At 68.2% G+C, this 55,887-nt stretch carries 57 protein-coding genes and 1 pseudogene (2 of these 58 cut by a window edge); 33 read left to right on the top strand and 25 right to left on the bottom strand.

Features of this window, described 5'->3' with window-relative positions; all coding sequences use genetic code 11:
* The 6 genes from A4R43_RS24700 to A4R43_RS24675 form a co-directional block, all read left to right on the top strand.
* Positions 1 to 556, top strand: the 3' portion of a protein-coding gene (locus A4R43_RS24700) for a TatD family hydrolase (RefSeq protein ID WP_205215075.1). Its footprint begins 200 nt before the window's first position; the window shows 556 of its 756 coding nt (coding positions 201–756); its start codon lies off the left edge, out of view; the stop codon is at positions 554 to 556.
* Entirely contained in the window at positions 553 to 1,494 is a 942-nt protein-coding gene (locus A4R43_RS24695) for an AbiJ-related protein (protein WP_162788583.1), read from the top strand. The genes A4R43_RS24700 and A4R43_RS24695 overlap by 4 nt, the downstream gene beginning before the upstream one ends.
* Positions 1,491 to 1,703, top strand: a complete 213-nt coding sequence (locus A4R43_RS24690) for a hypothetical protein (protein ID WP_113694515.1) — start codon at positions 1,491 to 1,493, stop codon at positions 1,701 to 1,703. The genes A4R43_RS24695 and A4R43_RS24690 overlap by 4 nt, the downstream gene beginning before the upstream one ends.
* Positions 1,704 to 1,902: 199 nt before the next feature.
* A complete protein-coding gene (locus A4R43_RS24685; protein WP_162788582.1) occupies positions 1,903 to 4,329 on the top strand; it encodes a trypsin-like peptidase domain-containing protein in 2,427 nt (808 codons plus the stop codon).
* A 28-nt stretch (positions 4,330 to 4,357) separates the two neighbouring features.
* Positions 4,358 to 4,663, top strand: a complete 306-nt coding sequence (locus A4R43_RS24680; protein WP_113694513.1) for a trypco2 family protein — start codon at positions 4,358 to 4,360, stop codon at positions 4,661 to 4,663.
* Positions 4,617 to 5,252, top strand: coding sequence for a hypothetical protein (locus A4R43_RS24675; RefSeq protein ID WP_236808239.1), 636 nt, complete (start codon positions 4,617 to 4,619; stop codon positions 5,250 to 5,252). The genes A4R43_RS24680 and A4R43_RS24675 overlap by 47 nt, the downstream gene beginning before the upstream one ends.
* A gap of 109 nt (positions 5,253 to 5,361) precedes the next feature.
* Here the strand turns inward: A4R43_RS24675 and A4R43_RS24670 are convergent, their stop codons facing one another.
* The 5 genes from A4R43_RS24670 to A4R43_RS24650 all read right to left on the bottom strand — a co-directional run bounded on the left by A4R43_RS24670 (position 5,362) and on the right by A4R43_RS24650 (position 10,180).
* Complete coding sequence (locus A4R43_RS24670) at positions 5,362 to 6,165, bottom strand: hypothetical protein (protein WP_113694512.1); 804 nt, start codon at positions 6,163 to 6,165, stop codon at positions 5,362 to 5,364.
* Positions 6,166 to 6,412: 247 nt separating this feature from the next.
* Positions 6,413 to 7,207 (bottom strand): MATE family efflux transporter, encoded by a 795-nt coding sequence (locus A4R43_RS24665; RefSeq protein ID WP_418190853.1) that lies wholly within the window; start codon positions 7,205 to 7,207, stop codon positions 6,413 to 6,415.
* A gap of 14 nt (positions 7,208 to 7,221) precedes the next feature.
* A complete protein-coding gene (locus A4R43_RS24660; RefSeq protein ID WP_113694510.1) occupies positions 7,222 to 7,680 on the bottom strand; it encodes a helix-turn-helix domain-containing protein in 459 nt (152 codons plus the stop codon).
* Between the two features lie 204 nt (positions 7,681 to 7,884).
* The gene (locus A4R43_RS24655; protein WP_113694509.1) at positions 7,885 to 8,691 is read right to left on the bottom strand and encodes a pyrroline-5-carboxylate reductase family protein; all 807 of its coding nucleotides are present in this window, start codon (positions 8,689 to 8,691) and stop codon (positions 7,885 to 7,887) included.
* Between the two features lie 559 nt (positions 8,692 to 9,250).
* On the bottom strand, positions 9,251 to 10,180 hold the full coding sequence (locus A4R43_RS24650) for a saccharopine dehydrogenase family protein (RefSeq protein ID WP_113694508.1): 930 nt from the start codon (positions 10,178 to 10,180) through the stop codon (positions 9,251 to 9,253).
* 311 nt (positions 10,181 to 10,491) lie between these two features.
* Here A4R43_RS24650 and A4R43_RS24645 point away from each other — a divergent pair, with 311 nt between their 5' ends.
* Positions 10,492 to 11,166: an L-2-amino-thiazoline-4-carboxylic acid hydrolase gene (locus tag A4R43_RS24645; protein ID WP_113694507.1), complete on the top strand. Its 675-nt coding sequence runs from the start codon at positions 10,492 to 10,494 to the stop codon at positions 11,164 to 11,166.
* Positions 11,167 to 11,221: 55 nt separating this feature from the next.
* On the opposite strand, the gene A4R43_RS24640 is transcribed toward A4R43_RS24645, so the two are convergent.
* The gene (locus A4R43_RS24640) at positions 11,222 to 11,842 is read right to left on the bottom strand and encodes a TetR/AcrR family transcriptional regulator (RefSeq protein WP_113694506.1); all 621 of its coding nucleotides are present in this window, start codon (positions 11,840 to 11,842) and stop codon (positions 11,222 to 11,224) included.
* A 257-nt stretch (positions 11,843 to 12,099) separates the two neighbouring features.
* Here A4R43_RS24640 and A4R43_RS44545 point away from each other — a divergent pair, with 257 nt between their 5' ends.
* The 16 genes and pseudogenes from A4R43_RS44545 (at position 12,100) to A4R43_RS44135 (ending at position 25,123) form a co-directional block, all read left to right on the top strand.
* Complete coding sequence (locus tag A4R43_RS44545; RefSeq protein ID WP_335645171.1) at positions 12,100 to 12,480, top strand: ATP-binding protein; 381 nt, start codon at positions 12,100 to 12,102, stop codon at positions 12,478 to 12,480.
* Positions 12,481 to 12,742: 262 nt separating this feature from the next.
* A complete protein-coding gene (locus A4R43_RS24630) occupies positions 12,743 to 13,114 on the top strand; it encodes a VOC family protein (protein ID WP_236808237.1) in 372 nt (123 codons plus the stop codon).
* Positions 13,115 to 13,155: 41 nt separating this feature from the next.
* Complete coding sequence (locus A4R43_RS24625; RefSeq protein ID WP_113694504.1) at positions 13,156 to 13,902, top strand: SDR family NAD(P)-dependent oxidoreductase; 747 nt, start codon at positions 13,156 to 13,158, stop codon at positions 13,900 to 13,902.
* 416 nt (positions 13,903 to 14,318) lie between these two features.
* Positions 14,319 to 15,470, top strand: coding sequence for an acyl-CoA dehydrogenase family protein (locus A4R43_RS24620; RefSeq protein WP_113694503.1), 1,152 nt, complete (start codon positions 14,319 to 14,321; stop codon positions 15,468 to 15,470).
* Positions 15,467 to 16,483: an acyl-CoA dehydrogenase family protein gene (locus tag A4R43_RS24615; protein WP_113694502.1), complete on the top strand. Its 1,017-nt coding sequence runs from the start codon at positions 15,467 to 15,469 to the stop codon at positions 16,481 to 16,483. Before A4R43_RS24620 ends, A4R43_RS24615 begins: the two co-directional genes overlap by 4 nt.
* Positions 16,480 to 16,620, top strand: a pseudogene (locus A4R43_RS24610) (CoA transferase); the annotation flags it as partial. The gene A4R43_RS24615 and the pseudogene A4R43_RS24610, both read left to right, overlap by 4 nt.
* Before the next feature lie 35 nt (positions 16,621 to 16,655).
* Complete coding sequence (locus tag A4R43_RS24605) at positions 16,656 to 17,660, top strand: serine hydrolase domain-containing protein (RefSeq protein ID WP_162788581.1); 1,005 nt, start codon at positions 16,656 to 16,658, stop codon at positions 17,658 to 17,660.
* Positions 17,657 to 18,496: an SDR family NAD(P)-dependent oxidoreductase gene (locus A4R43_RS24600; RefSeq protein WP_113694500.1), complete on the top strand. Its 840-nt coding sequence runs from the start codon at positions 17,657 to 17,659 to the stop codon at positions 18,494 to 18,496. The genes A4R43_RS24605 and A4R43_RS24600 overlap by 4 nt, the downstream gene beginning before the upstream one ends.
* Positions 18,497 to 18,510: 14 nt before the next feature.
* Positions 18,511 to 19,443 (top strand): alpha/beta hydrolase, encoded by a 933-nt coding sequence (locus A4R43_RS24595; protein WP_113694499.1) that lies wholly within the window; start codon positions 18,511 to 18,513, stop codon positions 19,441 to 19,443.
* Positions 19,444 to 19,460: 17 nt separating this feature from the next.
* Positions 19,461 to 20,375 (top strand): SMP-30/gluconolactonase/LRE family protein, encoded by a 915-nt coding sequence (locus A4R43_RS24590; protein WP_113694498.1) that lies wholly within the window; start codon positions 19,461 to 19,463, stop codon positions 20,373 to 20,375.
* 16 nt (positions 20,376 to 20,391) lie between these two features.
* Positions 20,392 to 21,291, top strand: a complete 900-nt coding sequence (locus tag A4R43_RS24585) for an SDR family NAD(P)-dependent oxidoreductase (protein WP_113694497.1) — start codon at positions 20,392 to 20,394, stop codon at positions 21,289 to 21,291.
* 15 nt (positions 21,292 to 21,306) lie between these two features.
* Positions 21,307 to 22,533 carry a cytochrome P450 gene (locus A4R43_RS24580; RefSeq protein ID WP_113694496.1) on the top strand — a complete coding sequence of 409 codons (1,227 nt, stop codon included), beginning with the start codon at positions 21,307 to 21,309 and terminating at the stop codon, positions 22,531 to 22,533.
* 5 nt (positions 22,534 to 22,538) lie between these two features.
* Positions 22,539 to 22,859: a 2Fe-2S iron-sulfur cluster-binding protein gene (locus A4R43_RS24575; RefSeq protein WP_113697857.1), complete on the top strand. Its 321-nt coding sequence runs from the start codon at positions 22,539 to 22,541 to the stop codon at positions 22,857 to 22,859.
* Positions 22,856 to 24,100 (top strand): NAD(P)/FAD-dependent oxidoreductase, encoded by a 1,245-nt coding sequence (locus A4R43_RS24570; RefSeq protein WP_113694495.1) that lies wholly within the window; start codon positions 22,856 to 22,858, stop codon positions 24,098 to 24,100. Before A4R43_RS24575 ends, A4R43_RS24570 begins: the two co-directional genes overlap by 4 nt.
* Positions 24,101 to 24,148: 48 nt before the next feature.
* On the top strand, positions 24,149 to 24,799 hold the full coding sequence (locus A4R43_RS24565) for a pentapeptide repeat-containing protein (RefSeq protein WP_113694494.1): 651 nt from the start codon (positions 24,149 to 24,151) through the stop codon (positions 24,797 to 24,799).
* A 150-nt stretch (positions 24,800 to 24,949) separates the two neighbouring features.
* Positions 24,950 to 25,123, top strand: coding sequence for a nitroreductase/quinone reductase family protein (locus tag A4R43_RS44135; RefSeq protein WP_236808235.1), 174 nt, complete (start codon positions 24,950 to 24,952; stop codon positions 25,121 to 25,123).
* A gap of 66 nt (positions 25,124 to 25,189) precedes the next feature.
* Here the strand turns inward: A4R43_RS44135 and A4R43_RS24555 are convergent, their stop codons facing one another.
* From A4R43_RS24555 to A4R43_RS24525, 7 genes are read right to left on the bottom strand one after another with little or no spacing between them, the layout of a single operon-like run.
* Positions 25,190 to 27,631: a glycoside hydrolase family 78 protein gene (locus A4R43_RS24555; protein ID WP_113694493.1), complete on the bottom strand. Its 2,442-nt coding sequence runs from the start codon at positions 27,629 to 27,631 to the stop codon at positions 25,190 to 25,192.
* A gap of 11 nt (positions 27,632 to 27,642) precedes the next feature.
* Complete coding sequence (locus A4R43_RS24550) at positions 27,643 to 29,094, bottom strand: glycoside hydrolase family 43 protein (protein WP_113694492.1); 1,452 nt, start codon at positions 29,092 to 29,094, stop codon at positions 27,643 to 27,645.
* Entirely contained in the window at positions 29,091 to 31,496 is a 2,406-nt protein-coding gene (locus tag A4R43_RS24545) for a glycoside hydrolase family 2 TIM barrel-domain containing protein (RefSeq protein WP_113694491.1), read from the bottom strand. Before A4R43_RS24545 ends, A4R43_RS24550 begins: the two co-directional genes overlap by 4 nt.
* Positions 31,493 to 33,817, bottom strand: a complete 2,325-nt coding sequence (locus A4R43_RS24540) for a glycoside hydrolase family 3 N-terminal domain-containing protein (RefSeq protein ID WP_113694490.1) — start codon at positions 33,815 to 33,817, stop codon at positions 31,493 to 31,495. The genes A4R43_RS24545 and A4R43_RS24540 overlap by 4 nt, the downstream gene beginning before the upstream one ends.
* The gene (locus tag A4R43_RS24535; protein ID WP_113694489.1) at positions 33,814 to 36,033 is read right to left on the bottom strand and encodes a beta-glucosidase; all 2,220 of its coding nucleotides are present in this window, start codon (positions 36,031 to 36,033) and stop codon (positions 33,814 to 33,816) included. Before A4R43_RS24535 ends, A4R43_RS24540 begins: the two co-directional genes overlap by 4 nt.
* A gap of 37 nt (positions 36,034 to 36,070) precedes the next feature.
* Positions 36,071 to 37,228, bottom strand: a complete 1,158-nt coding sequence (locus tag A4R43_RS24530) for a glycoside hydrolase family 1 protein (RefSeq protein ID WP_236809265.1) — start codon at positions 37,226 to 37,228, stop codon at positions 36,071 to 36,073.
* Positions 37,229 to 37,265: 37 nt separating this feature from the next.
* Entirely contained in the window at positions 37,266 to 38,531 is a 1,266-nt protein-coding gene (locus tag A4R43_RS24525) for an MFS transporter (protein ID WP_236808233.1), read from the bottom strand.
* Positions 38,532 to 38,642: 111 nt separating this feature from the next.
* On the opposite strand from A4R43_RS24525, the gene A4R43_RS24520 reads away from it, so the two are divergent.
* Positions 38,643 to 39,749: a LacI family DNA-binding transcriptional regulator gene (locus A4R43_RS24520; RefSeq protein WP_236808231.1), complete on the top strand. Its 1,107-nt coding sequence runs from the start codon at positions 38,643 to 38,645 to the stop codon at positions 39,747 to 39,749.
* A 311-nt stretch (positions 39,750 to 40,060) separates the two neighbouring features.
* Here A4R43_RS24520 and A4R43_RS44805 read toward each other — a convergent pair whose 3' ends face one another.
* From A4R43_RS44805 to A4R43_RS24505, 3 genes are all read right to left on the bottom strand, one after another.
* Positions 40,061 to 40,858 (bottom strand): MATE family efflux transporter, encoded by a 798-nt coding sequence (locus tag A4R43_RS44805; protein ID WP_113694485.1) that lies wholly within the window; start codon positions 40,856 to 40,858, stop codon positions 40,061 to 40,063.
* Complete coding sequence (locus tag A4R43_RS24510) at positions 40,855 to 41,313, bottom strand: helix-turn-helix domain-containing protein (RefSeq protein WP_113697856.1); 459 nt, start codon at positions 41,311 to 41,313, stop codon at positions 40,855 to 40,857. Before A4R43_RS24510 ends, A4R43_RS44805 begins: the two co-directional genes overlap by 4 nt.
* 159 nt (positions 41,314 to 41,472) lie before the next feature.
* Entirely contained in the window at positions 41,473 to 42,327 is an 855-nt protein-coding gene (locus tag A4R43_RS24505; RefSeq protein ID WP_236808229.1) for a hypothetical protein, read from the bottom strand.
* A gap of 64 nt (positions 42,328 to 42,391) precedes the next feature.
* Between A4R43_RS24505 and A4R43_RS24500 the strand changes: the two genes are divergently transcribed.
* Both A4R43_RS24500 and A4R43_RS24495 read left to right on the top strand, forming a co-directional pair.
* Complete coding sequence (locus A4R43_RS24500; protein WP_113694484.1) at positions 42,392 to 42,715, top strand: DUF3375 family protein; 324 nt, start codon at positions 42,392 to 42,394, stop codon at positions 42,713 to 42,715.
* A 63-nt stretch (positions 42,716 to 42,778) separates the two neighbouring features.
* Complete coding sequence (locus A4R43_RS24495; protein WP_162788580.1) at positions 42,779 to 43,093, top strand: DUF2220 domain-containing protein; 315 nt, start codon at positions 42,779 to 42,781, stop codon at positions 43,091 to 43,093.
* 8 nt (positions 43,094 to 43,101) lie between these two features.
* Here A4R43_RS24495 and A4R43_RS24490 read toward each other — a convergent pair whose 3' ends face one another.
* A complete protein-coding gene (locus tag A4R43_RS24490) occupies positions 43,102 to 45,240 on the bottom strand; it encodes an ATP-binding cassette domain-containing protein (RefSeq protein WP_236808227.1) in 2,139 nt (712 codons plus the stop codon).
* Here A4R43_RS24490 and A4R43_RS44125 point away from each other — a divergent pair.
* Entirely contained in the window at positions 45,239 to 45,502 is a 264-nt protein-coding gene (locus A4R43_RS44125; RefSeq protein WP_236808226.1) for a hypothetical protein, read from the top strand. The two genes, A4R43_RS24490 and A4R43_RS44125, sit on opposite strands and share 2 nt — an antisense overlap.
* On the opposite strand, the gene A4R43_RS24485 is transcribed toward A4R43_RS44125, so the two are convergent.
* From A4R43_RS24485 to A4R43_RS24465, 5 genes are read right to left on the bottom strand one after another with little or no spacing between them, the layout of a single operon-like run.
* Complete coding sequence (locus A4R43_RS24485; RefSeq protein WP_113694481.1) at positions 45,503 to 46,183, bottom strand: VOC family protein; 681 nt, start codon at positions 46,181 to 46,183, stop codon at positions 45,503 to 45,505. It lies immediately after the preceding gene.
* Positions 46,183 to 46,593 carry a VOC family protein gene (locus tag A4R43_RS24480; RefSeq protein WP_113697855.1) on the bottom strand — a complete coding sequence of 137 codons (411 nt, stop codon included), beginning with the start codon at positions 46,591 to 46,593 and terminating at the stop codon, positions 46,183 to 46,185. The genes A4R43_RS24485 and A4R43_RS24480 overlap by 1 nt, the downstream gene beginning before the upstream one ends.
* A 10-nt stretch (positions 46,594 to 46,603) precedes the next feature.
* On the bottom strand, positions 46,604 to 47,050 hold the full coding sequence (locus tag A4R43_RS24475; RefSeq protein ID WP_113694480.1) for a helix-turn-helix transcriptional regulator: 447 nt from the start codon (positions 47,048 to 47,050) through the stop codon (positions 46,604 to 46,606).
* The gene (locus A4R43_RS24470) at positions 47,047 to 47,856 is read right to left on the bottom strand and encodes an SgcJ/EcaC family oxidoreductase (protein WP_113694479.1); all 810 of its coding nucleotides are present in this window, start codon (positions 47,854 to 47,856) and stop codon (positions 47,047 to 47,049) included. The genes A4R43_RS24475 and A4R43_RS24470 overlap by 4 nt, the downstream gene beginning before the upstream one ends.
* Positions 47,857 to 47,912: 56 nt before the next feature.
* On the bottom strand, positions 47,913 to 48,536 hold the full coding sequence (locus tag A4R43_RS24465; protein WP_113694478.1) for an NAD(P)-dependent oxidoreductase: 624 nt from the start codon (positions 48,534 to 48,536) through the stop codon (positions 47,913 to 47,915).
* A 77-nt stretch (positions 48,537 to 48,613) separates the two neighbouring features.
* Between A4R43_RS24465 and A4R43_RS24460 the strand changes: the two genes are divergently transcribed.
* Both A4R43_RS24460 and A4R43_RS24455 read left to right on the top strand, forming a co-directional pair.
* On the top strand, positions 48,614 to 49,219 hold the full coding sequence (locus tag A4R43_RS24460; protein WP_113694477.1) for a TetR/AcrR family transcriptional regulator: 606 nt from the start codon (positions 48,614 to 48,616) through the stop codon (positions 49,217 to 49,219).
* A 24-nt stretch (positions 49,220 to 49,243) separates the two neighbouring features.
* A complete protein-coding gene (locus A4R43_RS24455; RefSeq protein ID WP_113694476.1) occupies positions 49,244 to 49,783 on the top strand; it encodes a dihydrofolate reductase family protein in 540 nt (179 codons plus the stop codon).
* Here the strand turns inward: A4R43_RS24455 and A4R43_RS24450 are convergent.
* Together A4R43_RS24450 and A4R43_RS24445 are read right to left on the bottom strand one after the other, a co-directional pair.
* Complete coding sequence (locus tag A4R43_RS24450) at positions 49,762 to 50,340, bottom strand: TetR/AcrR family transcriptional regulator (protein WP_113694475.1); 579 nt, start codon at positions 50,338 to 50,340, stop codon at positions 49,762 to 49,764. The genes A4R43_RS24455 and A4R43_RS24450 overlap by 22 nt on opposite strands.
* Positions 50,307 to 51,119: an SGNH/GDSL hydrolase family protein gene (locus tag A4R43_RS24445; RefSeq protein ID WP_113694474.1), complete on the bottom strand. Its 813-nt coding sequence runs from the start codon at positions 51,117 to 51,119 to the stop codon at positions 50,307 to 50,309. The genes A4R43_RS24450 and A4R43_RS24445 overlap by 34 nt, the downstream gene beginning before the upstream one ends.
* Before the next feature lie 93 nt (positions 51,120 to 51,212).
* On the opposite strand from A4R43_RS24445, the gene A4R43_RS24440 reads away from it, so the two are divergent.
* Positions 51,213 to 52,028: an alpha/beta fold hydrolase gene (locus A4R43_RS24440; RefSeq protein ID WP_113694473.1), complete on the top strand. Its 816-nt coding sequence runs from the start codon at positions 51,213 to 51,215 to the stop codon at positions 52,026 to 52,028.
* Here the strand turns inward: A4R43_RS24440 and A4R43_RS24435 are convergent.
* A complete protein-coding gene (locus tag A4R43_RS24435; RefSeq protein WP_113697854.1) occupies positions 52,014 to 53,483 on the bottom strand; it encodes a helix-turn-helix domain-containing protein in 1,470 nt (489 codons plus the stop codon). The genes A4R43_RS24440 and A4R43_RS24435 overlap by 15 nt on opposite strands.
* Before the next feature lie 113 nt (positions 53,484 to 53,596).
* Here A4R43_RS24435 and exaC point away from each other — a divergent pair, with 113 nt between their 5' ends.
* The 3 genes in view from exaC to A4R43_RS24420 are tightly spaced (at most 28 nt apart) and all read left to right on the top strand, a layout consistent with a single transcriptional unit that may run on beyond the window.
* Complete coding sequence (gene exaC, locus A4R43_RS24430; protein ID WP_113694472.1) at positions 53,597 to 55,120, top strand: acetaldehyde dehydrogenase ExaC; 1,524 nt, start codon at positions 53,597 to 53,599, stop codon at positions 55,118 to 55,120.
* Positions 55,120 to 55,461 carry a DUF779 domain-containing protein gene (locus A4R43_RS24425; protein WP_113694471.1) on the top strand — a complete coding sequence of 114 codons (342 nt, stop codon included), beginning with the start codon at positions 55,120 to 55,122 and terminating at the stop codon, positions 55,459 to 55,461. The genes exaC and A4R43_RS24425 overlap by 1 nt, the downstream gene beginning before the upstream one ends.
* 28 nt (positions 55,462 to 55,489) lie before the next feature.
* A protein-coding gene (locus A4R43_RS24420; RefSeq protein ID WP_205215072.1) for an MOSC domain-containing protein crosses the window boundary here: on the top strand, positions 55,490 to 55,887 show its 5' portion. Its footprint extends 298 nt past the window's final position; 398 of the gene's 696 nt are visible here — the first part of the coding sequence; it begins with the start codon at positions 55,490 to 55,492; its stop codon lies off the right edge, out of view.

Below are 55,887 nucleotides of genomic sequence, written 5' to 3'. Positions count from 1 at the left end.
AGGAGCAGCATCCCCTCACGATCTAGCCCGCTTTCTCCGGCTCCTGCCGCAGGCAACGTGGATCGGCGAGATCGGACTCGACTTCTCTCGCGCCGGAGTCGCAACCCGCAAGCAACAGCGTCGCGTGTTCGAGGCCATCTTGGCCGACCCCCAGGTGCGAACTCGACCTGTCACCGTCCACAGCCGGGGCGCCGAGCGGGAGACCATCGCCCGCCTCGCGCAAGCGCAGGTGCCAGCAATCTTGCACTGGTACACCGGGCCACTGTCTGCTGTAGAGGACGCACTTGTCGCAGGGCTCTGGTTTTCGATCAACCCGGCCATGGTGCGCTCGAAGAAGGCCGCGTCCCTGCTCCAACGGCTTCCACCGGAACACGTGCTGCTTGAAACCGATGGCCCCTTCGCTCGCTCCGGGAGCCGATCAGCCGTCCCGTCTGATCTCCTGGGCACACTCGATCACCTGGCACGGCTTTGGGAGATTCCGACTAGCGAAGCGCGGAATGCAGTAGTGGAGAACCAACAGCGGTTTTTCGGCACCCACGGTCAGTCGCCTGCATGACCGACGACCGTCTTCACCTTCGGCAACCGACTCCCTGGAGGCACACGAACGCCATGGCGAGCCGTATCACCGACGTCACCCGCCGACGCCTCATTGAGGGCCTCGCCGCCGCGGCGTGGTACGGCGCTCTCAACGAGATTGAGTTCCTCGACCGCCTCTACAACCTTGACACGCTGCCGAGCACTGACTCCCGGTACACCACCGCGCGCCAGGACATCATCCAGCACTGCATCGCCAACTACGATTGGCCCGACGACTGGATCGTTGACGACGAGCGGTTCGGTTTGGCCAGCAGCGACAACGCGCTCCTGCAGTTCCTGGCCGAGATGCTGCACCCAGCCGTCCGGACGAGCCTGGCCGAAGTCGAGCAGCTTCACACGTTTCTCAATCAGACCCTGATTCACGACGGCTACGAGATCGTCCAGGTCGACGCCATCAGCGGCGCCCCGGTCTTCGCCGGCCGCAGGATCGGCGCAGGCGTGCCTGGCTCGATGAAGAACCTGATCTTCGCCGCCGACGGCCCCAAGCCCGAGATCGTCTTCAGTGATGCCCTCAACAACGACGTCCGGGTGGTCAAGAACGAAGAGTTCTGCCTCGTCTACGACCGGCCACTGGCGGCACATGGGCTTACCTGGGCCGACTTGACCAGTTGGTGGGCCGACCGCGAAGGGCTCACGGGAGCACCTGCACGTGAAGTCTCGCGCAGCTTGTACCGGCGGCTCGACCGCTCGTTAGGCGACAACGACGCAGAGCGGCGGATCCTGCGTGCGTACGCCGACCGCTATGTCCGACTCGGCGACGGCATCCCGGCCCTGATCCCGCAGGTGTACCTGCACTACGACCCGTACACCCGAGCGCACCACGTTCCCGGCGCTGCTCCTTGCCGCGCCAGCGCATGGACTTCCTGTTGCTCCTGCCGCAGCGAATCCGCATCGTGATCGAGTGCGACGGCCGCCAGCACTACGCCGACGAGGCCGGGCGTGCCGACTCAGGACGGTACGCCGAGATGGTCGCCGAGGACCGTGAACTGCGGCTGCGCGGCTACGAGGTCTACCGCTTCGGCGGCGCCGAGCTTACCGAGGGCTCGGCTACGGACAAGGAGCTTGCCGCGTTCTTCGACCGGCTCGCAGAGCGCTACTCCGGCTGACACCGCAGCTCACGCCGGTCGGCTGGCTGGCCCACTCCACGTCCAATCGGGTGAAGACTGGGCTGACCTGTATCCAGCGCGAGGTTCGCTGCTCTTTTATCAGTGCTGATCTTGTCGTCGTGAGTCACCTGAATCTGAGCGTGACCCTGCACAGCCTGATGGAGGTCTGTTCGTGCCGCGGACTGCACACCGCGTGGTGATGGTGCGTTCGTCCCAGGGCGGTTCGGGCCACCGGATCTCCGACGACCTGGTTCTCACAGCGGCTCATGTCGTAGATGAGTCTGGTGAAGTCAAGCTCTTCGACACCGACAACTGGCTGCCATTTCGACGGGTGTGGCACGACGACGACCTCGATGTTGCTGTGCTGAAACTAGAGGCGATCGGCCTTGCTGCTGTCCCGCCGGTTCGATGGGGCCTGCTGAGTTCCGGGGCACCGCGGGTACTGGTGGAAGCCCACGGATTTCCGAACTTTCAGGCGCTCGGCGAAGGCGCTCCTCGTGACTACGAACAGATTGACGGTCATGTGAATCCGCTGTCGGGAGCCGCACGACGCCAGCTTCACATCAGCGTCGACAGCAAACTATGGCGAAGTGGTCCGCGTCCATGGCCGGGTATGTCCGGCGCGCCAGTGTTGTGTCGTGGCCGACTCATCGGAGTGACCACCGAGACCGTAGGCGATTCGAACCGACTCGCCGCCACTCCGATCACCGAGTTCATCTTCGACAAGGGGATGCAGCAGATACTTCGGGCAAGCGTCCACCATGATTCGGTAGTCGAACCTGCCGACCTCGACGGCATCGTGAGCGTCAACTTGCCGTGGCAGAAACCGCGCTCGTGGGTTTCGCTCCTCCGCCCGACCGCTGACGTTGTGCCGTACCGCTCGCAGGGCGACGACCTTGTCGACCTCTTTGGCTGGGCCTCCCAGGAGGGCTTCGACACCTGCCTTCTGCACGGCGCCACGGGCGTCGGGAAGACCCGGCTCGCGCACGAGCTAGTGCGCGCCGTGGCCAAGCGCGGCGGTGCGGCTGCGTTCGTTGCTGAGTTCGATGACATCAACTCCGAAGCCCGAGACAGCCTTGCTCGGCTGACCCGCTTGCGGCATCAGACCCTGCTGGTGATCGACTACGCCGAAACCAAACCCGACGTAGTTCGTCGCCTAATCGAAAGCTTGTCCCAGAACGAGGACGAGGAGCTTCCGGTGAAGCTCCTGCTCCTGGCTCGGTCAGCAGGAACTTGGTGGGATCTGGTGCGCACGCGTAGCACCATGCTCGATGACGTGCTTCACGATGCGCGCGTGCATCGACTCGTCGCAAAGCCTCTGACCGCTGACCAGCAGATCAAGGTGTACATCGAGGCAGTGCGCGGCTTCGCCGAACGCCTTCCAAGCATTCGTGAATGCGCCGGGCAGGACTGGACTGGCATCGCTCAGCGTCTCGCGGCCAGCTCACCGCTGTATGACAGGACCAGTGGTTCTCCAATGGCGTGCCAGATCGCCGCGCTGACGGGCCTGCTCGCCGCTGGAGCCGTCGGCGACGACATCGTCGCGCAGTCCACGCGTGACCAACTGCTCGCGCACGAGCGCCGGTACTGGCTGCGCACCGCACACGAGTTTCTCGGCGTCGACAAACTTCCCGAAGGGCTGCTCGATGATCTGGTAGCGCTCGTGTGCTTGTACGGTGCGCGCACCAGAGCCGATGCTCTCGCAGTCCTCGCGCACTACGCCAAGAGAGACGAACCAGAATCGATGGGACGCATCGCCGAGTTCCTCGCTCGGCTACTCGGCCACCCGTCGGACGGGTACTGGCAGCCAGTCCATCCCAGTTCGCTCGCTGAACATCTTGTGGTCGAACGGATTCACGCCCAACCATGGGTGATCATCGGCACCCTTCCTCACGTACGCGACTACCAACTGGTGCACGCGTTGACGTTGCTCAGCCGCGCGGCGCCGACCGACAAAGTCCTGTGGGGTCATGTCGCGAGTGTAGCGAAGAAACATCGGCACCGTATGCCGTTTGAACTGCTCGCCGGTGCCGCGGTAGCGGTGCCCGATTCCCGTGGCATCGCTGCGGTCATCGCCGAGGCACATCGCGAACTGCGTCCCGCCCAACGGGCAGTGGTGGCGGCATTCAGCGGCAAAACACCCTCCGATCAGGCCCGACGCGAACTGTGGAACCTCTACTCCCAGGCATACTCGAACCTTCCGGAGGCCCAGCTCCGGAGAGCGGCCAGCAGGGCGGCGAGCATCCAGGAACTGCTCAGCATCGTCCGGCCGGGGTTAACCAACGGAATCGGCGCGGGCATGGAGATGCTTCCACTCGTCTCCGACGATCTGGATACGCTGTTCCGCGCGTTCGCCGAAGGTGGGGAGTTCGCCGAGGCCACCGGTCGCGGCGGTTACGGATACAACGAGTACGCGGTGGAAACCACGCGAAAGGCCCGTGATGCAGCTAAGCGGGTTGTAGGCCGGCTCGACGAGCTTTCGCCGTATCGCAACAGTTTCAGTAAGGCGCCCGGCGTGCTCGATGAACTCGGCCCTGCGTTGACGGAGCTCGCCTCGGAGATCACGGACATTCGACAGCGGCTCGACGAACTCGCCGAGGATTTCGGCGCTGCTGGATCGGACTGACCCCGTATGACGACAAACAGGAGTGCAAGTGCAGGAAGCATCGACCGATCTGGCCGAAGCCGTCGAGGCTGTGCGCGCCGAACTGCTGCGCGCAAAGGAACTTGGCGCGGGCAGCCCCATGGAGTTCGAAGTCGGCCCCGTCGAGATGCAGTTCACCGTCGCCCTCACTCGTGAAGGCAAGGCCAACGCCGGAGTCAAGGTCTGGGTGATCGAGGCGGGCGCAAGCGGCACTCTCACCGGTCAGCGAACCCACCAAGTCAAGATCACGCTGCACCCGAAGCGTCCAGATGGCCGGCCAGAACGCATCGGCGCTTCAGCCGACGATTTCAAGTGAACGGAACTGGTGTGACATCAAGAAGTTACAGGCAGCCGTGACGGTGCAGGACGTGTACCTGCTGACGCTGCCCGAGCCTTACCAGTCTCCGCGGCATCCGGTACCGATCAACGCAACGATCGTGCACGCTCTGACCTTGCTGCATCCGATGGTGCCGCAACCCGACGGCGGCCGGATGTTCCGGTGCTTGACCGAGTTCCCTGGACGAACGCCGGGCTGCCTGGTGCCGCTGTCCACATTGACGTACGAGTTGGACGGCGGCATGTTGTGGCATCGCATCGGAGACTGGGAACGGGTCGTCGAAGCGGTGGTCCACGTGGCACGGAACCGCGAGTGCGACGCGATGCCGATGGGCTTGCCGCAACTGACGGCCGTCCTGATCGGTGGTGGCCCGAGCACTGTCCACGAACTGCACCACCCGGATGGCTCCCGCTCTCAAGCCGGGTCAGCCGACCGGCAACAGCACCTGGACGAGTTGACGGGACACATTCGCCGCTTGGTGGCGGAGGGGCCCTTTTGGCCGGGCGACAATCTCGTTGCGCCGCCACGCGAGCCTTGGACGATGACGTACAAGCCGTACGGCTCTTAGTCGCAGTCCATAGCCCTAGTCATTGCGGGCACCAGGTGGATGGGCCCTGATTGAGCCGTGTCGTACGGGACGTGCATCGTCCCGTACGTGGGCATTCCGCTGCTGATCATCACCTTGTCTGGAAGAGCCACCGGTCCAGCTCTTCCCGTAGTAGCTCCTTCAGCGCTGCGGGCTCGTCGGTGTGATGAGCACCGATCCGGACGGTATGCACGCCACAGCGATCCCAGTGCCGGTCACGGTCGGCGTCGTCGGCCTTCCGTGTGGTGCCGTAGTGGTGCGGTCCATCGACCTCGATCACTACCGCGCGGCCGTTGCCGAGAACGACGAAGTCCGGGGTGCGCACACCGGCGTCGCGCAGCTTGGCCGCTGGCAACGGCATCATTGCGATGGCTCGGTGTCGGGAACACGCCCGCTGGAGTTCGACGAGCAACTCATAAACCACAATCTCGGCTCGACTACCGAACGTTAGCCCGTCAGACACCGGGTAGCCGCCATCCGCTCGCTCCCGCCGGGCCTGGTTGCCTGGCAGAGGAACCGGTGGCTGCTCGGCTCGTGCCCGCCAGTCAGCAGCCACCTCCGGCAGCGGCGGTACCGTCGGTTCAACGACGACTCCGAAGACATCCTGTCGGCCGTGTTGTCGCAGCACTTGCTCCAGTTTGCTCCAGATACGGTCGACAATCTCGCTGGTGAACTCCGGAACCAACGATGGTGTCACCTCGAACACGGCCTCGTAGGTATCCGACCGCCAGTTGTCGCCGGGCATCGGGTGGAAGTACCCGCCGTCACGGCGCAGAGTCAGCTTGGCCGCCTGCACGAGGCGCTGCGCCAACTCGTCGCCAGCCTCACCAAGTAGGTGATGCGTCTGCCCGAGCACGAGGTCGAGTTCCTCAATCGCGTCGTCATCAAGACTCACGCCCTTCAGACTCTCACTCAGGCACGTCGACCCGACAGCAGGTCAGGATTGGCAGCCGCACCCCACAGCGACCTTGGCCTGCGCGACCCCAGTCGTCGGAACGACGGGACTCTCGTTGGGGCCGTAGCAGGCGTTGACACCCAGCACACGGCGGCCGTGTTGCTGGTCGTGGCAGCCGCGTGCCCATATCGGCACTGCCCTGAGCTCGTTCAACCCCGTGACCGCTCCGATGTCCTGATCTTGTACATCAGGCGGCAACAGGCTCGCCCCGCTCTGCGTCTTGCGGAACGCCGCTCAGCCGCTGATTGCCCTCGATCCGCGCCTGAAACTCGGAACGCACGGCCTTGACCAGCCGCCGCGCCTGAGTCGCACCTATGCCCAACTGAGCACGAAGCGTGTCCGCCGAAATCGGCTTCTGGTGCGCGGCACGATGCGCAGCGTCCGCTTCCCGCGCCAACTCCAAGAGCTTCTCCGGCGAACGCCTCTGCCGTGTCAAGCGAGGCCCATCCTGGCCGGCTGTCTCGTCCAGTTTGGTCTCGCTGCCCGCCGGGCTGGCTTCCGGCTTCTCCTGCACGAGCACTTGCGGCTGCTCTTCAGCAGCCGCACCGCGCGTGGCCGTCGAGGAACTGCATTCACCGATCGCCTGTAGGAAGCTGGGGCCTACTTCAGCCCAGCCGATCAAGAGGAGCGGCCCGACGGCGTCGAAGGCTGCCTTTCCGTACTGACCTGCCACTACCGGGTCGGCCACGTTCAACGCCAACGTGACTACGCTCGCGAAGATCAGGAGTCGACGAGCCGGCCGCAGTATGTCCGCCGACGCGCCAGCGAGTGCCAGATGCCGGGTACCCAGCAGCAGACCAAGGATCGACAAATCGACCGCAGGTGCGACGAGCGGAGCGACCCAGACCGGGACTCCGAGCCGGAGGGCGAGGTTGAGGACGTTGCCGAAGCCGAACAGGAAGGTCAGGCCGACGACGGCGCCCATGATCACGGTGACGACGTGAACGATAGAAGCCCCGTCCGAGCCTGGTCGAGTTGGCATAGCTGCAGGTCGGCTCATCGAGTACCACCTGCTTCGACGCGCGGACGTCCATGGCTGTCTCGCGTGGGGATGCCGCGTTCACGCAGCTTGTTCAGCACGGTGGTGTGGTTGACCCCGAAGTGGTCGCCGACTCGCGCCAGCGACCAACCCAGCTTGTAGAGGTGGATGGCGTCGTCGACCTGCTCGGGCGAGAGGCCGCGGCGGCGCATCGGCACGCCGTGCCGGTGGAGGATGTTGCTGACCGTCCGCCGTTCGATGCCAAACCGGTCGCCGAGTTCGTACACCGTCGCGCCGGACTGGTAGTCGGCGATCAGTTGCTCGACTTGCTCGGAGCCGAGTTGCCGGGCCCGGCGCGGTCGGTCGGCCTTGATCGACGGCGGCTCGGGGGTATCGAGGCTGGGAAGCTTCTCACGGAGCTCTTCCAGCGCTCTGACCTGGTCTTTTATGTTCGAGTAAGGTCCCCTAACCTCCACCGACGTGTTTTGGACACGCGACGGCGAATTGAATCGATTTCGTTATGTGGAGCGAATCGATCAGTGCCTGGCCAGGGAGGCGCGACACAGGCTGGCCAGGTGGAACGTCGAGGTTGGCGCTATGCCTGCCCTGGGGCGGGGTCGGTACCCGCAGCCGGCGTTAGCTGTTGGGTCGTGGGATCGCCGGTGGTTGGCGCCGAGAAGTCAGAGGGAGGGGAGAGGTTTGCCGCCTTCGTTGCTGGCGGTCGCTTGAAAAGCGGCGCGCCATGCTGCGGTCAGATCATCGCGGCTGGCCTCGACAGCGGCTGCAGTGTTGCCGCCTGGCACGGCGACTCGGTCGATGATCTCGTCCAGGCACGCGCCTTCTGCTAGCAGCTGACTAGCGGCGATGAGGCTCTGCGTGACCAGTTGTTCGGCCAGATCGGGCGGCAATTGCGTGCCCCGCTCGAGCTGTGCGCGGACCATCGATCGCGCGGCGCTGGCCAGTAGCGCTGGGCCGCACGAGGCAAGGTCGGTGGCCGCGCGTCCCTGGCCTTCGGTGATCAAGAACGGTCGGGAAAACCGACGCAGCAGCGTGACCAGCTCGTCTACGGCGCGCTCGCCGAGGCCGGGGCCGGGCGTGAGCAGCGTTGCGCCGACACCGATTTCGTTGCCGACGCTGGGGATCAACTTGGCCACGGGACCGGGGACGGTGGCTGCCAAGGCGCGCAGTGGTAGCCCGTTGTTGATCGTGATGAGGACGTGTTGGTCTGTGAGACCAGGCCGGATATCGCCCAGCACGACTGGAAGGTCGGCGTTGCGCACACAGAGCACTATCAGCGTGGCCCGGTCGGCCAACTCGGCCAATGGCACGATCGTGATGGAGGGCACCGTCTCAGTGACGCGCGCGACGCTCGCTGCCGAACGGCCCGCCGCAAACAGGCAATCCGGCTCGACCGCTCTGCTGAAACCGACGGCCAGGGTCGACCCCATCCGGCCCAATCCAACAATGCCAACAGATCGTGTCGTCATGACCACGATCCTCTCAAGACTCCAGCATCAGCTGCTCGGCAACCTTGCAGGGGGGCGGCACCACGACTCGAGACGCCCGTCATTCGGCAAGTGGTGCGTGTGTTGTCCTGTGCCCGGCGGCGAGTGTAGTCGGGGTGTCCGTCGAGGTTGGTGCGGGCGCGGTCGTGCTCGACTACCGCACCCCGATCAAGTTCCAACTACGCTTCGAGAAGGACACCGTCCGCTGTCGGTCAGTTACCACGACCGGGACCCAAACGATGGGGTGGGCCAACGGCCTGGCGAAGCTCCGCTGGGGCTCGCGATGCCGGTGGTTGCGGTGCAAGGAAAGCTGTTAAAAGGGTGTCGGAGAGGTTTTGGGCGTTGGCCGCAGGTGTTGCCCACGAACGGGTTGTGACCGTCATCTTGGCGGGGACGGGAGCTCCGATGCAGTGTGGCGCGAAGGCGGCGAAGAACCGCTCGGGGTCGATCAATGTCTCCGGTGTGTGCACCCCAGGGCGACGGACAGATGGCAGTAGCAGTGCCGCGACAGCCAAAGGGGTGCTGGTGATTTCGGCCATTGTCAGGCCGGGAATCTGCGCCAGTGCGGTCGCCGATGTAGCCGGCCTGCCGTCGCGGACACCGCGGGCCACGGCGAACAGGGGCGGTGGGCCAGCGGCTCTGAAGATGTCGGCGAAACCGCTCGGTGTCGCGTGTCGGTGAAGGCTGCGATACGCGCCGCGCGGCGCGGCGTCAGAATGCGGCGGTTGATGCCGAATCGCAGCACGGACAGCGCCGCGCAGGTCATCCGATCTCCGACAGTGATATTGATGTTGTCGCGTAGGCCGGGGAAGGCTCGTTGCAGGGTGACGGCCTCGGGGTGCCCGAAGGTGCGGCCCTGGAACCGGCCAATACCTGGATAGTCCACGACAACCTTCTCGAGTGCTGGTCGCTCTGCGAACTGGCCGTCCTGAAGGATGCGGATCGTTCCGCTGAGCTGCCGCATCCCGTGCTCTATAGCTGCGCCGGGCTGGCTGGCGTGTGACGCAGTGGGCTGAGCGGCGACGGTCATGCTCCATCCCGTGGCTACGCTATCGACGGTATCGAGTTCACGGCCGGCGATCACGGCAAGGAGATTCGATACTCCTGGACTCGCCCCCATACCGACCAAGGCTGTGACCCCGGCAGTGCGGGCGCGATCGTCCAGAGCCAACATCTCCAGGGTTGGCTCCCAGTCATCGCAGATGTCGACATAGTCGCATGCGGCGTCCACCGCCGCTGACAAAATCGATGCTCCGAATCTGAAGAACGGCCCGACGGCGTTCACCACGAGGTCGCACTTACGTAGCGCCGCGCCCAACTCGCAACTGTCCGTGACATCCACACCCCGGCCGGTCACTTTGGGGCCCAGGGCTTGGGCCACCGACTCGGCTCGTCGGACATCGAGATCGCCGATGATCACTTCCTGAACCGCCCCGGAGGCGGCGAGGACCTGCGCCGCGACATGGCCCATCGCGCCCGCTCCACCTAGCACCAGTACTCGCACGGATCACGCTCCTGAGTTAATTTACCGATACGATAGTAAATATATTAGACCGGTCGGACAAGCACAGCGAGGTGATGGGTTGAGATGCTGGACAGGTCGCGCGGCAATCCGCTAAGTTCCACGCATCCGGCGCCTTGCCGGGTATCTCATCCATATCGTCAGCGCCAGGTAGGTCGGTGGAGCGCGTTGGCGTGTTCGTCGGTTGACGGGCACGGCAAGCACTCCCCCTTGGTTTGCTGCTGTGTTGCGGGACCGACGATGTCTCGAAAGGACACAGCATGACCGCCGACCTCCCCCTCCCTACCGACGACGAGTACGTCCCAGACGCCGAAGCCACCGCGAAAGCCGTGGTCGACAGTTTTTTCGACCACCTTGCAGCACATGTGCAGCACGACGCTGTTCCGGATGATTTCGTCCCCCGGATGCGCGCCGAACTTGCCGAATTGGAGTCCGCGAACGCCCATCGCGTCGTCGACCAGGCAGCCGCGGCCAATCTGAGGATGACACTGGCCGTGGTTGTGGCTGACCGGGCACTACGACCGCAGATCGGGCGCGAGGCGACCCTCGCAGCGTTGCGCGCCGCTTTCATCGAACCGCTCGCCGATATCGTCCATGACAGCACCAGGGCCATGCTCGATGCCGCCGAGGACCCCTTCGCCGCAATGGTCGCGTCGGCGAAGGCCCGCGAGAAACACACCTTCGGGGCGGGCTTCACCTTCGACCGTCGCGCCGACGATGACCAGCGCTACCACGTCGATGTCGTCCGCTGCTTCTACTACCAAGTGCTCGATGCGCATTCGGCAACCGACCTGGCACCACTGATGTGTGACTTCGATACCAATTGGATGGGTGCGATCGATCCCGCACAGCACGGATTCCGTTTCGAACGCGCCACTACGATCGGCTACGGCGGTGCACGTTGCCCCTTCTACTGGGACCGCGTCCAGAGTTGACCGAGCGGGCCAGGCGGTAGGTCTCAACACCAAGAAAATCATGCGGCCGCAGCATCTAATCCGATGCTGCGGCCGCCCCGTCGATCGGAGCGGCCAGATTCGCGAGAATGGCGCGCGCGGCTTCCCGTACCTGGTCCCGTCGCTGCGGATCGTCGAGCCCTTGTAGCTGGAACGCCCAGTGCGCTTCGAACAAGCATGCCAATACGTACGCCGCCGAGGTAATGTGGCGCGGCTCCGCCGAGGGATACTCCTCAGCCAACTGGCGTTCGATGTCCGGCAGCCACCGCTCGGTCCATAGCCTGCTCACCCGCTCACGCACAGTGGCGTCACGAGCCGCCAGCGCCACCAGTTCGCTCCACACGATCATGTCTTCGCGGCTGTGGTAGGCAGCTTCCTCGAACATTGCGTCGACCCGCGCGCTCAACGGTGCCGCCGGGTCGCGATGCATCATCGACAACCCGTAGGCGGAGATGACTTCGTTGACGAAGGCCTGTAGCAAACCCTCGCGGCTGCCGAAATAGTGCAGCACCAGGGAGCGCTGCATACCAGCGGCGGCCGCGACGTTCGATAATGTGGTATCGGCGAGTCCGTCTCGCGCTACCACTCCGGCCATTGCCCGCAGAATCGTCGCCATCCGCTCGCGAGCCTTACTCGGACGACCCACCTTGTTCACCATCGCCCCGCAATCATAGAAGCAGGCGCAGCGAGAACCCGTGGCGTGGATCCGGCCTGTCGGCTTGTCGTCGCCGGACTTGCCGCGACAAGCGAGATGCCCGACCGACTACACCCGGACACCGGCGGTGAGCGCGCCGACCGCGGCAACGGCGCCGAGGAACTCGGCCACCGCGAGACCATGGCCATGAGCCGCCGCCTCAAGCGAGCCCGGTTCGATCAGCAAGCCACCTTGGAGGAGTTCGACTTCGCCGCGCTGCGCTGGCTGCGCGGCGGCGAGTCCGTCGTGCTCTACGGCCCGGTCGGGGTCGGCAAACCCACATCTCCCAAGGGCTCGGGCACCTCGCGATCCGCCAGGGCGCCGAGGTCCGGTTCCTCAAGACCAGCCGACTGCTCGCCGACCTCGCCGGCGGACACGCCGACCGAACCTGGGACAAACGGCTACGCGAGCTCACCCGCCCCGACATCCTCGTCCTCGACGACTTCGGCATGCGGGAACTCACCACCACCCAGGCCGACGACCTCTACGAGCTGATCACCGAACGCGCCGGACGCTCCCTGATCCTGACCAGCAACCGCGCGCCGCAGGACTGGTATCCGCTCTTCCACGCCGAGACAACGGTCGAAGGGTGCCCTCGGTGACGGTTGCCTGTTCCAACTTCGGCCACCTGGCCCGCATGATGTTGAACGACAGCTCCTGCGCGGCCTGCTACGTGGGACGGAATGCTCGAAACCTCCAATCTTGAGTGGGACGAGCCCCCGCGAGGCTGGCGAGTGTCGCAGATGCCAGCGTCGGCGGCATCCAGGAAGGCCACGTCGGCTTCGGCATCTGTCTCCCGCTCACTGGAATATTCACCACCGGCGCGGTCACAGAGCCGTTGTACTCGCTCAGGTGTCGTCCTTCGTGTTCACCAAGATCGTGGTCGATGACCTCGACGCACAGGCCAGCTTCTATGCCGCGGTGTTCGGGCAGGTGGTGAGGCATCGGTTCAGCGGCGGCGAGGGCCTTCGGGCGTTCGAGGAGATTGTCATGGGCTCCGCGGCCGGTGACGGCCCGTCGCTGCTGCTGATCCACTACGCCGACGGTGCGACTCCGCACCCAGGTGAAGCCGTGCTCGGCTTCACCGTCGCCGATGTGGAGGAGACAGCCTGTGCCGCGCGAGCCGCGGGCGGCACCGTGCGGTCCGAGCCCCGGTCCATGCCCGCCGGCGGGATGAAGGTCGCGGAATTGGCGGACCCGGAGGGACATCTGCTGGAGATCGTCCAGCATCTGTGATTTGGAATGACCGCAGTGGCGGAACTACGGAAGAGGAATAGATGTTCGATCTGTCAGGCCGCAGCGCGCTGGTGACGGGTGCCGGTCAGAACGCCGGAGCGGGGATCGCCCGGGCGCTGGCCGCGCAGGGCGCCTCGGTGGTGGTGAACGACCTCGTAGCCGAGCGGGCCAAGACGGTGAGCGACGAGATCACTGCGTCCGGCGGGCGTGCCGTTCCGATCGCCTTCGACGTCACCGACCCGGACGCGGTCCGCGACGGCGTCGGCCAGGCACGTGCGGAGTTCGGGCGGCACATCGACATACTGGTCCACAACGCGGGTATTCCCGCCGACTTCGGGCAGGGCCAGTTCCGCACCCTCGACCCGGCCCGCTGGCGAGGACCAGTGGAAATCAACCTGTTCGGCGCGATGCACTGCCTGTCGGCCGTCCTTGATGAGATGTGCGAAGCGGGTTGGGGGCGCATCGTGCAGATTTCGTCCGGTTCCGCGCGCACGGGATCCGATCTGGGGCTCTCGCTGTACGGGGCGGCCAAGAGCGGGGTGGAGGGCTTCATCCGGCACATCTCCCAGGAGGTCGGCCCCTTCGGCGTCACCGTCAACACGCTGGCGCTCGGGCTTCAGACCAATGCCGCGGGCGACGCCACTGCCGCGATCGCGGCGCGAATCCCGACCCGGCGGCTCGGCACACCCGAGGACGTGGGGGCCGCGGTGGTCTATCTCGCCTCCGCCGAGGCGTCCTGGATGACGGGGCAGACCCTCAACCTCAACGGCGGCAGCGTGACAACCTAGGTCGGGCGACCGCGCCGGGGCGATCCTTCTCGGATGCGCGCCCGCAACACCGAATTCCACCTGGCGATATTCGGGCTGAGCGAGCTCAACCTGCTCGTCGGCGAGATCACCCGAATCTGAACCTGGGCCCTGCCGTGTCACTCGGTCTACCTCCACGACGAGGCCGGGCGGCCCCGGATCGTCGCCGGGCACCGGAAAATAGTGGCTGCCCTGCCCGATGGGGACCGGGACTGCCCGGTGGCCCTGATGGATGCCCCACCGCGCCGGGTCCGACGCACACCTGGATTTCATGCTGCACGCCGGCGCCGCGCCTCCGTCCGCAGGCTGACCGAGCAGGTCGTCCATTGACCGGAACATCTGAATCCAGTTTTGGATTCAACCTCCTACGGTGGTGAGAGACCTGATGAGGAGCACGGTTGACCACGACGATCGATCTCTCCGCCCACCGTCTGGAACCGGCGGCGGACACACTGCGGGCCGAGGTGCGGGACTTCCTCGCCGCCCAACGGGAAGCCGGGATGTTCGTGCCGCGGTGCGATGCTTGGATGACGGCGGCGGACCCGGCGTTCAGCAGGCTGCTCGGGGTGCGCGGCTGGCTGGGCATGACCCTGCCGCGTCAGTACGGCGGCCACGAGCGGTCTCCCTTGGACAGGTTTGTCGTCACCGAGGAACTCCTCGCGGCGGGCGCTCCGGTCGCCGCGCACTGGATCGCCGACCGCCAGATGGCGCCGTCGATCCTGCGTCACGGCAGCGAAGAACAGCGACGGCGATACCTGCCCGCGATCGCCCGCGGCGAGTGCTTTTTCGCCATCGGGATGAGTGAGCCCGACGCGGGGTCCGATCTGGCCGCGGTCCGGACGAGAGCCCGGCAGGTCGACGACGACTGGGAGATCACTGGGACGAAGCTGTGGACGACCGGAGCCCACTTCGCTCATGCGATCGTGGTACTTGCGCGTACGGACGGCACGCCGGCGGACCGGCACGCGGGCCTGTCCCAATTTGTCGTGGACCTCCCGGCTGACGGCGTGGAGATCCGGCCGATCGTGACCATCGACGGAGAACACCACTTCAACGAGGTGGTGTTCGACGGCGCCGTGGTTCCGAACAGCAGCCTGCTCGGTGAGCGTGGCGCGGGCTGGCGGCAGGTCACGACCGAACTCGCCTACGAGAGATCCGGTCCGGAACGGCTGCTGAGCACGGTCCCCCTTCTGCGGGCGTGGGCTGACCTGGTGCGCGAAGAGGGTGACTCGGTCGCGGTCCGGGAGCTGGGCAGGCTGACGGCCCGGGCCTGGACGCTGCGGCAGCTCTCGCTGTCGGTGGCGGCCGCGCTGGCCGACGGGCGCTCCCCTGACGTCGCGGCCGCGTTGGTGAAGGACATCGGCTCCCGCTTCGAAGGAGACGTGGTGGAAACCGTGCGGCGGCTGGCCCGGATGGAACCGCGGCGAGGCGCACCCGGACTGGCCGGGCTGCTCGCCGAAGGGATCCTGCATTCTCCGGCGTTCACGTTGCGGGGCGGCACGAACGAGATCCTCCGGTCGGTCGTGGCTCGCGGGCTGGGGGTCCGGTGACCGACGACCTGCGCGAGGAAATCTGCTCGGTCGTCAACGCGATGCTGAATGACTGCAGCCCCGAGGACGGCTTCGACCGTCTACTGTGGAAGAAGTTGACCGACGCGGGATTTCACCTCCTGGGCGTGCCCGAGGAAGCGGGCGGCAGCGGTGGCGGACTGCGGGAACTTGCTGCGGTGGTCGACCTGACCGCGTATCAAGCCGCCGCGGTGCCGGTCGCGGAGTCGGCGTTCCTGGCCGGCTGGTTGCTGTCGCAGGCCGGGCTCACGGTGCCGGACGGGCTCACAGTCGCGTCTCTCGATGAAGCCCGGACGGACGGCGTGTCTCATCTGTCCGGACGGGTGCGGGTGCCCTGGGGCCGGCATGCGGACCAGGTGGTGACCTTGGCCTGGCGCGGTGACGCGCTGCTGGTCGCCGTCGTACCGACCGCTGGGCTGTCGATCGAGTTCGCCGAGAACCTGGCCGGTGAGCCGCGGGACACGCTCGTGCTCGACGGTGTTGCGGTCACTCAAGCCGTGGTGGCGCCGCCCGATGTCGACGCGAACGTCTTGTTGCGGCGAGGTGCGCTGGCACGGTCGGTCCAGCTCGCCGGTGCGGCGCGGGCGGTTCTTGAATCGGTCCGTCGCCACGTCGGCGAGCGGGAGCAGTTTGGTCGTCCGCTGGCGCGTTTCCAGGCGGTGCAGCAGCATCTGGCCGCTCTCGCTGCCGAGACCGTCGCCATGCAGGTCAGTGCGGATGCCGCGGTGCTCGCGGTCGAAGCCGGGGATCCGGCCGCGTATGTCGCCGTCGCGGCGGCCAAGGCGACGACGTCGGCGAGCGCGCAGGTCGTCGCTGCGATCGGCCACCAGCTGCACGGTGCCCTCGGCTACGCGCAGGAACACCACCTCGGAACGGCGACGACCCGGCTGTGGTCCTGGCGTGAGGAGTTCGGGAGCGAGAGCCGGTGGCAGGACGAACTCGCCACGGGGGGCGGAGATGCGTGGTGGTCCCTGGTGACGGGCGGCGTGAAATGAGCGCGCTGCGGGGGCTGCGGGTCCTAGACCTGAGCCGGGTGCTGGCCGGGCCGTTCTGCGCGCAGATGCTCGCCGACCACGGCGCGGAGGTGATCAAGGTCGAGGCCCCGTCGGGCGACGAGACGCGCCGGTGGGGGCGGCTTACCACCGTGGCGAGCTGATCGTCGACGCGGTGGCCGGCGCCGACAGCGGCACCCTCTTTCCGATTTTCTCGGTCACCAAGGGTGTCACCGCGACGGCGGTGCATCTCCAGGCCGAGCGTGGCCTTATCGACCTGCAGGCGCCGATCGCGCGCTACTGGCCGAAATTCGGGCGCCGGGGTAAGGAGAAGGTCACCGTCGAGCACGCCCTCTCGCACCGTGCCGGCATCCCGCAGATGCCGGACGGCGTCACGCCGGAGCTCATGGCCGACTGGGACTGGATGATCAACCGCATCGCCGAGTTCACGCCGGTCTACGAGCCGGGCACCGCGAACGCCTATCACGTGTTGGTGTGGGGCTGGATCCTCGGCGAGGTGGTGCGCCACACCGATCCCGCCGGGCGGTCCTTCGACCGGTTCGTGGCCGAGGAGATCTGCGCGCCGCTCGGGGTCACCGATTTCCACCTCGGCGTTCCCGACGCCGACCTACCGCGAGTGACGAAGCTCCACGGCGGCAACGAATTCTCGATCATCGACGAGTACAACATCAGCCCGCGCGCGGTCTTCCCCGGCTCCGACGTGCACAACCAGCGCACGGTGCTGCAGGCGGTCGATCCCGGCGCCGGCGCGGTAGCCACGGCGGGAGCGGTGGCCCGGATCTTCGCGATGCTCGCCGAGGGCGGGACGCTCGACGGTGTCCGGCTGCTGTCCCCGGAGCGGGTCGCGACTTTCACCCGGCCGCGCGAGAACGCCCACGATCCGGACAAGGTGCTCCCGATCCCGGTCTGGTTCGGCGCCAACGGCTTCTGGCTCGGCGGTGAGGAAGGAGCGTCCGATCCGCTGGTCGGCGACCACCGCGAAGTCATCTACAGCCCCGGTGCCGGCGGCTCGCTCGCCTGGGCCGATCTGCGCGACCGCGTCGCCGTCGCGATCTGCCACAACGACATGGACACCCCGGCCGTCGTCGAGCCGGAACGGACGTTCGCGCCGGTCGTGCGGGCGATCCGCGAGATCGTGCGTGAGAGGGAGCGCCGATGAGTACGGCGAAGGAGCTGTTCGGCAGCGGCACTGCCGTCATCACCGGGGCCGGTGCGGGCATCGGCGCCGGGTTGGCGCGTTATGCGGCCCGGGAACTGGGCATGAAGGTCGTCCTGGCCGACGTGGACACGCCCGCGATCACCGCACTGCAGGCCGAGCTGCCGAACGCCGTCGCGGTGACGTGCGACGTGCGTGATCCGGACGCGCTCGAGCGGCTCGCCGGACAAGCCGGGCCGGTCACCCTCCTGGTGAACAACGCAGGTGTGGAGCAGTTCGGCTACCTCTGGGACACGCCGGTCGCGAACTGGGACCGCCTGCTCTCGATCAACATCAGCGGCGTCTTCCACGGCATCAGGGCATTCCTGCCGCGAATGCTGGCCGACTCGCGCCAGTCGTGGGTCTGGAACCTCTCCTCAGTCGGCGGCGTCAGCGCGAGCCCGCTGCAGGCGCCCTACATCATGAGCAAGCACGCCGTGCTGGCACTCACCGAATGCCTGCGGCAGGAAGTCGAACTCGCCGGGCACACCGACCACGTCCACGTGCAGGCCGTTCTGCCCGGGGCAGTGGCGTCGAACATCTTCGAATCCGCCGGCGCGGTCGACTCCGGTGACGTCACCGCGGCGGAGGACCACCGGGCCGCGATGCTCAAGATCAAAGAGCAGGCGATGGACCCTGTCGACGCAGCCGGCGTCTTCTTCGACCAAGCCGCCGCCGGCGAGTTCTACCTGACCTCCCAGGACTTCGTGCGGGACGCCATGGCGGCCAGAGCGGACGTACTGGTCCACCGACGAGCTCCCGTCCTGCCGCCGGGTGAACTCACCTTCCCCACCGACTGACCCCGGAGCGCACGATGCCCCTGCCCCCGCTGGACTCCGACGCCGCGGCCATCGCGAAGGCGACGGCCGACCTGCCGCCGATGCGCGCGCGGGGCATCGCCGCGATTCGCGAAGCCCTCGAAGCCGTCCCTCATCCGCCTGGGCTGCCCACGGTGGACATCGAGGACCGCGAGATCCCTGGCGGCATCCCGGTGCGGATCTACCGGCCGGCCGAGGACGAGCGGGCACCCGTGCTGGTGTACTTCCACGGCGGCGGCATGTGCATGGGCACGATCCACTCGTTCGAGCCCCTGGCCCGTCACCTGGCCGCCGCGAGCGGCGCCACCGTCGTGTCGGTCGGCTACCGCCTCGCGCCCGAGAACCCACCGCCGGCCCAGTTCGACGACGCCTACGCCGCCACGGCCTGGGTCGCCGAGAACGCGGACGAGCTGCGCGTTGACTCCGGACGGCTCGCGGTCGTCGGGGACAGCGCCGGTGGCACCCTCGCTGCCGCCGTCGCGCTCGCCGCACGGGACCGCGGCGGGCCCGCCATCGCTTGTCAGGTCCTGATGTACCCCGGCCTCGACCGCGACCTGGGCGCCCGATCCATCGTTGAGTACGCGGACGCGCCGATCCTCAGCCGCGATGACGTGCTGTACCTCAACGAGCTGGCCGACAATGGGCGTGGCTATCCGGGCAACGCCTACCGGATCCCCGCGTACGCGGCCGACCTCACCGGCCTGCCCCCGGCCATCGTCGCCACCGCCGAGTGCGACCCGATTCGCGACTGGGGCGAACGCTACGCACACCGCCTCCGCGACTCCGGCGTGCAGACCACCCTGACCCGCTATCCGGGCTCCTACCACGGGTTCGCGCTCCAGGCGGCCTACCTCGCCCGCGGGCGTCTGGCCATCGCCGAGACCGGTGCCCTGCTGCGCGCCAAGTTCGCCCACCCCCTCCCGTTCTGACCGTCAGGAGAGTCTCCGTGACCGACCCCTTCGCCGACGCCGTCGACATCGCCCCGCAGGAGCTGTCTCGCGGCTACACCTGGGCCGAATGCCCACGATGGCACGACGGCGCGTTCTGGTTCAGCGACATGTACGCCCACCGGATCCTGCGGCTCGACCCGACGGGAATTCCGGAAACCGTCGTCGACCTCTCGACGCGCACCTCGGTGAACGGCGCCGAGATCATCCCCGGCGGATTCGGCTGGCTGCCCGACGGCCGGCTCATCGCCACCTCGATGCACGAGCGCCTGGTCCTGGCATTCGACGGCGAGAGCCTCACCGAGTACGCCGACCTGCGCCCGCTGGCCACCGGCCCGATCAACGACATGGTCGTCGACGCCGACGGCCGCGCCTACGTCACCCAGCTTGGGTTCGAGCTGTTCGCCGGCGAATCCCCCAAGGACTCGGACCTGCTGGTCGTGGAACCGGACGGCGCCGCCCGTGCCGTGACCGAGCTGGGCGGCTTCGCCGGCGCCAACGGCATCGCCGTCAGCGGCGATGGGAGCCAGGTGTTCACCGCGGAGGCGTTCGCCAACCGGATCACCGTGCTCGACCGTGACGATCACGGTCGTCTCGGCAACCGCCGCATCTTCGCGGAGACGCCGTCCCTGCCCGACGGAATCTGCCTGGACGACGACGGTGGAGTCTGGGCCGGGATGCCTTCGGTCCCAGCGGTCGCCCGGATCACCGAGGGTGGCGCGGTCACCGACATCCTCCGGTTCGATGCCACGCGGGCGTTGCCCCCGGCGTGTGTCCTCGGCGGCCCGGACCGGCGCACTCTCTTCGTCTGCGCGGGCCTGGACGTCATGGACTTCGAGGAGTCGAGGCGCAACCGAAACGGCACGGTCTGGACTGCCGAGGTTCGCACGAGCGGCGGCGACAACCGCCCCTGAAGAACGGAAATCTCCCATGGACAGACTGTCCTTCAAAGGCCGCGTCGTCATCGTGACCGGCGCGGGCCGCGGCATCGGCCGTGCGCATGCGCTGCTCCTCGCTGAACGCGGGGCCTCTGTGGTCGTCGCCGACCTCGGCGCCCGCGTCGACGGGTCCGGAGTGGACGGTGATGATCCCGCCGCGGACGTCGTCGCCGAGATCCGGGCCGCCGGCGGCCGTGCGGTTGCCTCGCGAGCGGACATCTCCACCGAGGCCGGCGCGGTGGCGCTGGTCGACGCGACGATCGACAATTTCGGCAAGCTCCACGCGGTGGTGAACAACGCCGGGATCGTCCGCACCGCCCGTTTCGACGAGCTGAGCACCGCGGAGTACCAGCGTTACCTCGATGTCCACTTTTTCGGCTCCCTGCACGTGTGCCGGGCGGCATGGCCGCACCTGATCGCTTCGGGGACCGGGCGCGTGGTCAACACGGTCTCGGCCGCGATGCTGGGCACCCCGCTGATGACCCACTACGGCAGCTCCAAGGGCGCGGTGTTCTCGCTCACCCGCAACCTCGCCGTCGAAGGCGCCGAGCACGGCGTCCTCGTCAACGCCGTGGCGCCCGGAGCGGGCACGCGCATGGCGGAGAACGCGGCCGAGTCACTGTCCCCGGAGGTCATGGCCTACCTGCGCACACAGCTGCTGCCCGAGCACGTCGCACCGGTGGTGGCCTTCCTGGCCCACCCGGCCTGCCAGGTGACCGGCGAGGTCTTCAACGCCGCGGGCGGCGCGGTGAACCGCCTGGCCATGGTGACCACCACCGGGATCCACGACCCCGCCCTGACCGTCGAGACCGTGGCCGAGCGCTTCGACGAGGTCATGGCCATCACCCCCGAAGCGCAGCCGGCGACCGTAGCCGTCCCGCAGACCACCTGACTCCCGGAGGATCCGATGACCGAAACCACCACCGCCGGCACCGAGTTCCCGTTCGCGCCGTTGCCGCCGGCGGACGCCATCGAGCACCTCAAGCGGCTCATGGCCGACCGGCCGATGACCAAAACGACCATGCCCTACGGCGGCGACGTGTGGATCGTCCACCGCAACCAGGCCGCGCGGACGATCCTCGCCGACCGCCGGTTCGTCCGGGAACCGTTCCGGACCGGCGAGCGGATCGTGCCGTTCTTCGTGCCGTTTCCCGACTTCCTGCGCACGACGCTGCAGTTCGAGGACCCGCCCCAGCACACGAAGCTGCGCAAGCTGGTCCAGAAAGCTATTTCGCCCCGCCGGGTGCGGGACATGCGCGCCTCCGCCGTGGCTTTCGCGAACGAGCTGATCGACGGCATGATCGCCCGCGGCGGCGTCCGCAACCTCATCACCGAGTACTCCGTGCCGCTGCCCATCGAGATGCTCAGCTCCCTGCTCGGCGTGCCGTCGGCCGACCGGGAGAAGTTCGAGCGGTGGAGTTCCTCGACGATGGCGGTGGCCGGGAAGTCCGAGGACGAGGTCGCCACCGACCTGGCCGAGCTGTCGGCCTACATGACCGACCTGATCGCCCAGCGGCGCGAGGAGCCCCGTGACGACCTGCTCAGCGCACTGGCGCACGCCCGCGAGAAGGACGAGACGCTGACCGACGCGGAGATCCTGCCCATCGCGTTCATCCTGATCGTCGGCGGGTTCGACAACACCGCCAACTTCCTGACCACCGGGGTGATGTCGCTGCTGCACTCCGACGAGCAGCGGGAGCTGTTCCTGACCGACCCCGACGGCCTGGCCCCGACCGCCGCGGAGGAAGTCCTCCGGCACGGCGGGTTCGCGTTGGGCGGCCCGGTGGGCGGCGGGGGCGGGCTGGTGCCGTTCGTGGCGACCGAGGACGTCGTCGTGGACGGTCAGCTGATCGCCAAGGGGGAAGCCGTCAGCATCGATCCGGGTTCGGCCAACCACGACCCCGAGGCCATCGAGGACCCAGGCCGCTTCGACATAACCCGCAAGGACAACCCGCACCTGATGCTCAGCCACGGCCTGCACCACTGCCTCGGCGCGCCGCTGGCCCGCATGGAGATGCAGGTCGGTCTGGCCGAGATCTTCAAGCGCATCCCGACGCTGCGGCTGGCCGGCGAACCGGTCGTCCGCCGCGACGTGCTCACCCAGCCCATGACCGACCTCCCGATCGCCTGGTGAATCCCGTGCCCAAGGTCTTCTACATCCAGCCGGACGGCTCCGAGACCGTCGTCGAAGCCGTCGCCGGGGATTCGGTCATGCAGACCGCGGTCCGCAACGGCGTCAGCGGCATCGTCGGTCAGTGCGGCGGGTCGCTCTCGTGCGCCACCTGCCACGTCTTCCTCGCCGAAGAGAACGCCGACGATTTCGCACCGGTCAGCGAGGACGAGGACGAGATGCTCGACTGCGCGGCCACCGAACGCGAGGACAACTCTCGGCTCTCCTGCCAGCTCGTTCTCGCCGACGGCCAGGAAGTCCGGGTGACCGTCCCGGAAGCGCAGCTGTGAGCGGTCGGCTACTCGTGGTCGGCGCGGGCCAGGCGGGCGTGGAGGTCGCGAGCAGCGCGCGGGGACTCGGCTGGGACGGGCCGATCACGCTGATCGGCCAAGAGCCGCACGCGCCTTACGCACGTCCACCGCTGTCGAAGGCGTTCCTCAAGGGCGAAGCCTCGCTCGAGTCTCTGGCGCTGCGCAGCGTGGCCTTCTACGCCGAGCAGCGGATCGACCTGGTGCTGGACGAACAGGTCGCTCACCTGAACCTGACCGGCGAAGAGGCGGTCTCCGCTTCGGGACGGCGCTGGCCGTTCGACCGTCTCGTACTGGCCACCGGAGCGCAACCGCGACCGCTGCCGATCGACGGTGCCGACCTCGACGGCGTCCTGATGCTGCGCGACGTCCGGGACGCCGGGATCCTCGCGCAGCGCCTGGCGACGGTCACCGATCTCGTCGTGATCGGCGGCGGGTTCGTCGGTCTCGAGGTGGCCGCGACCGCGACCGCGGCTGGCGTGCGGACCAGCGTGGTGGAGGCGGCGCCCGCGTTGATGAACCGGGTGGTCAGTGCTGCCACGGCCGGCTTCGTCGAGGCTGCGCACCTTGCGGCCGGAGCGCGGGTCTTCACCGGGGTGCGACCCCACCGGCTGCACGGTGAGGGTGGTGCGGTCAGTGCGGTCGTACTGGAGGATGGCCGGGAACTGCCCGCCCAGCTTGTTCTCGTCGGCGTGGGCGCACGTCCCCGCGACGAACTCGCCCGCGCCGCCGGTCTCCGCTGTGACGACGGGATCATCGTCGACGAGCATTCGTTCGCCTCCGACGGCCGCACCCTGGCCGTGGGCGACTGCGCGAACCTGCCCGATCCGTCCCCGGCGCCGGAACCCGCACCGCGCCTGCGGCTGGAGAGCGTCGACAACGCCGTCGAGCAGGCCAAGGTCGCCGCGGCCACGCTCGTCGGTGCGCCGCGGCCATATCGCGGCGTGCCGTGGTTCTGGTCCGATCAGGGGGCGCTCAAGCTCCAGATCGCCGGGCTGGCCCGCGCGGACGACGACATCGTGATCCGGCCGGACGCCCGGCCCGGGAGGATGACCGTCCTGCGGTACCGCAGTGCCCACCTGGTCGCCGCCGAGTGTGTCAACAACCCCGCCGACTTCCTGGTCCTGCGCAAGGCACTCGGCGCGGGAGTCTCGTTGCCGCGGGAGAAGGCCGAGGACACGAGCCTGTCGCTGAAGAGGTACTTGCAGGTGGCTCCAGCCTGATCCGAGCTTCAACGTCCGAAGCACCCATCACAGGATTTGAGGTCAGCAGTGCCCGAACCCCGCAATATCAGCGACCTGCCCTACTTTTCCCACCTGCAAGCGGCGGAGAGCGCCCCGGTGCAGGGGGAACAGTTCGACACTGCCCTGTTCCAGGATGTTTCGTTCGAGGGCGTCCAGGCCGGCGGTTCGAGTTTCCTGGAGTCCGCGTTCACGGGCGTCGACTTCGATCGCGCCCAGTTGCGGCGAGGCCGGTTCAACGACGTGTGGATCGACAACTGCCGGATGAACAGCGCTGATTTCGCCCAGACGAGCTGGCTCGATGTCGAGTTTGGGACGACAGTCTTCGCCGGGACCGCGCTGTTCGACTCGGCGATGAGCCGAGTCGGCTTCTTCGGCTGCAAATTGGTGGGAACCAACCTGCGGAACGCCGAGCTCCGCAATGTCACGTTCACCAATTGCGTCATGCAGGATGTTGATTTCGCGGATGCGGTGCTGACCAATGTTTCCTTCCCCGGCTCGCGGATTTCCTCGCTCCACCTGGACGGAATGAAAGCCGAGAACGTGGATCTGCGCGGCGCGTCCGAGGTCGACATTCAGAGTGGTTACGACTCGCTGGCGGGCGTGCGGATCAACAACGTCCAGCTGCTGCAACTGGCTCCCGCGTTCGCCCAGGCCCTCGGCCTGATATTGGACGACTGAAAGATCTTCCTGAAGTACCAGCTGAACGAGGGGAATCGCGCTGTCGTCGACCGGGGAGTACGCGCCGAGCCCAGCGTCCTGGATCGCCGAGCAGGTCGAACGTTACGAACGCACCGGCGGCACGGAGTCCTGGCTGATCCTCACGTCGCGTTGCAGGACGGCGCGATCGTCGGACAGTACGTCGCGCGCCGTGCCGAGGGTGAGGAACGCGACGCGTGGTGGGCCGGGCCTGTGGAGACCTGGCCCGACTACGACTCCTATCAGGACAAGACCGATCGCGAGATCCCGGTTGTCGTCCTCGAGCCCCGTCGGCCCGGTGCCTGACCGTGACCAGGATTGCGCAGACCTTCACCGTCGCAGCGTGGCTGGGCCGGGACCGCCTAAGGTTTGTCAGCTCTTTCCCTTGTCGCCGATAGCGGCTACGAGGTCGGCCTTCAGTTCGGCCGGTGTTGCCGGGAAGTACCCGAGCACGGTGTTGAGCGAGACACCCGGGGTGCTGCCGTCGATCGGGATGCCGGGAAGGTGCTTGCCGAACACGGCGGTGACCGCGCGCCAGACCTCCGGATCGTCAGCCAGTGTCCGAAGTGGAGTGTCCAAGGTGTACTCGCGCTGCTGCGCTCGAGGCAGGTCGTATTCCCAGCAGTGATCGCCTCCGGTGATCTCCTCGGCCAGTCCGCCCGCGTGCAGCGGCAGCTCGACGGTCGCCGCCGTTCCCTCGGGGATGGTGACCTCCAGGCGCAGGCGGCCGTCCGCGATGCGCCAGGTGACGACGACCCGGCCGTGGACCGTGTCGTGCGTGAGCGTGGCGTGGGTGAGGCCGCCGCCCGGACGAGGCGCGATGCGCATGGTGCGGTAGCCGGGCTCGATCGGGGAGAGGCCGCCAACGACGCGGTGCATCCAGTTCGCCACCGCCCCGAGTGCGTAGTGGTTGTGCGAGCCCAGCCCGGACGGGTGGAGGGTGCCGTCCGGGCGGATGGCGTCCCAGCGTTCCCAGATCGTGGTGGCGCTCATGGTGACCGGGTACAGGAACGAGGGGCAGCCGGTTTCGAGGAGGACCAGGTATGCCTCGTCGAGGTGATCGGTGCGGCTCAGCGCTTCGCACACGTACGGGGTACCAGCGAATCCGGTGGAGATCCGGTAGCCGGCCTTGGCGACCAGCTGCGCGAGCTGGTGACCGGCATGGCTTTCCTGAGCAGGATCAAGGGTGCCGAAGCAGATCGCGAGCGCGTATGCGGTGACTGTCTCGCCGCTGACACGGCCGGCGGCCGTGACGTACTCGCGGCGGAACGCGGCTCGCACCCGCTTGGCGAGCGCGGTGAAGTGGCGGGCGTCCCCGTCCTTCCCGAGTACCGCTGAGGTGTCGGCCATTTCCCGGGTCACCCGGCACAGGAAAGCCGCGGCGACGAGGTACCGGTCGGTCTTGCCGCCGGCGGGATTGTCGTCCGGCGCGTCGGGGTCGAGCCAGTCGCCGAATTGGTACCCGGTGCTCCACAGGCCGTTCTCGTCGAGCCGTCCCTCGACGTCCCGGACGAACATCGCCATGGAGTCGTACTGGCGGCGCAGGACCTCCTCGTCGCCGTACTCACGGTAGAGGGCCCACGGCACGCTGACCGCGGCATCGCTCCACAACGCGGTCGGGGGCGACGGTGTTGACAGCACGTCCGGGACCACCATGGGCACGTAACTCTTGTCCCGTTGCTCGGCGGCCAGATCCGCGAGCCAAGAACCGAGAACGCCCCGCACGTCGTACAGGAACGCCGCGGTGGGAGCGAACGCGTTGAGGTCTCCGGTCCAGCCGAGCCGTTCGTCACGCTGAGGGCAGTCGGTCGGCACGCCGACGAAGTTGCCGCGCATCGACCAGACGACGTTGGTGTGCAGGCGGTTGAGCAGTTCGTGCGAGGAGCTGAACCAGCCGGTGCGCGCCATGTCGCTGTGCACCACCACGGCCCGGATTTCGTCGTATGGCCCATCGACCTCGGCGTAGCGGAAGCCGTGGAAGGTGAACCGGGGCTCCCAGGTTTCCCGGCCGCCACGGCAGGTGTACTGGTCGGTTGCGGCCGCGGTGCGCAGCGTCGACGTGTCCAGTTCGCCGCCGGTGAGGACTTCCGCGTGCCGGAGGGTGATCGTCGCTCCAGCAGGGCCAGAGGTGGAGATCCGGACCCAGCCGACGAGGTTCTGTCCGAAGTCGACGATCGTCTTCCCGGACGGGCTCGTGGTCACAGAGATCGGGGCGAGCTCCTCGATCCGCCGGATCGGTGGCGCGCCCGTGGCGACCAGGGTGCCGCGGTCCCACTCGAACAGCGCGGCCGGCGTCCAGTGGCGGTCGTCGAACCCGGGCAGGTTCCAGCCCTCGGGCTCGAGCCGCGCGTCGTAGGTTTCGCCGTCGAGCAGATCCCCGGCGAGCACCGCGCCGGTCCCGTAGCGGAATCCCTCCGCCGTGCTCACAACCTCGGTACGGTCGCCGTAGTCGAGTTCGAGCTGGAGGAACAGCGCAGGCCGGTCGGTGTAGTGGTTGCGCCGGCCCTCGTACCCGATCCGGCCCACTGCCCAGCCGTCCCCGACGATCGCGCCGACCGCGTTCGCGCCTTCGCGTACCAGGTCCGTGACGTCGTGCCGGCTCACGTGCAGGCGGTGGCGGTAAGACGTCCAGCCCGGTGCGAGCACCTCGTCGCCCACGCGGACGCCGTTGAGGTAGGGCTCGACGATGCCGAGCCCGGTGACGTTCAGCGTCGCGCGTCGGGGTTCTGCGGCGGTGAACTCGCGTCGGAAGTACGGCGCCGCGCTGTCCGGCGCCGCAGGCGCGACGAAGGTGGTCTTCCGGGGATGCTCCACGAGTTTCCTTTTCAGCGATGGGAACGATACGAGATGTGGTGGACCGCGACTTCGCCCGCGACGGGCTCCACCCCGAAGGTGCGCCCGGTGAACCCGCCGGCCACTTCGGTGGACAGATAGCGTCCGTCGAAAGTCCCGAGCACTTCCGCCGTCCCGTCGTGGCCGACGACGGCCAGCTCGATGAGGTCGGGCTCATGAGCAGGCATGGGAGGGACCGCTGTGGGCTTGCGGACCGAAATGCGCAGGGTCACCCGCCCACGTACCGGGACCTCGGCGATGGTTGTGCGGGCGGGGCCGATGACGACGGTGGCCGTGACCGTCTCCGCGTCGGCGGTGAGTCCGTACCAGTGCGATCCGTCGATCCGGACGAGGAATCGTCCGGTGCCCGCAGACGTGTCGAGTTCGGCCTCGGCCGTCCATTCCCGGTCACGCACCCGCGCCGAGAGCACCGGCTTTGGACCGCCCTCGAAGGGAGCGATCAGCACGAGACGGCCGTCCTCTCGCCGCGTGAAGCTGTCCGGAAAGACGTTCGGGGATACCCAGCGGTCGTCGAACTCGGCCGAGTCGAAGCGGTCGTCGAACGAGTGGTCCGGGGTGACCGGGGCGAAGCGCTCCTCATCGACCACCGGCCAGCCGTCAACCCAGTGCACCCCGGCGATGAACGTCTCGCGGCCGTTGACGTGGAACATCGGGGTGCGGCCGTGGGGACGGACGCCGAGGTGGACCATCGCCCACGAGCCGTCGGCCAGCTCGACGAGGTCGGCGTGACCGGTGTTCTGCACAGGATGCGTGGTGCTGCGGTGGGTGAAGATCGGGTTGGCCGGCGCGGCTTCGTAGGGTCCGTTGAGGGAACGGGAACGTGCGATGGTGACGGTGTGGCCGCGCTCGGTGCCGCCCTCCGCGAGCATGAGATACCACCAGCCGTCCCGCCGGTACAGGTGCGGTCCCTCGGGATACGCCAGCCCGGTGCCCTGCCACAGCAGTCGCGACGGGCCGAGCGCCGTCCCCGTCGCGGGATCGATCGGCATGCTCGCGATTCCCGGCGCGTTTGAGGCCCATGTGAGGTGACAGACCCCGTGCTCGTCCCAGGCGAGGTCCGGGTCGATCCCGATGGCGCCGTCCACGTAGACCGGATCCGACCACGGCCCCGCTGGGTCATCAGCCGTGACGATCAGCTGACCGCGGTGCGTTTCGAGCACGTTCGTCGTCACGAGCCAGAACTTGCCGGCGTGGTGGCGCAGGGTTGGGGCATACACCCCGGTGCTCGCCGGAGCGGCGCGGACGTCCAGCTGGCTGGGACGCCGTAGCGCGTTGCCTATGGGCGTCCAGGTCACCAGGTCGGTGCTGCGGTGGATCGGTACGCCCGGCGCGTACTCGAAGCTGGAGTTGGCGACGTAGTAGACGTCTCCCGCCCGGCAGATACTCGGATCGGGGTAGAACCCGGCGATGATCGGTGCTGTCATTTCTCGATCTTCTCCGCGGTCACCGTGACTTCGGTACGCAAGCCTGTGTCGTCGGTGACGACGATCCGGATTTCACCGGGTCCGGAGGGCCTGATCACCGCCAGCGCACGCCCGTTGAACGTCGGATGGCTGTCGTCGGCGAACGACTCAGTGCTCGTCGGGTCGCCGCTGCCCAAGCCCTGCAGCCGGCCCGGCCCCTCGACCGTGACCCGGACCTGGCGCTCGACGCTGGTGAAGACGACGCCGTCGGCGTCGACGAGGGCGATGTCGACGAAGGCCAAGTCGTCCACATCGGCCCGGACGACCGGGCGGTCGGTGGTCGCGGTGAGACTCGGCTCGCCGGTGGCGGTATGGAGTTCGGCGCGTTCGCCCGTGCAGGCGACAACCTCGAGGGTCCCCGGCGTGTACGGCACCTCGAACTCCGTGCGGTACCGGTGTTGCCTCCCGGCCGGGCGGCGGCCGAGGGAGGTGCCGTTGAGCAGCAACTCGACTTCGTCGGCGTCGCTGTAGACCTCGACGATCACCGGCTTGCCTTCGTGGCCGGGCCATGTCCAGGCCGGTAGCGCGTCGGACCAGGCCCACGGCGAGGACACGGCGGCTCGGCCGCGGTTTTCTGGCCGCTGCACCGCGATATACGGCGCCGGACGCAGACCGAAGACGATCTCGCGGTAGTACGACGCCGGTCGCCGGTTCCCGGTGATGTCGATGTCACCGACCCAGGCCGTCAGCCACGGGTAGCCGCCCAGGAACGCGGCCGGGGTGTCCCCGTACTGGGGGCGGCCGACGCCGGCTTCGCCGAGGTAGTCCCAGCCGGTCCAGGTGAAGTCGCCGATGACATGCGGGTGCCGCTTGACCAGTTCCCAGAGCTTGTCGATGTGCGTCGGGAAGGTTTCGGAGCCGACGATGACCCGGTGGGGGAACAGTTCGCGGTCGATCTCGTAGCGGCTTTCGAGGTAGTTCATGCCCGCGATGTCGAGCGTCGCGAACACCTCGGCGGTGCGTTCGGTGACCAGGTCCGAGGCGCCGACCTGGTCGAGCACATCACCCCAGTTCGCCATCGCCGTGTTGACGCCGGTGCCCTCGGCGGCCGCGGCCTTCAAGTCGTCGAGCGCGGTGAGCAGGCCGTTGACGCCACTGGTCACGAACCGCGTGTCGTCCAGGGACCGCACGTGCTCGGCGAGCCGCCGGGCCCAGACCGCGCCGTGCGGGGTGCCGACTTCCGGGATTTCGTTGCCGATGGAGTAGGCGAAGACGCAGGCGTGGTTCTGATCTTTGCGGACCATGGCTTCGATGTCGCGTTCCCACCAGTCGGCGAAGTCGAGCGCGTAGTCGAAGTCGCTCTTGCTCCGGGTCCACATGTCGAAGGTTTCGTCCATGACGAGCACACCGAGCCGGTCGCAGGCATCGAGCATGGCCCGGCTCATCGGGTTGTGCGCGCTGCGGAGGGCGTTGAACCCGGCCTGCTTCAGCAGCTCGACGCGCCGTTCCTCGGCCCGGCCGATCGCTGCGGCCCCGAGCACGCCGTTGTCGTGGTGGATGCAGGCGCCGCGCAGGTCGACGACTTCGCCGTTGATGCGGAACCCGCGAGCCGGGTCGAGCTGGAACGTACGGATGCCGAACGTCGTTTCGGCTTCGTCGGTGATCTCATCGCCGATCCGGATGGTGACGACCGCCCGATAGAGGGAGGGCATCTCGGGGCTCCACAGTGCCGGATCCGGCACGGCCAACCGCTGCCGGAACACGGCGTCCTCGCCGGGTAGCACGCTCACGGGCGCCTTGTCCGTCGCGACGACGCTGTTTTCGGCGTCGAGCAGCGTGGTTTCGACGGTGACCGTGCGAAGACGGACGTCCTCGTTCTCGATCGTCGTGGCGATCTCGGCGACGGCCCGCGCCGCGTCGACATCGCGCGTCGTCACGCGCACGCCGTCGAGGGCGACGTGGACCGGCTCGGCGACGATCAGGTGGACGGGACGGTGGATGCCCGCACCCGAATACCAGCGTGAATCACGATGGGCCCGCGCCTCGACCCGCAGCACGTTCTGCTCGCCGTAGCGGAGGAAGTCGTCGGCCTTGACCGAGAAGCCGGTGTAACCGGACGCCCAGCACCCGGCGAGGTCGTCGTTGAGGTAGACCAGCGCCGACCGGTAGACGCCCTCGAACTCGATCCGGATCCGCCTGGCGGCGTGCTCCTCGGGCACGAAGAACTTCTTCGTGTACTCCCAGGTGCCGCCGCGGAAGAAGCCGGTCGGGGCGCCGTCGCCTCGCTCGGCGTCCCGCGGTGTGCCGATCACGGCGTCGTGCGGCAGGGTGATGGGCTCCTCGGGTGGCGAGACGCCGAGTTCGGCGAACTCGTTGACCTTCGGGCGGACGGTCCAGTCCTCGCAGAACTGCTGCCGCTTCACGCGTGCACCTCCGGCAGCGACACCGAGCCGGTGCCGCGAACGTCGTCACTCGCGAACGCGACCATCAGCGTGACCTCGCCGGGTTCGACCCCGCGGTCGCCGTCCGGCAACGTGTAGGCGAGACGCGCAGCGGGCACCTCGAAGGTGAGTTCACGGCGCTCGCCGGGCGCAAGTTCCACGCGCTCGAACGTGAGCAGCTGGCGCACGGGTCTCACCACGGAAGCAGCCTCGTCCCGGCCGTAGAGCTGGACGACGGTGGCGCCGTCCCGCGTTCCGGTGTTGGCCACAGTGCACGTGGCCAGGATCGTGGTCTGTCCCGAGCCGTTCGTGGCCAGCCCGACGTGGTCGAGTTCGAGCGAGAAGCCGGTGTAGCTCAAGCCGTGCCCGAAGGCGTACAGGGGACCGTTGGCGGCGAGATCGCCGTAGCCGTGACGCAGGCCCGTGGGGTGCTCGTAGCCGCTGCCGTAGTGGTGGCCGTGGTACAGCGGAAGCTGCCCGGTTACCCGGGGGAACGTTGAGGGCAGCTTGCCGCTCGGGTTGACCTCGCCGACGAGGACGCGGGCGATCGCGTCGCCGGCGTACTGCCCGAGCAGCGGGGCCAGCACCATCGCCGACGAGGCAGCGGCGGCGTCCGCCAGCAGCAGCGGGCGGCCCGAGACGACCACGGTCACCACCGGCCGCCCGGTCTCGGCCAGCGCGGCGAGCAGTGCGTCCTGGTTGCCCGGCAGCTCGAGCCGGGCGCTGGTCTGGCCTTCACCGGCGGTGTTGTTGCCGACCCAGCCGGTGCGTTCGCCGACGACGGCGATCACGACATCGGCGTCGCCCACCGCGGTCCGGACGGTTTCCGCGTCCACCGGTTCGGCATCGGCGTCGAGTGACCCGAGGCTTGCGTACCGCACGCGCGGCTGCCGTTCCCGCAGGGCATCCAGGACCGTGGGTACTTCGGGGTGCAGGTGGCGGGCGTGCGCCTCGAAGGCCGGTTCGATGCCGGGGAAGCGGACCTGGAACAGGTCGGTGAAGACCTGCTCCGGAACTCGCCCGGCCATGATCTCTGCGAGGCCGAGTGGCACCTCACGGTTGGCCACGTCGGTGTACGCGCCGAAGTGGATGCGGACTTCGTCCGCGGCCGGTCCGACGACGAGGATGTCCCGCTCCGCGGTGCCGAGCGGGAGCGTCCCGTCGTTCTCCAGCAGCACGATGGCCCGTTCGGCGATGTCCTTCCCCGGGTTCGGTCCGATGACCGGCCGAGGTGTCGCCGGGGAGGGAAGTTCCGGGACGAGGCCGAGCCGCTGCTTGAGCCGCAGCACCCGGGCCACCGCCCGGTCGAGGTGCTCCTCGTCGATCAGCCCCTCCTTGAGGGCCTCGCCGAGCGAGGAGAACGTCTCGTTGCTCGGCAGTTCGACGTCCAGGCCCGCCCGCAGCGCCTGCACGGCGGCCTCCGCGGGCCGGGTGGCGGTGTGGTAGGTCTTGAGCAGCATGCCGATCGAGTCGTAGTCGCTGACCACGGCTCCGGACAGGCCCAGTTCGCCGCGCAGGAGGTCGGTGAGCAGCCATGGGTCGGCCGCCGCGGGAATGCCGTCGATCTCGTTGTAGGAGTTCATCACCAGGTCGAGACCGGCCTCGGTGATCGCGCGCCGGAACGGCTCGGCGTAGATGTCGCGGATGGTGCGTCGTCCCAGCGGGGAGGCGGCTTGGTTCAGCCCACCTTCGGAAGCGCCGTAGCCGGTGAAGTGCTTGGCCACAGCCGCCACGCCGGATTCGCCGTGCTCTCCGTTGATCCCCCGCACGAACGCGATGCCCATCCGGGAGATCAGCTCGGGGTCCTCACCGTAGGTTTCGTGGACCCGGCCCCAGCGGGGGTCCCTGGCCACGTCGAGCACCGGTGCGAAGCACAGCTGCGTGCCTGTCTGGCGCATTTCGGCGCTGGTGATGGCGGCGCAGGCCCGGGTCAGCTCGGGCGCGAAGGTCGCGGCCTGTGCCCACGCGGTGGGGAACTGGGTACCCGATTCGTGCAGGAACCCGTTGACACCCTCGCCGTGCACGAGCGCGCCGATCCCGAAGGGGCTCAGTTCGCGCGCCCGTTCCTGGAGCTCGCCGAGCAGCCGCTGGAAGACGGCCGGGTCCGGGTCCAGCAACCAGACCATCGACAGGTGCCCGACCCCGTGGGGCCGCAGCTCGGGCAGCTTGCCGAAGTCCCAGCTCCGGCCGGTCGCCGCCTGGTCGACGAGACCCAGGTCGTAGACCGACAGGCCCTGCAGCTGGGCGATCTTCTGGTCGACGTCCAGACGGCGGATGAGAGCGTCGATGTCGCGCGATGTCATGCCGAAACCTCTTCCTGCGACACGGGCACCGTGCGGCTGATTTTCATGAGCTGTTCGAGGGTTTCTTCGGAGAAGAGCCCGGGCGCCTGTTGCGTGAACAACCGCATCGGGATGTTCGCCGCCATAGCCAGGCCCTCACGGTTCGAGTCGTCCGGCTGGTCCGCAGGCATGTTCCGGGCCAGACTCTGCCGGAACTCCGCACCGACGACCGGGTGCGCCGACCACTCGCCGAACGTCGATTCCATCGTGAGTTCCCGGATGACGGGGTCGCCGGTCAGGGTGATTCCGGCTTCGGCGACGATCGTGGACGAGCTTTCCCCGATCTGGATCCGGTAGGCGCCACCCGCGACGATCCAGCCCCAGGTGGTGACGTCCCAGAAAGCGAAGGCGCGGCGGTCCAGGTCGAACGTGACTTCGGCGGTCTGGCCGGGCTCCAGGAACACCTTCCGGAACGCTCGCAATTCGCGCGCGGGCCGCCGGACTTCACCCGCGTTGGTAGCCACGTACAGCTGCACCACGTGCTTGCCCGAGCGCGCACCGACGTTGGTGACTCGCACGGTCGCCGTGGCGGTGTCCGGTCCGGTCGCCGTGACGTCCAGGTCGCCGACCTCGAACCGGGTGTAGCTCAGGCCATGCCCGAAGGGATAGCGCACCTCCCGGCCGACCGTCTCGTAATACCGGTAGCCGACCATCACGCCTTCGCCGTACCGGACGTGTCCGGCCTCGCCGGGGAAGTTCAGGTGGCACGGTGTGTCTTCGAGCCGCAGCGGGATCGTTTCGGCGAGCCGGCCGGACGGGTTGACCACGCCGAACAGCACGTCGGCGAGCGCGCCGCCGGCGGCCTGGCCGAGCAGCCAGCCTTCGACGATCGCGTCGACGTCGTCGTGCCAGTCCTCCAGGGAGACGACGCCGCCGTTGCTGAGCACGACAACGGTGCGCTCGGCTACCGCGGCCACGGCCCGGATCGTCTCCACCTGTTCGGCGGGGAGGTCGATCGACGTCCGGTCGTAGCCCTCGGCCTCGATCGCCGTCCCCGCGAACACCACGGCGACGTCGGCCCGGCGGGCCACGACCTCCGCCTCGCCGGGAGAGTAGCCGCGCGTGTGCACGACCGTGGCGCCGCGTTCGGCGGCCAGCGCGGTGATCTCATCGAGCGGAATGTCCACAGTGGTCGAATTGACCCGAGAGCTGCCGTCGCCCTGGTACCGCGGGGTCACCGCCAGCTCGCCGATCACCGCGATCGTGGTGGCGCCTTCCAACGGCAGTACGGCGTTGTCGTTCTTGAGGAGCACGACACAGTCGGCCGCGAGCTGCCGCGCGAGCGCGTGGTGAGCCTGTGCGTCGAAGGCTTCTGACTCGTCGACGTCGCCGAGCCGGGTCAGCTCCGCGACACGGTTCACGGACCTGTCCACGATGGACTCGTCGAGTTCTCCGGACCGCACCGCGTCGACGACCTTCTGCGCGCTGAGCCCGCCGGTACCGGGCATCTCCAGGTCGAGTCCGGCCGCGAGCGCGGCAACCCGGTCCACGACGGCACCCCAGTCGGAGATCACCGTGCCGGAGTAGCCCCATTCGGTGTGCAGGACGTCGGTCAGCAGCCACCGGTCCTGCGATGCGTACACGCCGTTGATCCGGTTGTAGGAGCACATGACAGTGGCCGGGTGCGCCTCGGTGACGACGCGCTCGAAGGCGGGAAAGTAGATCTCCCGCAAAGTGCGCTCGTCGACGTCGGCGCTGACGCGCATGCGGTCGGTTTCCTGGTTGTTGGCGGCGAAGTGCTTGACCGATGCACCCACGCCCTCGTTCTGCAGGGAGCGGACGTAAGCGCTGCCCAGCACGCCGGAGAGGAGCGGGTCTTCGGAGAAGTACTCGAAGTTCCGCCCGCACAACGGCGAGCGTTTGATGTTCACGCCCGGCCCGAGCAGGACGGCGACGCCCGCGGCACGGGCTTCCCGCCCGAGTGCGGCACCGAGACGTTCGGCGATTTCGGTGTCCCAGCTGGATCCGATCGCGACCGCCGGCGGGAAGCAGGTCGCGGGAATGCTTTCCGGGATTCCCTTCGAGTAGTCCTCGACCACTTCCCGCCGGATCCCGTGTGGACCGTCGCCGAGGAAGATCGAGCCGATGCCCGCCTCGGGGTAGGCGTGCGTTCGCCACGGGCCCTGGCCGCTGAGCAGTTCGGCCTTCTGCTCGAGGGTCAGCTTGGTGGTGTCCATGATCGAGTGTGCTTCCTGTCGTAGTCGGTGATGCGGCTTACAGAGCGTTGGCGCGGGCGACGGAACCCAGCCAGCCGAGGCTCGGCTTGGGGCGGCGCTCGAAGGTCTCGCGATCCACGGCGATGAGCCCGAAGGTCGGTTCCCACCGTCCCCATTCGAAGTTGTCCAGCAGGCTCCAGTGGACGTAGCCACGCACGTCGATGCCGTCCTCGATGGCGTCGTGCAGTCCCTGCAAAGCGGACGTGGTATAGCCGATGCGGCGTTCGTCGTCGGGGGTGGCGATGCCGTTCTCAGTGACGACGATCGGGACGTCACCGACGACCTCGCGGGTGTGCCGGACGGCGATCCCGAGCGCGTCCGGGCGGTACGCCCAGCCCACAAGGGTGTTGTCGGGGTGTTCGGGATGCGGCACGATGCCGTTCTCGTCGACGAGCTGGCTGGTGTAGGACTGGACGCCGACGAAGTCGTCGTCACGAGCGGCTTCGAGGTACATGTCCTCCCAGATCCCCTGCACTTCGGCGTGCTTGGCTTCGCCGCCCTCGGCGGGCACGAGCGCCTGGTTCGCGACCGTCCACCCGACCTTGGCGCCGGCGGCCTGCCGCACGAGCGGGGCCACCTCCCGGTGCGCCTCGATCAGCGCCGTCCCGATCTTGACGTCGGGCAGTGCCCCGAACGGATACGGCCGGCCGGCGGCGACTTCGGCCAGCGAACCGTGGTTGACCGCGAGGACGTTGGGTTCGTTGATGGTGCACACCCATTCGACGCCGTCGAGGATGGTGACGGCCTGCTCGACGTACCGGGCGAAGAGGTCCACGGCATCGTCCCGAAGCCAGGCTTCGTGTGCGCCCAGCCACCGGGGGTGGGTGAAGTGGTGCAGAGTCACCAAGGGGGTGAGTCCCAGCCGCAGCGCGGTGTCGATCATCCGCCGGTAGTGCGCGAGCTCGGCGCGCGAGAACTTCCCCGGCAGGGGCTCGATACGCGACCACTCGAGGCTGAACCGGTAGGCCGTGAAACCGGCCTCCGCCAGCAGGCTCATGTCCTCTTCGTAGCGGTGGTAGCTGTCCACCGCGTCGCCGCTGTACTGGACGTGCGGAGCCGCGTCCTGCTCGAGCTGCCACCAGTCGTTGTTCAGGTTGTTGCCCTCTACCTGGTGGGCCGCGGTGGCCGCGCCCCAGAGGAATCCGCCGGGGAACATACGGGTCACAGCAGATCTCCTTGAAGTTGTCCGGGATTTACTTGACGCCGCGGATCCGCCAGGCCGTCAAGCCCGCGCCCGCGGCCAGGACGGCGGCGGTGAGGAACAGCGCGGCGTAGTTGCCACCACCGCCGATGGCCAGCACGAGCGGTGCGAGGATCGGGGCGATCGCGCCGGCCGGATTGCTGGCGATGTTGTAGTAGATGCTCATGTACTTGCCGGCCTGGGTTTTCCGGTCCGGCATGACGTCGCTCACCAGTGCCAGGTCCACCGTGCCGAACATGCCGACGCCCAGCGTCAGCAGGATCGCACCCACGCTGTAGAGCACCAGTTCGCTCGCCGTGGAGGCCACGATCAGGCCACTCGCCATCGCCATGGCCGCCCCGTAGATAAACGGCTTCCGGCGCCGAATCCGGTCGGAGATCATCCCGCTGACGACGGCGGACCCCATGCCGACCAGCAATCCGATCCCGCCCAGCAGCGCGAGCTTCTGCCCGGCCTCCGCCGGGACGAGCTTCAACCGGTCCAGCATGAAATACAGCTGGTAGGTCGTGAAGAAGTTGGTCCCCAAGGTGATGAGGAACTTCCCGATCAGGACGAGGGAGAAGTCCCGGTGGGCAAACGGGTTGAAGGCCAGATCCTTGAAGAACTGGAACACCGACACCGACGACATGGTGGCCGGGGCGGGACGGTCAGGGACGGTGAACAGGAACAGCACTGAGGTCGCCGCCAAGACCAGCACCGGCAACAGGAACAGCAGTACCTGGTTGCCGAGAACCAGGCTCCCGACCAGGGCAGCGGCCACCCCGGCCAGCTGACCGGTGACACCGCCCAGTGCCCCGAACTTTCCCCGCTGCGATTCTGGGACCCATTCGGCGATGACAGGAGTCACCGCCGTTCCCGCGAACGTCCCGCCGAGGTTCGCGACCACCCACCCGAACAGGACCGCCGTGACCGACGACGCCGTGGCGATCATCAGCGAACCGGCGACGTTGATAGCGATGCCGAGGACCAGGTACGGCCGCCGACGCCCCCACGCCAGCCGGGTCCGGTCGCTGAGCGCGCCGATGATCGGGCCCACGATGATCGTTCCGAGCGCGCCGACGCCGATGACCAGCCCGAGGCTGCTCTCCTTCGAAGCCGGATCGATGAGCTGGATCTTGTAGGCCAGGCTGAACAGCCCCGGCGTCAGGAGCACGAGCGCCAGGCCGAAGTTGGTCAGCGAGTAGACGGTCATGAACCAGGCGCTGACGGGCTTGAGGTCCGGCTCGGCCGGGTCGAGGGTGACGGTTTCGGCGGCCACTGCTGGGACATCCGGGGGCGGCTGGGTGCCAAGGGGTTCAGTAGTCATGCGGACTCCGTTGTCTCGACGTGGTGGCGCGCGCAACCAGGCTGTGAGCAGTGACGGTACGACGTGCTGGTTGCGCGCGCAAGCACGACTTGCTCTGCTACTCTGCGTGTGGTTGCGCGCACAAGCACACGCTGGGGACAACGCATGGTTGACGGTGACGTGAAGGACAGGAACGGCCGGAGGGTGACCGCGGCCGACGTGGCGCGGTCGATCGGGGTGTCCCGGGCGACCGTGGGCTACGTCCTGAACGACACGCCCGGCGCCCGGATCTCCCCGGAAACACGGGAGCGGGTTCTGCAGGCGGCCGAGCGGCTGGGTTACCAGCCCAGCACGGTCGCGCAGGCGCTGGCGCGGGGGCGGTCGCGGATCGTCCTGATCGTGCTGCCGGACTGGCCGATCGAGTTCTCCCTGCGCACGCAGCTGGACGAGGCGACCCGGATGCTGGACGAGGCCGGCTACGCCACCATCATCCACACCCACCACGAGTCGGAGCACGCCCAGCCGCTGTGGAAGCTCGTCGAGCCGGAAGTCGTCGCCGGGCTCGTCCCGTTCACGCCCGACGATGTGCGGTCCATTCGCGCCGCCGGGATCACGCGGATCGTGCCGGATCCGGACGATCACGTCGCCCTCGACGCGATGCCTGTCGTCCTCGCCGGGCCCCAGCTCCAGGTGCGCCACCTCGCGTCGCTCGGCCACCGCAAGCTGGCGTTCGCGGCGACGCCGGACACCCGGCTGGCCGACCTGTCCGCGGTCCGCCGACGCACAGTGGAGCGTGAAGCTGCCCGGTTGGGGCTGGACCTGGTCGACGCTCGCCGGATCGACTACCGGGACGCCGATCTGGCGGGAGTGCTGCACGAATGGCTCGCGGCGGGTGTTACCGGCGTGGTCGCGTTCAACGACGAAGTCGCAGGAACCATCGTGGGCGCCGCGATCCGTGCCGGCATCTCGGTGCCGGAAGAACTGGCGGTGATCGGGCACGACAACACACCGATGGCGTCCTGTTTCGCGCCGACGATTTCGACGGTCGGCATCGACAGCGTGGGCGTCGGCCGCTGGATGGCCGAACAGGCGATCCGCCGCGCCGAAGATCGTCCGGTGAACACCGATTTCCCCGAGCCAACGACCTTCTTGGTCGAGCGCGAATCAACCGCCTGCCGAAAGGACAGGTGAGGATGCCCAAGCCTGGGCATCACAGCTGTGTTTCCGGGATTTCCACGAGTCTTCGTCGTCACCGGGATCTGGCAGGCGAGTCGGCTGTCGCGGGCTCGTGTCCGCCGGTACGCCGTCAAGGATCATGGCCCCGTCTGACACATCGGCCGCACCACGAATGGGAGGTCGAGTGACCTCGCTGCGGAAGTGCCGAGCACGGCAATAGAGGGCAGTTCTGCTGCCTACCGCCACCAGGCCGAGCAAGCCCACGCCTTGCCACCGAAGCAGTCGTTTGGGCGCTCGGCTTGGCGCAAGCAGGATCGGTGATGCATTCACGCGGCTGCCACGCTACGCGTCTCCCCCACGTTACCGCTGGGGCGCCGCGAACTTGGCTGCGCATCAAACTCGGCCCGGATGATCTTGACGAGCCGTCGCGCCTGAGCAGCCCCTATCCCAAGCCGAACGCGCAGCGTGTCAGCCGATATCGGCCTTTGATGAGCTGTGCGGTGAGCTGCGTCCTCTTGTCGCGCCTGCACTAGTAAGGCCTCCGGTGACCGCTTGCTAGGCGGAGGCTGGTCACCAGGCCGCATGACGTGATCTACCTTTGGGCGAGCCTGCGCCACGTCGGTACTAGCTTCGGACCTCGCTGGCGCTTGCCGTTCTGTTTGATGAAAGTCTTGTCGTTTGTGCACTGGCCTCGTTGCGCCGATCGCTTGCAAGAGGCCAGGGCCGACCTCCGACCATCCGATCAGGAGGAGCGGCCCTACCGCGTCGAACGCCGCCTTACCAAACTCGCCCGCGACGAGAGGCTCCGCCACATTCAGCGCGAGGGTGACCACGCTCGCGAAGATCAACAGCCGGCGAGCGGGCCGTAGCACCTCCGGGGACGCGCCGGTGAGGGCCAAGTGCCGCGTGCCAAGCAGAAGCCCGAGGATCGAAAGGTCAACTGCTGGAGCCACCAGCGGCGCGACCCAGGCGGGCACGCCGAGTCGGAGTGCGAGGTTGAGGACGTTGCCGAAGCCGAACAGGAAAGTAAGGCCGACGACGACGCCCATGATCACGGTGACGGCCTGAACCACAGCAGCCCCGTCCGAACCTGATCGAGTCGACACAGCTGCACGCCTGGTCATCGAGCACCACCTGCTTCGACGCGCGGACGTCCATGGCTGTCTCGCGTGGGGATGCCGCGTTCACGCAGCTTGTTCAGCACGGTCGTGTGGTTGACCCCCAGGTGATCGCCGACGCGCGCCAGCGACCAGCCGAGGTTGTAAAGGTGGATAGCGTCGTCGACCTGCTCGGGCGAGAGGCCGCGGCGGCGCATCGCCACGCCGTGCCGGTGGAGGATGTTGCTGACCGTGCGCCGTTCGATGCCGAACCGGTCACCGAGCTCGTACACCGTCGCACCGGACCGGTAGGCAGCAATCAACTGCTCGACTTGATCGGCATGGAGTTGCCGGGCACGCCGGGGTCGATCGCGCTCGATCGACGGCGGCTCGGGCGTATCGAGGCTGGGGAGCTTCTCACGGAGCTCCTCCAGGGCTCTGACCTGGTCTTTTATGTTCGAGTAAGCACCCCTAAAGTCCACGCATGGGAGGCGAGTGCTCGCGGAGAGCACTCGCCTTTTGCGTTCCGCGTGTTTTGTGGGGGCGCAGCCCCCACGCCCCGCCCGGAGGGCTTCGCCCCCGGACCCCCGCGTGGTTGCGTTGATCTGATCGGGCAGCTATCGATTCGGTGGGGTGGAATTCTAGAAGTCCTGCGGTGGTCGGGTGGTGCGGCGGCGGGCGGCGGTGTCCAGTAGGTCGCCGGCGGTTCGGCGGGGTGGGATGGCTGCGGTGCTGTGACCACGGAAGCGATGTAGCAGTTCCCATCGCACCCGTGCGGCGTCGCCGTTCAGGACTCTCGTCAGCAAGTGGGTCTTCTCGGTGGCGGGCAGTTGGGCCACCCAAGCGGTGACGTCGCCGGTAACCACTTCGAGTGGCGGAGAAGTCTCAGCAGCGGTTTCGAGCAGGTCGTCGTCGAGGCGGAGGAAGTCGGCCAGGGCCCGTTGTGCCGCCGTGAGCGTGCGCAAGCCGGGTGGTACCGGCGGCTCGAGGTCGTCATCGGACTCGCGGTCGAAGGCGTCTTCGTCGCGCTCCCAGGTGCCGTAGGCGGCGAGCCAGGCCAGGTAGAGCGGCCGAAGATCACCGGCGGCGAGTTCGGTGCGAACTCCGGCGATGGCGGACAGCGAAGCTGTGTGATCGTCGTCGAATTCGTCGGGTTCGTCCTCGCTGGTGAAAGCGAGCACGAGGAAATCACCCGCGGCCCGGGCGGTGACCTGGTAGCCGACGCAGTAGTCCTCGGCGACGTCCGGATCCAGCCGATCAGACGGCAAGCGGAACATGACGCGGCGCGTGCCCCAATTGGCGGCGTACAAGTGCGCGTCGTAATAGCGTTCCATCAGCCATTCCGGGTCGCCCTTGAAATCGCCCCAGTGGTACTCGTTCACGAAGCTGGTGGCGGTGATCGCCGCCCGGGTGGACAGCGAGCGGACCACCGCCCGTGCGTCCTCGTCCAGCGGACGGTCGATCGCCAGGAACTCGTAGTACTGGTATTCGCTCACTGCCCATCCGGTTCGCCGACTCTGCTCGCGGACACGAATGGTAGCGGTGAGACAGTGAGCACTGATGGACTTCGACGAGCTCGACTCCCTGCGTCGTCATGACCCGGCGTGGCGGCTGCTGCGCGCTGACCACGCACCACTGGTGCTGGGCTTTCTCCGTAAGGTGTTCGTCGACGACAACGTGCGCTCGATTTCGGCGACCGAGCTGACGAGCCGTCTCGACGACGAGTTGTGGGAGCGTTCGTTCGTCGGTACCGAGTCCCGCCTGAACACGGTGTTCGAACTGCTGCGCCAGATGGCCTATGGAGCGCAAACCGATCCGGCCGCCCGGCTCGCCGGTGGTGACTTCGCCGTGCTCGACGATTCGGCCCAGCAGGATCGCTACTAGCCGTTCGCCGCCATCGCGCGTTAGCTCTTCGGTGAGGGTTACGCGGCCGCCCGGCTGCGTCCGTTGAAGTGGCTGGCGCACAAGGATCTTGTCTACTGGGGTGACATCGACACCCACGGCTTCGCGATCTTGAACAGCGTGCGCCGCTCGTTCGGAGGCGCCCGGTCCATGCTCATGGACCGGGCCACGCTCCTGGCCCACGAGGAGCAATGGGTTGGGGAGCCCAACCCCACCAACGAGCACCTCGAGGCACTTCTTCCGGACGAGGCAAGCCTCTACACCGATCTTGTGGAGGGCGTGCTGGGGAGTTCTGTGCGGCTGGAGCAAGAACGCATCTCGTACGCCGCCGTTCTCGACGCTACCCGGCAATGCCGCTGAGTTTCCGGTCAGCGGGTGACGTATTCGGCTAGGTGTTTGCCGGTGAGGGTGGTGGGGTTGGTGACCAGGTCGGCGGGGGTGCCTTGGTAGATGATGCGGCCGCCGTCGTGGCCGGCGCCGGGGCCGAGGTCGATGAGCCAGTCGGCGTGGGCCATGACGGCTTGGTGGTGTTCGATGACGAGGACGGATTTGCCGGTGTCGACGAGGCGGTCGAGCAGGGTGAGGAGTTGTTCGACGTCGGCGAGGTGCAGGCCGGTGGTGGGTTCGTCGAGCAGGTAGATGCCGCCTTTGTCGGCCATGTGGGTGGCGAGTTTGAGGCGTTGGCGTTCGCCGCCGGACAGGGTGGTCAGGGGTTGGCCGAGTTTGAGGTAGCCGAGGCCGACGTCGTGCAGGCGGGTGAGGATGGTGTGGGCGGCGGGGGTGGTGGCGTCGCCGGTGGTGAAGAAGTGGTGGGCTTGGGCGACGGACATGGCGAGGACGTCGCTGATGTTGTGGCCGGCGAGGTGGTAGTCGAGGACGGCGGTTTGGAAGCGGTGGCCGTCGCATTCTTCGCAGGTGGTGGTGATGCCGGCCATGATGCCGAGGTCGGTGTAGATGACGCCGGCGCCGTTGCAGGCGGGGCAGGCGCCTTCGCTGTTGGGGCTGAACAGGGCGGGTTTGACGTTGTTGGCTTTGGCGAAGGCTTTGCGGATGGGGTCGAGCAGGCCGGTGTAGGTGGCGGGGTTGCTGCGGCGGGAGCCGCGGATGGGGGTTTGGTCGACGGTGATGACTCCGGCGTCGGTGGGTAGGGAGCCGTGCAGGAGGGAGCTTTTGCCGGAGCCGGCGACGCCGGTGATGACGCAGAGCACGCCGAGCGGGATGTCGACGTCGACGTGTTGCAGGTTGTGGGTGGTGGCGCCGCGGATTTCCAGGGTGCCGGTGGGGGTGCGGACTTCGGGTTTGAGGGTGGCGCGGTCGTCGAGGTGGCGGCCGGTGAGGGTGCCGCTTTTACGCAGGCCGGCCAGCGGGCCTTGGTAGGTGATGGTGCCGCCGTCGCTGCCGGCGCCGGGGCCGAGGTCGATGACGTGGTCGGCGATGGCGATGGTTTCGGGTTTGTGTTCGACGACGAGCACGGTGTTGCCTTTGTCGCGCAGGCGTAGCAGCAGGTCGTTCATTTGCTGGATGTCGTGGGGGTGCAGGCCGATGGTGGGTTCGTCGAAGACGTAGGTGACGTCGGTGAGGGCGGAGCCGAGGTGGCGGATGAGTTTGGTGCGCTGGGCTTCGCCGCCGGACAGGGTGCCGGCGGGGCGGTCGAGGGAGAGGTAGCCGAGGCCGATTTCGACGAAGGAGTCCAGGGTGTGCTGCAGGGTGGCCAGCAGGGGCGCGACGGTGGGCTGCTGGAGTTTGCGGACCCATTCGGCCAGGTCCCGGATCTCCATCGCGCACAGATCCGCGATGCTCTTCCCGGAAATCTTCGACGACCGCGCCGCCTCGCTCAACCGGGTACCGTCGCAGTCGGGGCAGGTGGTGAAGGTGACCGCGCGTTCGACAAACGCGCGGATGTGCGGCTGCATTGCTTCCTTGTCCTTGGACAGGAAGGATTTCTGAATACGCGGTACCAGGCCCTCATAGGTGATGTTCGTGTTCTCGATCTTCACCTTGGTGGGCTCTTTGTACAGGAAATCGTGCAGCTCCCGCTTGGTGTACTTCCGGATCGGCTTGTCCGCGTCGAGAAAGCCCGACGCGGTGAAGTAGCGGACCGTCCAGCCGTCCGGGTTGTAACCGGGCACGGTGATCGCGCCCTCGGCGAGCGACTTCGTTTCGTCGTAGAGCTGCGTCAGGTCGATGTCGTTGATCGCACCGCGGCCTTCGCAGCGCGGGCACATGCCGCCGGTCTGGTTGAAGGTGGCCTTCACCGTCTTCTTGTTGCCGCGCTCGATGGTGATCGCACCGCTGGCCTTCACCGATGGCACGTTGAACGAATACGCGTTCGGCGAACCGATGTGCGGCTTCCCCAGGCGGCTGAACAGGATGCGCAGCAAGGCGTTCGCGTCGGTGGCAGTGCCCACAGTGGACCGCGGGTTGGCGCCCATCCGCTCCTGGTCGACGATGATCGCCGTGGTCAGGTTCTCCAGCAGATCGGCCTCGGGACGCGCCAGCGTCGGCATGAACCCCTGCACAAAAGCGCTGTACGTCTCGTTGATCATCCGCTGCGACTCGGCGGCGATCGTGCTGAACACCAGCGAACTCTTGCCGGACCCGGAAACGCCGGTGAACACCGTCAGCCGGCGCTTCGGGATCTCGACCGTGACGTCCTTCAGGTTGTTCACGCGCGCGCCGTGCACGCGGATCAGATCGTGGCTGTCGGCAACGTGCGGCGACCGCTGGCCCGTCCGCGTGCTCCTGCTCATGCTGTGCCCCTCCAACTAGCTAGTGCGTGAACCGGACTTTCCACCGGTGGCCGTCCGGGGCGGCGAACTCCCCGGCGTAGCCGCCGTTTTCCTGAGCGGGCGCGGTGATCCGGCCGCCTGCCGCGACCGCCGCCGCCAGCACCCGGTCGACCTCTTCGCGGGAATCGGCCGTGCAGGTGAGGACCGCCGTGCCCAGGCCGCCGGCGTCCTTGGTCAGTGCCTCGCGGGTCATCAGGCCCAGCCGCGGCCGTCCCGGCGTCAGCTGGAAGTCGATGAACTTGGCACCGTAGTCGCGGTCCACCGCCATGCCCAGCGATTCGTAGAACGCCTTGGCCGCCTTGGGATCCGCGACCGCGAGAATGGCCACCAGCTCGGTCGGCGCCGGCTGGTCCGCGGCCGGGCCGGTGTCCTTCCTGGTGGGCGCGGTCAGCTTCCACACCGTGCCGTCCGGCGCCCGGCAGGTCGCGGCGAATCCGGCGAACAGCGACTTCTTCGCCGGCTTGAGCACCTCCGCGCCGTGGCGGACCGCGGTGGCCAGCACGGTTTCCACCTCGCTCGGCTGGTCGACGATGTAGGTCAGCACGCACCCCGCGTCCGGCGGCGCTCCGGCGCCGGTCAGCTCGACCTGGCCGCCGACGTGCAGGTCGTCGTACAGGGCGCGCCCGCCTTCCGGCACGCCAACCGCGTTGAGGGAGAGCATCAGCGCAGTTCCTGGATGCGGATCATGTTCCCGGCGGGATCGCGGAAGGCACAGTCGCGGACCCCGTACGGTTGCTCGGTCGGCTCCTGCACCACCTCCGCGTCACCGGCCTGCAGCCGGGTGAACACCGCGTCGAGGTCGCGGGTGGCCAGGTTGATACCGCCGTAGGTGCCCTTGGCCATCATCTCGGTGATGGTGCGGCGTTCCTCCTCGGTGATCCCGGGATCGGCGGCGGGCGGGTGCAGCACGATGGAGGTGCCGGGCTGGCCGACCGGGCCGACGGTGATCCACCGCATGCCCTCGTAACCGACGTCGTTGCGGACCTCGAAGCCGAGCGTGTCGCGGTAGAAGGCGAGCGCGGCCTCCGGATCGTCCTGCGGGAGGAAGCTGGAGTGAATGCTGATGTCCATGGCCGTCACGCTAGGTGAGGCTGCTGGCGGGCGCTTCTCGATTCCTGATCGGTCTGGTCACCTGCTTCGACACGCACGACGGCATGCCCTCGGTGGCCTGTTGCGCCTCACGCCGGTACACGCTGGGCGGCACCCCGACCAGCTCGGTGAAGCGGCTGCTGAAGGTGCCGAGCGAGGAACAGCCGACTTCGAAGCAGACCTCGGTGACGCTGAGGTCACCACGCCGGAGCAGCGCCATCGCCCGTTCGATGCGACGGGTCATCAAATAGGAATACGGCGACTCACCGTAGGCGGCGCGGAACTGGCGGCTGAGGTGACCTGCCGACATGTTGACCCCGCGGGCCAGCGCTTCGACGTCCAGTGGCCGCGCGTACTCGCGGTCGATGCGGTCGCGGACGCGACGCAGCCGCGCGAGGTCGCGCAGGTGCTGCGTCGCCGCGGGTCTGCTACTGCTCACTCGCGAAATCGTGCCATATCGGACGGTTCCGTGTCGGGATCCCGCGGGAAGGACACGTGCTGGTGAACCATCCGCCACCGGCCGTCACGGCGCTGGAAGACCCGCGTGCCCCGCGACCGGTCCTCCGCGAACGTGCCGTCCGGCCGCTCCGCTCGCAGGTGGTTGATGCCCCAGGCCACGGCGAGGTCGTCCCCGGTGAGCACGGTCATTTCCGGCATGTGCCATTCCACCTTGCCCGTGCTCTGCTCGAGCCCGGCCCGGCACACCTCGCGCACCGCCGGTAGGCCGACGAACTCCAGCGGGCCGTCGTGCTCGTACGACACCACGTCGTCCGCGATGTGCGCCATCATTCCGTCGAGGTCCTTGCGCGCGGTTTCCTCGAACCATTCCTCGTGGATTGCGCGCACCCGCGCGTCACCGTCCACGACCAGCGGGAACGAGTGGTGCTCGTGCGCGATCAGCCAGCGCCCATCCTCTTTCCGCAGGCCGAAGCTGATCCGGAGCCGCTGGTCGCCGATCTCGGCGGGCTTGCCGCAGCGCAGCAGGGCGAAGGCGAACGCGACGTCCGCGCCGGCGGTGACTTCCAGCGACACCAGTTCGAAAATCGCGCCGTTCGCAAGCCATTCGAAGAACGGCGGCCACGTTTCGCGGTAGGCCTCGATGCCGCGAACCCCGTCCTGCGGTTCCGGCACGTCGAACATGACCACGTCGTCGGTGTGCTCCGCGAGCACGCCCGGCAGGTCGTGCTGGTTCACCGCCCCGATCCACTGCTCGATCAGGCTCCGGATCTGCTCCTGGTCGTTCATCACCGCGTCCTTTCGCCGAATGCGTCCACCCCTGTAACCCGGCGAAGGCACGGAACTCATCGCGCCACGGTGAGGACTTTCCCGTAGGTGTCTTCGTCGGGCAGCGCACGCAGGAGCGCGTGAGCGAGATTTGCCCGCGAAATCCGCATGCCGCCGCGCACGCCGGTGTCGACCGCGGTCCGGTACGGCCCGCGCGGCCCTTCGGTGAGCATCGGCGGGCGCACGATCGTCCAGTCGAGTTCGCTTTCGCGGACGAGTTCCTCCATCCGGGTCATGTCGGCGAACGGGTTCCGCAGCATCCGCTGCACGAGCGGCTTGACCAGCACGCGCGTGAGCGGGCCGTCGTTGTCCTTGGCCAGCCCGCTCGCGCTGACCACCACCAGCCGCCGGGTGCCCACCGCGGCCATCGCGCGCAGGATGCTCGCCGCGCCGTCGGTGCAGACGGTGGTGGGAGCGCGGCCGTTCCGGCTGCCCAGCGCGGAGATCACCCCGTCGGCTCCGGCCACCGCGGGCTCGATCGCCGCGGGGTCCATGGTGTCGGCCTCGACCACGGTCACGTCGCCCCTGGTCAGCTTCGACGCGTCCCTGACCACGGCCGTGACCTGGTGCCCGGCCGCACACGCCTGGTCGACCACGTGCTTGCCGGTGGCGCCGGTGGCCCCGAAAAGGGTGATCTTCATGATCCCTCCTGGTTGGTGAGTGCTCACTAACCGGTATAGTGGGTGAGCACTCACTTACTTGTCAAGCGGGAGGCGCCTTGAGCACTCGGGACCGGATCCTCGACGCGGCCGCGCGGGTGATGCGCAGCCACGGGCTGGCGAAGGCGACCACAAAGGAGATCGCGAAGGCGGCGGGCTTCTCCGAAGCCGCGCTGTACAAGCACTTCCGCGACAAGACCGACCTGTTCCTCGCGGTGCTCGAAGAACGGATGCCGACCGGGCTCGGCCTGCTGATCGGCGGCCTGCCGGAGCGGGTCGGCGGGGATCCGGTCGAGCAGGTGCTCACCGAGTTCGCCGAGGCCGCGATCGCCTTCTACGGCGAGACGTTCCCGATCGCCGCTTCGCTGTTCTCCGATCCGCACCTGCTCACCGCGCACCGCGAGGTGGTGCACGACCGCGGCAAGGGCCCGCGGCACGTCGGCGACATGCTCGCCGACTATCTCGAAGCCGAACAGCGCCTCGGCCGGATCAGTGTGAAGGCCGATCCGCGCGCGGCGGCCGAACTGCTGCTCGGCGCGTGCCTGCAACAAGGCTTCCTGAGCAACTTCGACCAGCGGCGTGAGGACGAGCCCACTCGGCGGAAGCTGGCCGAAGGCTGGGTGCGCACCCTGCTCGACGGTCTGGGGCTTCTCGAGCGCGCGTAGAGCCGCGTCCGCGACGCTGCCTGCATGCGGAAGATTGTTGCGAGCCTCTTCATCTCGCTCGACGGGGTGGTCGAGGCACCGGAAACCTGGCAGGGACCGTTCTTCGACGACCGGATGGGGGAGGTCACCGGCTCGCGGTTCACCGAGGCGGGCGCGCTCCTGCTCGGCCGCAAGACCTACGAGATCTTCGCGTCGCACTGGCCGAACGAGACCGAGGACGCGCTGGCCGGCGTGCTGAACAGCGTGCCGAAGCTGGTGCTGTCCACCACGCTGGACTCGGTCGACTGGACGCCCTCCACGTTGATCAACACCGACGCGGCGGCGAAGCTGGCCGAGGAGAAGGCCCGCGACGGCGGGGACATCCTGGTCTCCGGCAGCGTCAGCGTGGTCCGCTGGCTGCTGGCCGAGGGCCTGCTGGACGAGCTGGAGCTGCTGGTCCACCCGACCGTGCTCGGCAAGGGCGAGCGCCTGTTCGACAACACCCAGGTGAACTTCGAGGTCGCCGAGACCGAGCAGTTCCCCGGCGGCGCGGTCCGGATCGTCTACCGCCCGGTGGCCGGCTGACTCCCGAGGTAGGCGTCCAGGGTGACCGCCAGCAGCACGTCGATCGACGGCGCGAAGCTGGCCTTGGCGAGGCCGCCCCACAGCCACAGCTCCGCCAGGCCGTGCAGCGCCGCCCACAGCGACGCGGCGGTCAGGCGGGGATCGGTGTCCGGCTCCGACGCCGCGCCCGCCAGGTCCGCGAAGAAGTCGAAGACCGCGCTGCTGGCGCGCACGAGTTCGGCGTCCTCGGTGTCGAGCAGGTCGTGCCGGAACATCAGCTCGAACATCGCCGGGTTGCCCAGCGCGAACTCGATGTAGGCGTGGCAGGCGGCGATCAGCCTGGCGCGCGGCGGACCGGGCGGCAGCGTCTCGCGGCGCGCGTACAGCTCGGTGAACCCGGTGGCCGCGACGGCGGAGAGCAGTTCGGCGCGGCCGGCGAAGTGGCGCAGCGGGGCACCGTGCGAGACGCCGGTGTGCTTGGCGATGCCGCGCAGGGTGACCGCCTCGACGCCGTCGGCCGCGAGCAGGGCGACGGCGCCGTCGATCAGGCGTTGCCGGGGAGCGGGGCGGAGATCCATGCCCTGATCTCCTCGGTCGAGACCGGCAACAGTTCCGGGCGCTTCGGCAGGAAGCCGTCGCCGGGGGAGCGGCCGATCAGCCGGTTGCGCAGGCGCGTGATGGCGACCGGCCGGACCACGTGCCACAGCCATTCGGCGTGCGCGCGGGCGTCCGGCCGGGCGGGCGCGCCGGGCAGGTCGGCCAGCCAGCTCGGCTCGAACGGCACCGCCAATGCGGTGAGCAGGTGCGCGGCGAGGCGGCGGTGGCCGAGGTCGGACAGGTGCAGCCGGTCGCGGCCGAAGTACCGCAGGTCGTCGGCGGCGCGGTCGGGCCAGAGGTCGACCAGCTCGGTGCCGTAGGTGGCGGCGGCGTCGCGGATGGCGTCGTTGAGCGCTTCGATCCGGGGGCGCAAACGCTTGCCGAACGGCATGCGGTGGGAGATGTCGCTCAGCGTGAACAGCACCACCTTCGGGGCGAGCCCGGTGACGCGGTGCACGGCGGTGTCCACGCGGCGCGCGAGTTCGGCCGCGCTCGCGCCGGCGAGCACGTCGTTGGCGCCGCCGAACAGGGCGACCAGATCGGGTTGCAGCGTGCTGAGCGCGGGTACCTGCTCGACGGTGATCTGGTCCAGCCGACGGCCGCGCACGCCCAGGTTGGCGTAGCGGAACCCGGGCGCGTCCATGGCGAGCCGGGCGGCGACGAGGTCGGCCCAGCCGCGGTAGCGCCCGTCCGCCGGATGCGGGTCGTCGAGCCCTTCCGTGCAGCTGTCGCCGAGCGCGACAAAGCGTTCGTAACCCATTCATCTCTCCGTCGCCGTCTGTTCAACCCGGTCCCACTTTGTAGCAAACCCATGTAGACGCCGTCTACATCGGGTCTCTGGTTGGGTGGGGGCATGGAGCTGACTGAGCGGTTCGAGAGTTCGGCCGGACAGGTGCGGTGGGCGAGCTTCGGTGACGGCCCGCCGCTGGTGCTGCTGCACGGCACGCCGTGGTCGTCGTTCGTCTGGCGCCGGTTCGCCGAGGTGCTGGCCGGGTGGTGGCGGGTTTACCTCTGGGACATGCCGGGTTACGGCCAGTCCGCGAAGTTCGACGGCCAGGACGTGTCGCTGGCCGCGCAGGCGCGGGTGTTCAGCGAGCTGCTGGACCACTGGGGCCTGGACCGGCCCGCGGTGGTCGCGCACGATTTCGGCGGCGCCGTCTCGCTGCGCGCGCACCTGCTGCACGGACGCGCGTACGAGCGGCTCGCGGTGGTCGACCCGGTGGCGCTCGCGCCGTGGGGGTCGCCGTTTTTCCGGCTGGTGCGGGAGAATGCCGCGGTTTTCGAGGAACTGCCGCCGTTCCTGCACGAGGCGCTGGTGCGTGAGTACATCAACTCGGCGAGTTCGCCGGGGCTGCACGCGGACGTGCTGACGAAGCTGACCGAACCGTGGCTCGGCGAGGTCGGGCAGGCCGCGTTCTACCGGCAGATCGCGCAGGCCGACCAGCGCTACACCGATGAGGTGCAGCCGCGATATCCGGAGATCGACCTGCCGTTCCTGGTCTGCTGGGGTGTGGACGACCAGTGGATCCCGGTGGCCAAGGCGTCGGAGCTGGCCGGGCTGGTGCCGGGTGCGGGGCTGCGGCTGATCCAGGGCGCCGGGCACCTGGTGCAGGAGGACAACCCGGCGGCTCTGCTCGGTGCGTTGCTGCCGTTCCTACGGGGCGAGTAGGCGGCCGCGGTGCGTGCGGACCAGGGAGCGCCGCGGGTCCTCGCGGGGGAGTGCGTCGAGCAGGGCGTCCATGATCTCCGTGTCGTCGACCCCGCATGAAGTGTCCCAATAGGACCAGAGGGCGTCGCTGTCGCCGGTGGTCAGCAGGACGTGGCGCACCAGCGCGGTGAGCGATTCCCGTTCCTCCCGCACCGCGGGCGATTCCGACTCCGGGAGCAGCGGCCCGGGGAAGTCCACGGTGAAGCCACGACGCGCGGCGGACCTGGCGCGCAGGAAGTCCGCGTCCAGTTCGGCGGCCAGCCGGTACGGGCGCGTCCGCACCACCTCCGGGCCGAGTTGCCCGCGCAGCCGGTGGATTTCGGCGCGCACGGTCACCGGGTTGCCCGCGTCGCCGTAGAGCTGCCAGGCCAGCTTGTCCGCGGTCAGCCCGGCCGGGTGCAGCGCCAGCAGGGTGAGGATTTCCGCGTGCCGCAGGGTGATCGGCACCTCGCGACCGTCCACTGTGGCCGAAGGGTAGCCGTCGCCGAGGAACCGCAGGGCGAGCTTCGGCGTTCGCGTCACCCTGGTGCCGCGCTTGACCCGGAGCAGATAACCGTCGGGCAGCGGTTCGACGGTGCCGAGGCGGCCGTCCGGCAGGGTCACCGCGCCGCCGGCCCGCCGGATGTCCACTGTGGACGGCAGTTCGCACGACTCGGTGGCCAGCACCCGCCCGCTCGCCGACAGCAGCGCGCCCGGTTCACCGCGCAACGCGGCCAGGTGCGGCATGTTGGCCCGCCGCGTCTTCTCGTCGCGGACCGCCAGCTGCGCCCGCAACTGTCCCTCCGCCAGGCTCGCCGACGCCGTGACCAGCGCCAGCATCGCCGGGTGGACCGTCCGCAGCGGCCCGCTGACGTCGATCGCGCCCAGCAGGGCGCCGGTGTCGGGGTCGCGCAACGGCGCCGCCGCGCAGGTCCAGGTGTGGTAGGTGCGCACCAGGTGCTCGGCCGAGTAGATCTGCACGGCCTCGCCGGTGGCCAGTGCGGTGCCCATGGCGTTGGTGCCGATCACGTCCTCGGTCCAGCGGGTGCCCTCGGCGAGCCGGACCTCGTCGGCGCGGCGGCAGACGTCGCTGGCCCCCTCGCGCCACAGGATCAGGCCGTCCGCGTCGGTGACGATCATGATGTGCTCGGCGTCGTCGGCGATGCTGACCAGCGTCTGGCGCAGCAGCGGCAGCACCGGCGCGAGCGGGTGCGCTTCCCGCAGGTCGGCGACCTCACCCCGGTCGCAGACCACCGGCGGCAGCTTGCGGTCCGGATCGACGTGCGCGGCGAGCGAGCGGTCCCAGGATTCGGAGATCAGCGAGCGCGGCGACCGCGGCGACGGCACGCCGGACAGCACGGCCTCGTGCACGGCACGCAGCAGCTGCGCGTACTCCATCGGGTCGCGCAGTAGCTCCGGTGCCGGCCGCTCCGCCATGTGGACGAGCGTAGTGAGCGCCGTCACGGCGCTGCAACGTCCGTGCAACGTCACCGCGCCTACCTTCGCCGCCAACGCCAATCCGGGCAACGAAGCAGGAGGTCAGGGCGCAGATGACCAGGTACGCGGCACCCAACACCGAAGGCAGCGTCGTCAGCTACGAGACGCGCTACGACCACTACATCGGCGGTGAGTACGTGGCACCAGCCAAGGGCCAGTACTTCGAGAACCCCAGCCCGGTCACCGGCAAGGCGTTCACCGAGATCGCCCGCGGCACCGCCGACGACATCGAGAAGGCGCTCGACGCGGCCGAGGGCGCGGCGCCGGCGTGGGGCCGGACCTCACCCGAGGAACGCGCCGGCGTGCTGCTCAAGATCGCCGACCGGATGGAGCAGAACCTCGAGACGATCGCGGTCGCCGAGAGCTGGGAGAACGGCAAGCCGGTCCGCGAGACGCTGGCCGCGGACATCCCGCTGGCCATCGACCACTTCCGCTACTTCGCCGGTGCGCTGCGGGCCCAGGAGGGCGGCATCTCGCAGATCGACGCGGACACCGTGGCCTACCACTTCAAGGAGCCGCTGGGCGTGGTCGGCCAGATCATCCCGTGGAACTTCCCGCTGCTGATGGCGACCTGGAAGCTGGCCCCGGCGCTGGCCGCGGGCAACGCCGTCGTGCTCAAGCCCGCCGAGCAGACCCCGGCCTCGATCCACCTGCTGCTCTCGCTGATCGGCGACCTGATCCCGCCGGGTGTGCTGAACGTGGTCAACGGCTTCGGCGTGGAGGCGGGCAAGCCGCTCGCGTCCAGCCAGCGGGTGCGGAAGGTGGCGTTCACCGGCGAGACCACCACCGGGCGGCTGATCCTGCAGTACGCCAGCGAAAACATCATCCCGGTGACCGTCGAGCTGGGTGGCAAGAGCCCGAACATCTTCTTCGACGACGTCGCCGCCGCGAACGACGCCTTCTACGACAAGGCGCAGGAGGGCTTCGCCCTGTTCGCGCTGAACCAGGGCGAGGTGTGCACCTGCCCGTCGCGCGCGCTGATCCAGTCGGGCATCTACGACCGCTTCCTCGGTGACGCCGTGGAGCGCGTGAAGAAGATCAAGCAGGGCGACCCGCTGGACACCGACACGCAGATCGGCGCGCAGGCCTCGAACGACCAGCTCGAGAAGATCCTGTCCTACATCGACATCGGCAAGCAGGAGGGCGCCAAGGTGCTCACCGGCGGCGAGCGCGTCGAGCTGGACGGCGACCTCGCGGGCGGTTACTACGTGCAGCCGACGGTGTTCGAGGGCCACAACAAGATGCGCATCTTCCAGGAGGAGATCTTCGGGCCGGTGGTCTCGGTGGCGAAGTTCGACGACTACGCCGACGCGATGAAGATCGCCAACGACACGCTCTACGGCCTCGGCGCCGGGGTGTGGTCGCGGGACGGCAACGTCGCCTTCCGCGCGGGCCGCGAAATCCAGGCGGGCCGCGTGTGGGTGAACAACTACCACGCCTACCCGGCGCACGCGGCGTTCGGCGGGTACAAGGCGTCGGGCATCGGGCGCGAGAACCACAAGATGATGCTCGACCACTACCAGCAGACCAAGAACCTGCTGGTCAGCTACTCGGACAACGCCCTGGGCTTCTTCTGATGGAGAGGGTGGCCCTCACCGAGGAGGCCGCCGAGTTGCTGCGGGAGCTGGTGGCACAGCACGGGCCGGTGATGTTCCACCAGTCCGGCGGCTGCTGCGACGGCAGCGCGCCGATGTGTTACCCGGCAGGCGAATTCCGCATCGGTGCCGCGGACGTCCACCTCGGGGATCTCGAGGTGGACGGCATCGAGGACGTGCCGGTGTGGATGTCCGGGCCGCAGTTCGAGTACTGGCGGCACACGCACCTGACCATCGACGTGGTGCCGGGACGGGGCAGCGGGTTTTCGCTGGAGGCGCCCGAGGGCGTGCGCTTCCTGATCCGGTCCAAACTGCTGGAGTAGTACGAACGGTCGTGCTAATTTCTCTACCATGACCGAACTGCTGATCAACGGGGTTTTTGTCGGGCAGCCGAGCGTGCTCGGGTACCAGCGCGGCGAGCCCGTGCTCAGCGGCATCACCAAGGCGAGGACCGGCGAGGCGCACCTCGAGCTGTCCGAGGTGAACCTCGCCGGTGACGCCCAGGCCGATCTCAGCGTGCACGGCGGCCCGGACAAGGCCGTCTACGCCTACCCGGCCGAGCACTACCGCGGCTGGGCCGCCGATGCCTTCGACCTGGAACCGGGTGCGGTCGGGGAGAACCTTTCCCTGCTCGGGGCGGACGAATCCACCATCCGCATCGGTGACGTCTGGTCGTGGGGAGACGCCGTCGTCGAGGTGTCCCAGCCGCGGACGCCGTGTTACAAGCTCGGCATGAAAACCGGCCGCCG

Source organism: Amycolatopsis albispora (assembly GCF_003312875.1).
Lineage (GTDB): Bacteria > Actinomycetota > Actinomycetes > Mycobacteriales > Pseudonocardiaceae > Amycolatopsis > Amycolatopsis albispora.
The sequence above is the reverse complement of the archived record's forward strand: the minus strand, read 5'-3'. Positions and strand labels throughout refer to the sequence as shown.

Excerpts from the sequence above, each read along its gene's own strand:
- A4R43_RS24695 (WP_162788583.1), top strand. The coding sequence starts at position 553 with ATGACCGACGACCGTCTTCACCTTCGGCAACCGACTCCCTGGAGGCAC.
- A4R43_RS24685 (WP_162788582.1), top strand. The coding sequence starts at position 1,903 with ATGGTGCGTTCGTCCCAGGGCGGTTCGGGCCACCGGATCTCCGACGAC.
- A4R43_RS24675 (WP_236808239.1), top strand. The coding sequence starts at position 4,617 with ATGGCCGGCCAGAACGCATCGGCGCTTCAGCCGACGATTTCAAGTGAA.
- A4R43_RS24665 (WP_418190853.1), bottom strand. The coding sequence starts at position 7,207 with ATGCCAACTCGACCAGGCTCGGACGGGGCTTCTATCGTTCACGTCGTC.
- A4R43_RS24655 (WP_113694509.1), bottom strand. The coding sequence starts at position 8,691 with ATGACGACACGATCTGTTGGCATTGTTGGATTGGGCCGGATGGGGTCG.
- A4R43_RS24650 (WP_113694508.1), bottom strand. The coding sequence starts at position 10,180 with ATGGGCCATGTCGCGGCGCAGGTCCTCGCCGCCTCCGGGGCGGTTCAG.
- A4R43_RS24645 (WP_113694507.1), top strand. The coding sequence starts at position 10,492 with ATGACCGCCGACCTCCCCCTCCCTACCGACGACGAGTACGTCCCAGAC.
- A4R43_RS24640 (WP_113694506.1), bottom strand. The coding sequence starts at position 11,842 with ATGGTGAACAAGGTGGGTCGTCCGAGTAAGGCTCGCGAGCGGATGGCG.
- A4R43_RS24625 (WP_113694504.1), top strand. The coding sequence starts at position 13,156 with ATGTTCGATCTGTCAGGCCGCAGCGCGCTGGTGACGGGTGCCGGTCAG.
- A4R43_RS24600 (WP_113694500.1), top strand. The coding sequence starts at position 17,657 with ATGAGTACGGCGAAGGAGCTGTTCGGCAGCGGCACTGCCGTCATCACC.
- A4R43_RS24595 (WP_113694499.1), top strand. The coding sequence starts at position 18,511 with ATGCCCCTGCCCCCGCTGGACTCCGACGCCGCGGCCATCGCGAAGGCG.
- A4R43_RS24585 (WP_113694497.1), top strand. The coding sequence starts at position 20,392 with ATGGACAGACTGTCCTTCAAAGGCCGCGTCGTCATCGTGACCGGCGCG.
- A4R43_RS24580 (WP_113694496.1), top strand. The coding sequence starts at position 21,307 with ATGACCGAAACCACCACCGCCGGCACCGAGTTCCCGTTCGCGCCGTTG.
- A4R43_RS24550 (WP_113694492.1), bottom strand. The coding sequence starts at position 29,094 with ATGACAGCACCGATCATCGCCGGGTTCTACCCCGATCCGAGTATCTGC.
- A4R43_RS24540 (WP_113694490.1), bottom strand. The coding sequence starts at position 33,817 with ATGACATCGCGCGACATCGACGCTCTCATCCGCCGTCTGGACGTCGAC.
- A4R43_RS24535 (WP_113694489.1), bottom strand. The coding sequence starts at position 36,033 with ATGGACACCACCAAGCTGACCCTCGAGCAGAAGGCCGAACTGCTCAGC.
- A4R43_RS24530 (WP_236809265.1), bottom strand. The coding sequence starts at position 37,228 with ATGTTCCCCGGCGGATTCCTCTGGGGCGCGGCCACCGCGGCCCACCAG.
- A4R43_RS44805 (WP_113694485.1), bottom strand. The coding sequence starts at position 40,858 with ATGACCAGGCGTGCAGCTGTGTCGACTCGATCAGGTTCGGACGGGGCT.
- A4R43_RS24500 (WP_113694484.1), top strand. The coding sequence starts at position 42,392 with ATGGACTTCGACGAGCTCGACTCCCTGCGTCGTCATGACCCGGCGTGG.
- A4R43_RS44125 (WP_236808226.1), top strand. The coding sequence starts at position 45,239 with ATGAACCCCTGCACAAAAGCGCTGTACGTCTCGTTGATCATCCGCTGC.
- A4R43_RS24490 (WP_236808227.1), bottom strand. The coding sequence starts at position 45,240 with ATGCCGACGCTGGCGCGTCCCGAGGCCGATCTGCTGGAGAACCTGACC.
- A4R43_RS24485 (WP_113694481.1), bottom strand. The coding sequence starts at position 46,183 with ATGCTCTCCCTCAACGCGGTTGGCGTGCCGGAAGGCGGGCGCGCCCTG.
- A4R43_RS24480 (WP_113697855.1), bottom strand. The coding sequence starts at position 46,593 with ATGGACATCAGCATTCACTCCAGCTTCCTCCCGCAGGACGATCCGGAG.
- A4R43_RS24470 (WP_113694479.1), bottom strand. The coding sequence starts at position 47,856 with ATGAACGACCAGGAGCAGATCCGGAGCCTGATCGAGCAGTGGATCGGG.
- A4R43_RS24465 (WP_113694478.1), bottom strand. The coding sequence starts at position 48,536 with ATGAAGATCACCCTTTTCGGGGCCACCGGCGCCACCGGCAAGCACGTG.
- A4R43_RS24455 (WP_113694476.1), top strand. The coding sequence starts at position 49,244 with ATGCGGAAGATTGTTGCGAGCCTCTTCATCTCGCTCGACGGGGTGGTC.
- A4R43_RS24450 (WP_113694475.1), bottom strand. The coding sequence starts at position 50,340 with ATGGATCTCCGCCCCGCTCCCCGGCAACGCCTGATCGACGGCGCCGTC.
- A4R43_RS24445 (WP_113694474.1), bottom strand. The coding sequence starts at position 51,119 with ATGGGTTACGAACGCTTTGTCGCGCTCGGCGACAGCTGCACGGAAGGG.
- A4R43_RS24440 (WP_113694473.1), top strand. The coding sequence starts at position 51,213 with ATGGAGCTGACTGAGCGGTTCGAGAGTTCGGCCGGACAGGTGCGGTGG.
- A4R43_RS24435 (WP_113697854.1), bottom strand. The coding sequence starts at position 53,483 with ATGGCGGAGCGGCCGGCACCGGAGCTACTGCGCGACCCGATGGAGTAC.
- exaC (WP_113694472.1), top strand. The coding sequence starts at position 53,597 with ATGACCAGGTACGCGGCACCCAACACCGAAGGCAGCGTCGTCAGCTAC.
- A4R43_RS24425 (WP_113694471.1), top strand. The coding sequence starts at position 55,120 with ATGGAGAGGGTGGCCCTCACCGAGGAGGCCGCCGAGTTGCTGCGGGAG.